This window comes from Bradyrhizobium barranii subsp. barranii, assembly GCF_017565645.3.
GTDB lineage: Bacteria > Pseudomonadota > Alphaproteobacteria > Rhizobiales > Xanthobacteraceae > Bradyrhizobium > Bradyrhizobium barranii.
In genome coordinates, this window is sequence record NZ_CP086136.1 from 2,339,755 (window position 1) to 2,395,824 (window position 56,070).

A 56,070-nucleotide genomic window follows, 5' to 3' on the forward strand; every position below is an offset into this window, starting at 1 on the left:
GGTGTCGCCGCGCTGGCCGAATCGGAGCTCGCCACCCTTGCCGTCGGTGACCTTGCCGCCGGCCGCCGTCACGACCGCGCAGCCCGCCCCGACATCCCATTCGCAAGTGGGTCCGAAGCGGGGATAGATGTCGGCGCTGCCCTCCGCGATCCGGCCGAATTTCACCGCCGAGCCGACCGTCTTCCTGACCGCATTGGGCCGGCCATCGATGAACGCTTCGCTCCTGAGGTCGCCATGGGAACGGCTCACCGCCGCGATCCAGGGCTCGCCCTGCGTCGGCAGCGTGCGGGTGCGGACCGGTTCGGCAGCACCGATGTTCACGCCGTCGAACCTGACGCGCTCGGCGCCGCGGCCGACGATGCCGCGCCAGAGCAGGCCGAGCGCGGGCGCGGCTACGATGCCCAGCAGCGGCACGCCTTCGGTCACGAGGGCGAGGTTGACGGTGAACTCGTCGCGGCCGGCGACGAACTCCTTGGTGCCGTCGAGCGGGTCGATCAGGAAGAAACTGTCGCGGAATGGCGGCGAGGCGAGCTGGGTCCGCTCTTCCGACAACGTCGGCACGTCGGCCGCGAGCTGCGCCAGGCCGTCAGCGATGATGCGGTCGGCGGCGAGATCGGCCTCGGTGACCGGCGAGCCGTCCTGCTTGCCGTCGACCCGCATCGCCGCGCGGTTGACCGCGAGAATCGCTTCGCCCGCCTTCACCACCAGCGCGGTGAGCGGCTCCATCAGGTGGGAGGCGGCCGGGCCGTCGATGATCCGCTTCACCTGCATGCCTCATTCATCGGCAATTCCATCCCTACTCGACTGATTCGCCGCGGCTTTAGGGCCGCTTCGAACCGATCGCAAGCTAGCTGCCACGGGCTTGCGAATGTTAGAACCTGCGGCATTCGTCAAGCATGCGTGATTCGCCGCGTCCGCGCCGTGCAATTCCAGGAACCCTTTATGTCTGACGCTTCGTCACCCGGTACCGCTACCGCTCCAGATGCGCTCGAACTCGCCGCGCTCCTGTGCTCGCGGGTCTGCCACGATCTCATCAGCCCTGTCGGCGCCATCGTCAATGGGCTCGAAGTGCTCGACGACGATCCCAAGCCCGAGGATCGCGAGTTCGCGCTCGATTTGATCCGCAAGAGCGCGAAAACCGCCTCCGCCCGCCTCCAGTTCTGTCGCCTGGCCTTCGGCGCGGCCGGCTCGTCCGGCGCGCAGATCGATCTCGGCGACGCCCAGACCATGGCGCGCGGCCATATCGAGGACGGCAAGTGCTCGATCACCTGGAATCTGCCGCGGCTCTTGCTGCCGAAGAATCGCGTCAAGCTGCTGCTCAATATGCTGGTTGTTTCCCAGCACACGATCCCGCGCGGCGGCATGCTGACGATCGATCCGATCGGTGACGGCGAGACCATGAGCTTCCGCGTCACCGCGACCGGTCATAATGCGCGCCTGCCGCAGAACATCTCCGAGCTCCTGAGCGGGGAGCGCGGCCCGGCTGCGGATGCGCACGCGATCCAGCCTTATTATACGCGGCTGTTGGCGGAGGCTTGCGGGCTCACCGTGAGGCTCGCGCACGAGGGCGAAGCGATCACCATTACCGCGTCGTAGGCGCGCCGCCGCCCTCAAACGTTAATCGAATCTTTACGAGGCGCTTCGGCTTGTCCGGAGCGCCTTATCTCTTTGTTGGTTCCGTTCTTTTGTACATACTCAACCATTATTAAACGCTTTGCGGTGAAGCTGGCCCCATTCCGAAATGGCGCATCACAAGTCGTGCGCGCCCTCCCTGTATGAAGGCCTGTTTTCATGGATGATCTGTTGCGGGAGTTTTTGACGGAGACCAGCGAGAGCCTGGACACCGTCGACAATCAGTTGGTGAAGTTCGAGCAGGAGCCGAACAACGCCAAGATCCTGGATAACATCTTCCGCCTGGTCCACACCATCAAGGGCACTTGCGGCTTCCTCGGACTGCCGCGGCTTGAAGCGCTGGCACATGCCGGCGAGACGCTGATGGGCAAATTCCGCGACGGCATGCCGGTGACGGGGCAGGCCGTGACGGTGATCCTGTCCTCGATCGACCGCATCAAGGAGATCCTCGCCGGGCTGGAGGCGACCGAAGCCGAGCCCGAGGGCACCGACCGCGATCTCATCGACAAGCTGGAAGCGATGGTCGAGCAGGGCATGGCGGCTATGGCCGCAGGGGCCGCTGCTCCTGTCGCTGAAGCGCCGCCGCTGGTACCGGAAGCGCCGGCCGAAGCCAAAGCCGTGCCTGCCAAAGAGATGACGCAGGGCTCGCTGATCGACCAGACCCTGGAGCGCCCGCTGCGTCCGGGCGAAGTCTCGCTCGACGAGCTCGAGCGCGCCTTCCGCGAGACCGCGATCGAAGCGCCGGCCCCCGTCGTCAAGGCCGAGCCCGCGCCGGCTGCTGAAGCTCCGGCGCCCGCCGCCAAGGAAGCTGCGAAGCCCGCCAAGGAAAAGGTCGCGCCGAAGAAGTCGATGGCCGACGAGGGCGCCGCCGAGGGCGACCGCATCGCCAACCAGTCGATCCGCGTCAACGTGGATACGCTGGAGCATCTGATGACCATGGTCTCCGAGCTGGTCCTGACCCGCAACCAGCTGCTGGAGATCTCCCGCCGCAACGAGGACACCGAGTTCAAGGTGCCGTTGCAGCGCCTCTCCAACGTCACCGCCGAGCTGCAGGAAGGCGTCATGAAGACGCGCATGCAGCCGATCGGCAATGCCTGGCAGAAGCTGCCCCGCATCGTCCGGGACCTCTCGAGCGAACTCGGCAAGCAGATCGAGCTGGAGATGCACGGCGCCGACACAGAGCTCGACCGCCAGGTGCTCGATTTGATCAAGGACCCGCTCACCCACATGGTGCGCAACTCCGCCGACCACGGCCTGGAGACCCCCGCCGAGCGGCTCGCGTCCGGTAAGGGCGAGCAGGGCACCATCCGCCTGTCCGCCTATCACGAGGGCGGCCACATCATCATCTGCATCGCCGACAACGGCCGAGGCCTCAACACCGAGAGGATCAAGGCCAAGGCGATCTCCTCCGGTCTCGTCACCGAGGCCGAGCTCGAGAAGATGAGCGAAGCCCAGATCCACAAGTTCATCTTCGCGCCCGGCTTCTCGACCGCGGCGGCCATCACCTCGGTCTCGGGCCGCGGCGTCGGCATGGACGTGGTGCGCACCAATATCGACCAGATCGGCGGCACCATCGACATCAAGTCGGTGGCCGGCGAGGGTTCCTCCGTCACCATCAAGATCCCGCTGACCTTGGCCATCGTCTCGGCGCTGATCGTCGAGGCCGCCGGCGACCGCTTCGCGATCCCGCAGCTCTCGGTGGTCGAGCTCGTCCGTGCCCGCGCCAACTCCGAGCACCGCATCGAGCGCATCAAGGACACCGCTGTCCTCAGGTTGCGCAACAAGCTCTTGCCGCTGATCCACCTCAAGAAGCTGCTCAAGATCGACGACGGCGCCGCCTCCGATCCCGAGAACGGTTTTATCGTGGTGACCCAGGTCGGCAGCCAGACCTTTGGCATCGTCGTCGACGGCGTGTTCCACACCGAAGAGATCGTGGTCAAGCCGATGTCGACGAAGCTCCGTCACATCGACATGTTCTCCGGCAACACCATTCTGGGCGATGGCGCTGTCATCATGATCATCGATCCCAACGGCATTGCCAAGGCGCTCGGCGCCGCCGGCTCCTCGGCCCATGACATGGGCGACGAGAATGGCGCGCATCACATCGGAAGTGGCGAGCAGACCACCTCGCTCCTCGTGTTCCGCGCTGGCTCCAGCCAGCCCAAGGCGGTCCCGCTCGGGCTCGTTACCCGCCTGGAAGAGCTGCCGGCCGACAAGATCGAGTTCAGCAACGGCCGCTACATGGTGCAGTACCGCGAGCAGCTGATGCCGCTCGTCGCCATGGAGAGCGTCACCATTGCGAGCCAGGGCGCCCAGCCGATCCTGGTGTTTGCGGACGACGGCCGCTCCATGGGCCTCGTCGTCGACGAGATCATCGACATCGTCGAGGAACGGCTCAACATCGAGGTCGGCGGCTCCGCCTCCGGCATTCTCGGCTCGGCCGTGATCAAGGGCCAGGCCACCGAGGTGATCGACGTCGGCCACTTCCTCCCCATGGCGTTCGCCGACTGGTTCACCCGCAAGGAGATGAAGCCGTCGCAGCACTCGCAGTCGGTGCTGCTGGTCGACGACTCGGCCTTCTTCCGTAACATGCTGGCCCCGGTGCTGAAGGCGGCCGGCTACCGCGTCCGCACCGCGCCGACCGCGCAGGAGGGCCTGGCTGCACTGCGTGCGCAGAGCTTCGACGTGGTCCTGACCGACATCGAGATGCCCGACATGAACGGGTTCGAGTTCGCCGAAGTGATCCGCTCCGACACCAATCTGGGCGCGATGCCGATCATCGGCCTGTCCGCGCTGGTGTCGCCGGCGGCGATCGAGCGCGGCCGTCAGGCCGGCTTCCACGACTATGTTGCCAAGTTCGACCGTCCCGGTCTGATCGCGGCGCTGAAGGAACAGACCGCGGGCGCCGCCGGCGCCTCCGAGCTGAGCCGGGCAGCGGCGTAACGGCACTGGGGATCAGGAGATACCGCTATGAGCAACAAGAAGACGCAGATCGGCGAAGGCGCCATGGTCGAATACGTCACCGCGATGATCGGCGGCCAGCTGTTCGGCCTGCCGATCTCCCGGGTCCAGGACGTGTTCATGCCCGAGCGCGTCACCCGCGTTCCCCTGTCCTCGCGCGAGATCGCGGGGGTGCTGAACCTGCGCGGCCGCATCGTCACCGTGGTCGACATGCGCGCCCGGCTCGGCCTGCCCAAGCCCGAGGACGGCAAGGCCCCGATGGCGGTCGGCGTCGACCTGCGCGGTGAATCCTACGGCCTCCTGATCGACCAGATCGGCGAAGTGCTGCGCCTTGCCGAGGCCGGCATGGGAGAGAACCCCGTCAACCTCGATCCCCGCATGGCCAAGCTCGCCGGCGGCGTCCACCGCCTCGACGGCCAGCTCATGGTCGTCCTCGACGTCGATCGCGTCCTCGAGCTCGCGCCCGAGATGATGGCGGCCTGATACGGCGGCATCGCCGCCGACGGACTCGCAATTGGAAGTACCCCCACAAGGGGGTAGGAAGCAGAGGTTCACATGCGCACTTGTCTCGTCGTTGATGATTCCAGCGTCATCCGCAAGGTTGCGCGCCGGATCCTGGAGGGCCTCGACTTCCAGATTCTCGAAGCCGAGGATGGTGAGAAGGCACTGGAGGCCTGCAAGCGCGGCTTGCCCGATGCCGTGCTGCTCGACTGGAACATGCCGGTCATGGACGGCTACGAATTCCTTGGCCATCTCCGGCGGATGCCCGGCGGTGACCAGCCCAAGGTGGTGTTCTGCACCACTGAGAACGACGTCGCGCACATCGCCCGTGCGCTGCACGCCGGCGCCAACGAATACATCATGAAGCCCTTCGACAAGGACATCGTGACGGCGAAATTTCAGGAAGTCGGACTTATCTGAGCGAACATCCGGAGGCTGAACGGATCCTTCGGCGATTGTTTCAACTGAACCGTTTCAGTCTGAGTTGGTGAGTAATGAGTGTTGCGTTCGCAGGTAATTCGACCACGGGTCCGTCGCGCGACGCCGGGCCGCTGCGGGTGATGGTCGTCGACGACTCGGTCGTCATACGCGGTCTGATCTCGCGCTGGATCGGTGCCGAGCATGACATGGAGGTCGCGGCCTCGCTGCGCACCGGGCTCGAGGCGGTCAACCAGCTCGAACGCATCAATCCCGACGTTGCCGTGCTCGACATCGAAATGCCCGAGCTCGACGGCATCTCGGCGCTGCCGCAACTGCTGGCGAAGAAGCGCGATCTCGTCATCATCATGGCCTCGACGCTGACCCGCCGTAACGCGGAGATCAGCTTCAAGGCGCTGTCGCTCGGTGCGGCCGACTACATTCCGAAGCCGGAGTCGACGCGCGAAGCGTCGGCCGCGGACATCTTTCATCACGATTTGATCCAGAAGATCCGTCATCTCGGCGCGCGGCTACGCCGCAGGCCCGCAGTCGCGAGCCCGCCGCTGGCGCCCGCGACCCCGGCTGCACGTGCACCGGCTGTCGTGCGGCCCGCCGCGCCCGCACCGGCTCTGCATGCGCCGTCGTCTGGGGTACTGTCCACGCGCCCGTTCTCGGCCCACGCACCGAAGGTGCTGCTGATCGGCTCCTCGACCGGCGGTCCGCAGGCGCTGATGGCGCTGGTCACCGAGCTCGGCCCGGTGATCGACCGCTTCCCGGTGCTGATCACCCAGCACATGCCGCCGACCTTTACCACCATTCTCGCCGAGCACCTGGCGCGCGCGAGTCGCAAGCCGGCGGCCGAGGCGGTCGACGGCGAGCCGGTGAAGCCGGGACGGATCTACCTCGCGCCCGGCGGCAAGCACATGCGTGTCGTGCGCAGTGGCGCGGACACGGCGATCGCGCTCGACGACGGTCCCGCCGTCAATTTCTGCAAGCCCGCGGTCGATCCGCTGTTCACCTCCGCCATCGACATCTGGCACGGCAACATCCTCTCGGTGATCCTGACGGGCATGGGCTCGGACGGCATGCGTGGCGGCAAGGACATCGTCGCCGCCGGCGGCAACGTGATCGCGCAGGACGAAGCCTCCAGCGTGGTCTGGGGCATGCCGGGCGCGGCCGCCAATGCCGGCATCTGCGCGGCGATCCTGCCGCTCAACCAGATCGGCGCCAAGGTCAACCGCCTGTTCGCGGGAGACCGCTCGTGACGCCGGTCGACTACGAATATCTGCGCAAGTTCCTGAAAGAGCGCTCTGGCCTCGATCTCTCCGCCGACAAGCAGTATCTCGTCGAGAGCCGGCTGCTGCCGCTTGCCCGCAAGGCGAGCTTGCCCGGGATTCCCGATCTCGTGCTGAAGATCAGGAACGGCGACGGCCGGCTTGCGACCGACGTGGTCGAAGCGATGACCACTAACGAGACCTTCTTCTACCGCGACAAGATCCCGTTCGATCATCTGCGCGACACCATCCTGCCGGGCCTGCTCCAGGCGCGCGCGGCGCGCAGGTCGCTCCGCATCTGGTCGGCGGCCTCGTCGACCGGGCAGGAGCCCTATTCGATCGCGATGTGCCTTAAGGAGATGGGCGCGGCCTTCGCCGGCTGGCGCATCGAGATCGTCGCCACCGATCTGTCGCAGGAGGTGCTGGAGAAATCCAGGGCTGGCATCTACAGCCAGTTCGAGGTGCAGCGCGGCCTGCCGATCCAGCACCTGATGAAATACTTCACGCAAGTCGGCGAGCTCTGGCAGCTCAATGCCGACATTCGCGCGATGGTGCAGTTCCGTCAGCTCAATCTGTTGCAGGACTTCTCCCATCTCGGCACGTTCGACGTGATCTTCTGCCGCAACGTCCTGATCTATTTCGACCAGGACACCAAGGCCGTGATTTTCGAACGCATGGCGAAGGGACTGGAAGCCGACGGCACGCTGCTGCTTGGCGCCGCCGAATCCGTCGTCGGCATCACCGACGCGTTCCGCCCGATCACCGAGCGCCGCGGTCTCTATCAGCTCAACCCCGCGCGCTCCGGCCGTCCGATGGGCGGATTGATGCCGCAGCCGCTGAAAATCGCAGCGGCGAGGTGATCTCCGTTTCTGTCATTCCGGGGCGGCGCGTCAGCGCCGAGCCCGGAATCCATAACCACAGGCAATCGTAACAGGCAGGCTGACAGAGCCGGCCTCTTTCATCTGCCTGTGGTTATGGATTCCGGGCTCGCGACTACGTCGCGCCCCGGAATGACGAGACTCTACAAAATCGCATGCGGCAGAAACCGCGAGCGGTTGCCCGTGATCGGGCTCTCATCCTCGCGGATCGACAGGCCGCACGGCTCGTGGTTCACCAGCCAGCTTCCCACCACCACATAGAAGCCCGAGAAATTCGGCAGCGGTGACAATGCCTGCCGCACGAAGCCTTCTGCGCCGTAAGGTCCTGCCTGCTCGTCGAGCGGCGTGCCTCCGGACACCAGCGTGACATTGGCGCCTTCGCGCGACAGCAGCGGCTTGCGGACGTAGGAGCTGCCGAGCTCGGCTGCCCGCGCGTCGTCCTCGAAGAAGGCCGGCAGCAGATTGGGATGGTTCGGAAACATCTCCCAGAGCAGCGGCAAAATGCCCTTGTTGGAGAGCACCGCCTTCCACGGCGGCTCGATCCAGCGTGTCGGCGCGCTCATCAGCTTGGCGCCGAAGGCGTCGTGGAACATCCATTCCCAGGGATAGAGCTTGAAGGCGAACGCGATGTCGCCGTCGTCGAGATCGACGAAGCCGCCAGGCTCGTCGCGCCAGCCGATCTCCTCGATGTCGAGCATCCTGGTCGAGAGCCCCGCCTGGCGCGCGGTGTCCTCGAGATAAGCGAGTGTGCCGGCGTCTTCCTCGTTGCCGGTGGTGCCGGTGAGATGGACATGGCGGCCTGCGGCAATCTCCTTCCACGCCGCGATCAGCCGCTCGTGGATGGAGTTGAACTGGTCGGCGCGCGCCGGAATGATGCGGCGTTCGATCGCCTGTTCGAGCCAGGTCCATTGAAACACCGCGGCCTCGAAGATCGAGGTCGGCGTATCCGCGTTGTATTCGAGCAGCTTTGCAGGCGACTGTCCGTCGAACTTCAGATCGAGCCGGCCATAGAGGCTGCGGTCGTCGCGCTCCCAGCTCTCGGCGATCAAGCTCCAGAACGCCTCCGGAATCTTCAGGCGTCGCAGATAGCGCTCGTCACCGATCACGCGGCCGGCAAGCTCGATGCACATCGCGTCGATCTCGGCTGTCGGCGCCTCGATGCCGCGCTCGATCTCGTCGAGCGTGAAGGCGTAATAGGCGCTCTCGTCCCAATAGCGTTCGCCGTCGATGGTGTGGAAGGCGAAGCCGCATTGTTCGGCGGTCTGCCGCCAGTCGTCGCGCTCGGGGCAGACGATGCGTCGCATGTTATTTCCTGCGCATGATCTCCGCGCAAACGCGTTCCGCGTTTGTCGCGAGGGAAAACCGGTGGCCGCTTTTCCGGATCATGCGTTAGCCGCCGCCCGAGAAGCCATGGCCGAACGAGCCGAAGCCGCCACGGCTCACGCTGCTGGAGCCTGAGTCCGAAGAGGTTCCGGGAATGGCTCGAGGAATCGCTGCTGAAGAAGCTTGACCGCGACGACCAGCGCGAGCTGCTGCCGCCCGATGAACTGCTGCTACTGCTGCACGTCGTGGTCGTCTGGCCCGGCACGGCTCCTGGCGAGGGCTCGCAGTGCTGCCGTGGCATCAGCGTGTAGGCGGTGGTGCCGACCGCGATCGTGCCCATCACCAGTAGCGCGACATGGCCGGAGCGCTTCACCGGCGGCCCCGATGGCGGCGCCGCGGGCGCCGGCCGGCGCTTGCCGAACTCCTTTTTGGAGGGTTTGGCCATGTCAGTAGATCATGCAGGCGGCGTTCAACAGGCCCGCCGCGAGGGAGGACAGCCCGAGCCAGATCGCCGGCGCAAGCTCGCCTGCGGCAATCCGTGCCGACAGGTTCGGCACCGGGACCTTCACCAGGAAGAGCACGATAATCTGGACGATCAGGGCGATGACCGCCCAGATCAGGCAGTCCAGCACATTGGCCGAATGCGCGATCGCGCTGACCAGTGGCGCCACGAAGCCGAGCAGGCTGAGGCCGAGCGCGATCGCGGCGGCCGGCTCGTTGTCGCGGATGAGCTGGAACTCATTGTGCGGGGTGATGCGGGTGTAGACGAACAGATACGCCACGATCGCGATCAGGCCGGTGCAGAAATAGACCAGGAAGGCGGGCAGGCCGGCCAGTGATTGCAGGATCATCGTTCCCCCATCGTGCAGCGACCATTCGTCGGCGGGGGGAGGATAGCGGTTCAATGGCGCAAGGACGATGAGGCCGCGTTGGCGTCCCCAAAAAACAAAACCCCGCCATTTGCGGCGGGGTCCAGGCTGGGAGGAGCGAGCCCCGGGGGCTCGCGGCGTAAACTTAGGGATCAGGCGGGAATGCGCTCTTCGTGCTCGTGCGGCTCGCGCAGCACATAGCCGCGGCCCCACACGGTCTCGATGAAGTTGCGGCCCTCGGAAGCGTTGGCGAGCTTCTTGCGGAGCTTGCAGATGAAGACGTCGATGATCTTCAGCTCGGGCTCGTCCATGCCGCCATAGAGATGGTTGAGGAACATTTCCTTGGTGAGGGTCGTACCCTTGCGGAGCGAGAGGAGCTCCAGCATCTGGTATTCCTTGCCGGTCAGATGCACGCGCTGGCCGCCGACTTCCACGGTCTTGGTGTCGAGGTTGACGACGAGGTCGCCGGTCTGGATGACCGACTGGGCGTGACCCTTGGAGCGGCGCACGATCGCGTGGATCCGGGCTACCAGCTCGTCCTTGTGGAAGGGCTTGGTCATGTAGTCGTCGGCGCCGACGCCGAGACCCTTGACCTTGTCCTCGATGCCGGCGAGGCCGGAGAGGATCAGAATCGGTGTCTTGATCTTGGAGACCCGAAGCTGCTTGAGCACGTCGTAACCGGACATGTCGGGCAGATTGAGGTCGAGAAGAATAATGTCGTAATCGTATAACTTACCGAGATCGACGCCTTCTTCCCCCAAATCGGTCGTGTAGACGTTGAAGCTCTCAGACTTCAGCATCAGCTCGATCGACTGCGCGACGGCGCTGTCATCTTCAATCAGCAAAACGCGCATGCCAGTTCCCCATAGTCGCCGCTCCTGGGCGTCAGGTCGGCCGCATTCGCGGCACTCAACAAAACGCCTTTGAACAACTGATTCGGATCCTGACAACAGATGGTTAACAAACTCTGATTCTGGAACGCAAGTCCCCCCGGTGCAATTTTTGTCGAATCGCCCTAAGGTCTTGCGCGCGAAGCAGCTTTCGTCACCCCGTACCGTTCAAGTTCCACTTTAAGAGACGGGCCTAACCGACTCCCGCGACTCAGCCTTCTTCTGAAGGGGAGTCACGCTCAGTCACAAAGACAGTGACGCAATGATTAACGATGCGGGTAAACACGAAGTTAAGCGCCGTTCAGAAATATGGCGAAACTTAAGTCTTTCGCCATGAAGCCCGGGATCGGAGGCGATCACCTTATGAAGGTCCTCTTATTAAAGGCGCGCCCCTGATGAAGGCTCTTGCCGAACAGATCGGCGACATCGACGGCGTCAACATCTATGGCCGCGTGGTCGGCGTTCGCGGCCTGATGGTCGAAGTGGCCGGACCCATTCACGCGATGTCGGTCGGTGCGCGGCTCGTGATCGAGACCGGCGCGAACCGTTCCATTCCCTGCGAGGTGATCGGCTTCTCCGGCAACAACGCTGTCGTGATGCCGTTCGCCGGCCTGGACGGCGTGCGCCGCGGCTGCAAGGCCGTCATCGCCAATGCCGCCAATCAAGTGCGTCCGTCATCGGCCTGGCTCGGCCGCGTCGTCAACGCGCTGGGCGAGCCGATCGACGGCAAGGGGCCATTGCCGCAGGGCCCGGCGCCGATGCCATACCGCAATTCGCCGCCGCCGGCGCATTCGCGCAAACGCGTCGGCGCCCCGCTCGATCTCGGCGTGCGCGCGATGAACACGTTCCTCACCTGCTGCCGCGGCCAGCGCATGGGCATTTTCGCAGGGTCCGGCGTCGGCAAATCGGTGCTGCTGTCGATGCTCGCGCGCAACGTCGATGCCGCGGTCAGCGTCATCGGGCTGATCGGCGAACGCGGCCGCGAGGTCCAGGAATTTTTGCAGGACGACCTCGGCGAGGAGGGCCTGGCGCGCTCGGTCGTGGTGGTCGCAACCTCGGACGAGCCGGCGCTGATGCGGCGCCAGGCCGCCTATCTGACGCTCGCGGTGGCCGAATATTTCCGCGACGAGGACAAGGACGTGCTCTGCCTGATGGACTCGGTGACGCGCTTTGCCATGGCCCAGCGCGAGATCGGCCTGTCCGCCGGCGAGCCGCCGACCGCCAAGGGCTATACGCCGACCGTGTTCACCGAACTGCCGAAGCTTCTGGAGCGCGCAGGGCCGGGCCTGGGTGAGGGCGCGATCACCGCGATCTTCACGGTGCTGGTCGACGGCGACGACCATAACGAGCCGATCGCGGATGCCGTCCGCGGCATCCTCGACGGCCATATCGTGATGCAGCGCTCGATCGCAGAGCGCGGCCGTTACCCCGCCATCAACATCCTCAAATCCGTCTCCCGAACCATGCCGAAATCGGCCGATCCGCAGTTCTGGCCGACCATCCAGCGGGCCCGCCAGGTGATGGCGACCTATGCCGACATGGAGGAATTGATCCGGCTCGGGGCCTACCGGGCCGGCTCCAGCCCCGAGGTGGACGAGGCGATCCGGCTGCACGAGCCGCTGGAGGCGTTCCTGCGGCAGCGCAAGGACGAAAATGCATCACTGGCGGACGGCTACCGCCAGTTGGCGCAAATCCTCGGTGATTTGGAAACGGAACGCTAACTTTGTCAGGTCATTATCCGCTCTCACAGAGTAGCAGAGCCGGTCTTGGCCCAATCGGGCCTGTGGGGAGACCGGTGACGTCCCACGTGCAGCCAGGGGACTTCTGGGGAGTATGAGTCGATGAAGTCACGTGATACCCTCATCCGCCTGAAGAAATTTCAGGTCGACGAGAAGCGCCGCCGGGTCACCCAGATCGAGACCATGATCGCCGACTTCCAGCGGATGTCGACCGATCTTGAACGCGAGATCACGACCGAGCAGGAGCGTGCCGGGATCAACGATCCCTCGCACTTCGCTTATCCGACCTATGCCAAGGCCGCGATTCAGCGCCGTGAGAACCTGACCCGCTCGGCCGACGAACTGAAGGGCCAGCTCGACGAAGCCAAGGCCGCGCTGGCCGAAGCCTTCGAGGAACTGAAGAAGGTCGAGCTCCTCGACGAGCGTGACCAGGCCCGCGAGCGCGCCGAAGAAAACGCCCGCGAGCAGGCCGACCTCGACAGCATCGGCCTGATGCGCGCCCGCATCGGCGCCGTCGCCTGACGGCGCAGCCAGCGGTCCAACAGCCGAGAATTCGTCGAACCCGGACCCGCAAGGTCCGGGTTTTGCGTTTGCTATCCACAGTGTGGCGCGCCGCCCCTTGGTGATGGGCTTTGCCGCGCGCTATGGTAGCGGAGTGCCAGGGCCTGCGCCGAACGCGACAGGCCGTGCGTGGGGGGCTGAATGCTGACGCCAGCAGAGCTGGTCGGGCTGATTGGGGAGGTCGCCAGGGGCGATCAGGCCGCGTTCGAGCGCCTCTACGTCGCCACGCGCGCGAAACTCTATGGCGTCGTGCTCCGTATCTTGCGCCGACAGGATCTCGCAGAGGAGGTCATTCAGGAGACCTACGTCAAGATCTGGAACGGCGCCGGCCAGTTCAATCCGGCCTTGTCGTCGCCGATCACATGGATGGCATCGATCGCGCGCAACCGCGCCATCGACATCGTGCGCAAGAAGACGGAAGTCTCCATCGAGGAAGAGCCGCAGGCGATGGAAGTCGCTGCCGACAGCCCCGATCCGCTGGCGCGGAGGGAGATGACCGAGGAGTTGAAGCGGCTCCTGGAATGCATCGGCCGGCTCGAGCCGGATCGTCAGAGGCTCGTGCTTCTCGCCTATTACAACGGCTGGAGCCGCGAGCAATTGGCGGAAAAATTCGCCGCGCCCGTCAATACGGTGAAGACGTGGCTCCGGCGCAGCATGTTGGATATCCGCGAGTGCCTCGGACTATGAGGGCTCGCATTGTGAGGGTGGTTCTGGACTGCAAGTGATGGCCTACACGGAGGACCATATCGCGCTCGCCGCGGAATATGCGCTCGGTACGCTCGACGCCAGTGAGCGCGCGCAGGTCGAGACCATGATGGCCGTGGACAAGGCGTTCGCCGATGTCGTGCAGGCCTGGGCTTACCGGCTCGGCGTCCTCAACCAGATGGTCGGCTCGGTCGAGCCGCGTCCGATCGTGTGGGAGAACATCCGGTCCGAGCTTGCGCGGACGGACTTTGCGCAGGAGACGCCTGCGCCGGAAGCTTCGCCGCCGCCACCACCTGTGCCGGAGTCCTCCTCGATCGAAGCTGCACCGCCCGAGCTGGCACCGGACGTCGCGCCGCAACCGGAGCTGCAGCCTTCCGAAGCAGAGCAGCCCGGGACGGCGCGGCCGGCACCCGATGCGCTTCCCGACATCGCGCCGATATTCATGCCGCAGGTCCATGCGCCCGATCCTGACGTCGCGCGCGCGCCGCCGGCGCCGGTCGCCGACAACAGCAACGTCATCCGGCTTGAGAGCCGCGTGAAACGCTGGCGCACCATCGCCTCCGCGGTGGGCGCGCTTGCGGCGGCACTGCTGGTGACGCTATCGCTTCAGATCTTCCAGCCCGATGCGCTGCCGGGCGGCTTGCGTCCGGCGCCGCGCATCCAGACGGTGGAAGTGAAGACACCGGCGCCGCTCACGGCTGCTGCGCAATATGTCGCGCTGTTGCAGGGCCAGGGCGGCGGTCCCGCCTTCATCCTCACCATCGACGGCGCGACGCGGAATTTCACCGTGCGCAAGGTCGGCGCGACTCCGGAGGCCGGCAAGAGCTTCGAGCTCTGGCTGATCTCCGACAAGCTGCCGCGTCCGCGCTCGCTCGGCGTGATCGGCGCGGGCGATTTCACCGCGCGCCCGGTGCTCGGCTCCTTCGATCCCGAGGTCGTCAACGGTGCGACCTACGCCGTCACGGTCGAGCAGGCCGGCGGCTCGCCCAACGGCCAGCCGACCTCGGCTCCGGTGTTTTCCGGCAAGCTGATCGAGACCGTGCCGCCGTCTCAACCGCAGGCGCCCGCGAAGAAGTAGGTGTCGTGGCGCCGTAGCCCGAATGGAGCGCAGCGCAACCCGGGCTACACGGCGCTCGACCGTCGCCAAGGTCCGTCCAGCCGTCGCAACCCGACAAGTCCCGCCGAATCCACTCCCGCGTTGAACCTCCCCGCAATCCACGGCGTCAAATGCCCGGAATTTGCAGTCGGCGCCGCACATCATGGCGCCGGAAAAGGGGCTAGAAGTCAGATGGATGCAGCTAGGACGCCGGGCATCTTCGTCCACCAATATGCGGGCCTTCCGCATGGTCCGGCCTTCGAACATTGGCGCGAGCGGGCCTTCGGTCCCTGCGGCCTCGACGTCGGGCCGAGCCATGGCGACAGCATCGATTGCCGGCTCCAGGTCAGCGTGGTCGACAATATCGCTTTGGCCATTCCCGAAGGTGCCTCCGCGCAATATTCGCGGACGCAGAGCCATCTTGCCGACGGCAGCGACGATCTCGTCCTGATCGCCGCGCATGCGGGTCTCGTCTGCGTCGGGCAGAACGGCCACACCGTCGAACTTGCGCCCGCGCAGATGGTGCTCGTCGACATGGGCGTCACCGGCACCGTCGGCCACACCCAGGAAGATCGCTTCACCAGCATCCGCATGCCGCGCCGCGCGCTGCTCGACATCAATCCGCGTGCCGAGGACAAGCTGTCGCAAGTGCTCTCGGATGGCGCGGTGGCCGAGACGATCTTCCGCTACCACGCACTCGCCGCCAATCACGCGCCGCATCTCGACGCCGTCGGCCAGCGCCTGACCGCGCAGCACGTGATCGATCTCGTCGGCCTGCTGCTCGGCACCGATGCGGAGCATGCAAGCCTTGCGCGCGGTCGCGGACATGCGGCGGCCCGTCTCGATCTCATGCGTGCCGACGTGATGGCCGCGCTCGGCCGCAACGATCTCTGTCTGTCCGAGATCGCGACGCGCTCAGGGCTCAGCCCGCGCCAGGCGCAACGCTTGTTCGAGCAGGCCGGCACGACCTTCACCGAATTCGTGCTGGAGCAGCGCCTGTTGCTGGCACGCAAGCTGCTCGGCGATCCCCGCGCGAGGGCGCGCAAGATCAGCGACATCGCGCATTCCTCGGGCTTCTCCGACCTGTCCTATTTCAACCGCGCCTTCCGCAAGCGTTTTGGCGCGACGCCATCGGAGCTGCGCGAGGCCTGAGCCGCGATTTTATGCGGCGGAGCGGCGACGCCGCGGTTGGTCGATCCGGGCAAATGAGCTATATCTGCCTGCGCGGGCAGACCGCCGGAATTCTTGGACAAAGCAGTAATCGGACATGGCGCGTATCGTCGTGCTCGGCGCCGGGTTTGCAGGTCTATGGGCGGCCATCGGCGCCGCGCGCAAGCGCGACGAGATCGGCGCGGCCGGCCGTGACGTCGAGATCCGTGTCGTCGATCGCAATCCCTATCACAACATCCGGGTGCGCAATTACGAGGCCGACCTCAGCGAGGTCGCGCTGCCGTTGCCGCAACTGCTCGATCCGATCGGCGTCACTCATGGCATTGGCGAGGTCGAAGCCATCGACCCGTCACGGCGCGAGATTTCGCTCGTCACGAGCGGCGGCGAGGAGACGCTGAGCTACGACCGCCTGGTGCTGGCGCTCGGCAGCGAAGTGATGCGTCCCGCCATCCCCGGCCTTGCCGAGCATGCTTTCGACGTCGATACCTATGCCGCCGCGCTCATCCTCGAAAATCATCTCGTCTCGCTCGGACACGGCGCGCCCTCGCCGGGGCGCTCGACGGTCGTGGTGGTCGGCGCCGGATTCACCGGCATCGAGGTGGCGGCCGAGATGCCGGACAGGCTGGCGCGCGCCGGCATCACCGGCAGCCGCCGCATCGTCCTGGTCGATCCCAACCCTGCGGTCGGCGCCACCATCGGCGCGCATGCGCGTCCCGTCATCGAGACGGCATTGGCCTCGCTCGACGTCGAGACGCGGCTTGGCGTGCGCGTCGTGTCCGTCGAGGCCGCCGGCATGCACCTGAGCTCAGGCGAATTCATCCCGGCGCAGACGGTGATCTGGTGCGCCGGGATGCGCGCGAGCCGGCTGGCCGAGAGCTTCGTGGGCGCGCGCGATCGCCTCGGCCGTCTGCTGGTCGATCCTTTCATGCGGGTGGCCGATGTGCCGGGCGTGTTCGCCGCCGGCGATGTCGCCTCGAGCGTGGTCGACGGACTGCACCCGACGGTGATGTCCTGCCAGTTCGCCCGTCCCATGGGCCGCTTCGCCGGTCACAACGTCGTAGCCGATCTGGCGGGCCTGCCGATGCTGCCGCTGCGCATCGACTGGTACGTGACCGTGCTCGACCTCGGCGGCTGGGGCGCGCTCTATACCGAAGGGTGGGATCGCGAGGTTCGCACCACTGGCGCGGCCGCAAAGGCGACCAAGCAGACCATCAACTGCAAGCGCATCTACCCGCCGCTCACCGGTAGCAAGGACGAGCTCTTCGCTGCCGCAGCGCCGACCGTGCAGGCGCCGCCGCCGACTTATGGGGCGCGGTAGCTGGGGCACGGTAGCGCCAAACACTCGGTGTCATCGTCCGCGAAGGCGGACGATCCAGTATTCCCGAGACGGCAGTGGGATACGGAGAAGCTGCGGCGTACTGGATTCCCCGCTTTCGCGGGGAATCCAGTGGTGTTCGGGGCGACGTCCCACGCTACGTCCGCAGTGAAAACATACCCCAGACATGAGAAAGCGCCCGTGGGGGCGGGCGCTTTCCGTAGTCGACTTGGGGTTGGGGTCGTCTACATATCCACGTGGCGACTTTGGGGGGCTGGTAAAGAGCCGCGTGAATTCACAAAACTCGTCAAATCTCCTTATCGAACGAGGGATGCGTTCGAGCTGGTGATAACAACCGGCTTGCCGGCCTTGATGACGCGGGCGGTCTGGGTCAGGCCTTCGTCCGAACCCGTGCGCGCCGCCGTGATGCCGAAGCCTGCCACCGCGATGCCGGCGACGAGGGCTACGACCACGATTTTCAAGTGGGTCGAGCGATCGGCGCTGTAAATCGAGTGGTTCATGGAAGGCTCCTGCCGCCATCTACCCGAAGTAGTCGCTACCCTGTTGGGGGAGGTTCATGCTTCCGGTCACCAACAACCTAGTATTGGGGGGATTCGTTCCCAAGGGGCGATCACAAGAGCGTGACAGGACGTGAAAGATCGCGATCGAAAGCGACCCCTCAATCGTGCGATTATATAATTATTTCAAAGGTGTAATGTGCTTGCGAGGCGCCTTGTTTGCATTTGGTCGACAAGGCGCCAGGAACTCAAAAACCATTTGCCTGTGGCCGAAAAACATACGGCTTCTTAAGGCAAATCAGATGCTTCCGACCGTTTTCAATCTCGCCCTGGGGTGGATTTCAGCCTGCGACAGCACCGTCGTCTGGGCCCGGAACCGCTCGACGAGGGAGCGTACGAAGGGACGAATTGCCGCAGACGTGACCAGCACCGGCGCCTCGCCTTCGCGCGCGGCGCGCTCGAAGGCCTCGCGCACGCCGGTCATGAATTCCGACAGCTTCGAGGGCTGCATCGCGAGGCTGCGTTCCTCGCCCTGGCCGATGATGGATTCGGCGAAGGCCTGTTCCCACCGCGCCGACAGAGCGATTAGCGGCAGATAACCGCTGTAGGAGGTGTTTTGCGCGCAGATCTGCCGCGCGAGGCGGGCGCGGACGTGCTCGACCATGGTCGCGGGATTGCGCGAGAAGGCGAGCGAGTCGGCGATGCCTTCCAGGATGGTCGAGAGGTCGCGGATCGAGATGCGCTCGGCGAGCAGCAGCTGCAGCACGCGCTGGATGCCGGAGACCGTGACCTGGCCCGGCACGATGTCCTTGACCAGCTCGCCCTGCTCCTTCGGCAGCTCCTTGAGCAGCTTCTGCACCTCGCCGTAGGAGAGCAGGTCCGACATGTTGGCCTTGAGCAGCTCGGTGAGGTGGGTCGAGAGCACGGTCGCGGCGTCGACGACGGTGTAGCCCTTGAGCGAGGCTTCTTCCTTGAGGCTGGCATCGACCCAGGTTGCGGGCAGACCGAAGGTCGGCTCGGTGGTGTGGATGCCGGGCACCTGCACCTGGCTGCCGCCGGGGTCCATGACCATGAACTGGTTCGGCCAGATCTTGCCGGTGCCGGCGTCGACCTCCTTGATCTTGATGATGTAGGTGTTGGCTTCGAGCTGGACGTTGTCGAGGATACGCACAGCGGGCATCACGAAGCCCATCTCGATGGCGAGTGAACGGCGCAGCGCCTTGATCTGCTCGGTGAGGCGGTCGGTGCCATCAGGGCCGTTGACGAGCGGCAGTAGCGCATAGCCGAGCTCGATCTTGAGATCGTCGATCTTGAGCGCGGCGGAGATCGGCTCTTCGGCCGCAGCGGCGCCAGGTGAACCCGGCGTTCCCGGAGCGAGTGCGGTCTTTGCAACTTCGTCAGCCCTGGCAGTCGCCCGGTTGCGGTTGCGGGCGTGCCAGGCGAGCGCACCGGCGCCGCCGCCGAGCGCCAGGAAGGGGATGGTCGGGATACCCGGCAGCGCCGCCAGCACCAGCATGACCGCCGCGGACATCGCCAGCGCCTGCGGATAGCCGGAGAACTGTTTCATCAGCGCCTTGTCGGCGGCGCCGGACACGCCGGCCTTGGAGACGAGCAGGCCGGCCGCGGTCGAAACGATCAGCGCCGGCACCTGGGTGACGAGGCCGTCACCGACGGTCAGCAGCGTGTAGCTGCGCCCGGCATCGGCGAAGGAGAGGCCTTGCTGCGCGACACCGATGATCATGCCGCCGACGATGTTGATGAAGACGATCAAAAGGCCCGCGATGGCATCGCCGCGGACGAATTTGGAGGCACCGTCCATGGCGCCGAAGAAGCCGCTCTCGTCCTCCAGATCCTTGCGCCGCTGCTTGGCGACCTTCTCGTCGATCAGGCCGGCGGAGAGATCAGCGTCGATCGCCATCTGCTTGCCGGGCATGGCGTCGAGGTGGAAGCGGGCGGCGACTTCGGCGATACGGCCCGAACCCTTGGTGATGACGACGAAGTTGACGATGATCAGGATGGCGAAGACGATGATACCGATGACGAAATTGCCGCCCATCACGAAGCTGCCGAAGGCTTCGATGACGTGACCGGCGGCATCCGTGCCCTCGTGCCCGTGCGACAGGATCAGGCGGGTCGAGGCCATGTTCAGCGACAGCCGCAGCATGGTCGAGATCAAGAGGACGGTCGGGAAGGCGGAGAATTCCAGCGGCGCCTGGATGAACAGCGACGTCATCAGGATCAGGATCGAGAGCGTGATCGAGATCGCCAGGAACAGGTCCAGCACGATCGCGGGCAGGGGGAGGATCAGCACCACCAGGATGGTGAGGACGCCGAGCGCCAGCGCGATATCGCCGCGCTTGAGGATGTTGCCGATCTCGGTAAGGGTCGGGAAGCCGGCGTTCGTGCTGCCTACGCCCTGTCCCGCGGTGACGTCGACCATGGTAGCTGCTCCCCCGCGCGACTGCCGTCCGCGCGCCCCAAATGTCTGCGCGGCGGCCGAAGGGCCGCCGTTTCGAAAGTGAGGCACCGCACTGGCGTCCACGGGGGACCTCCCGTTCTACGCGGCTGACGACACTCGACTTCACCCGGCAATTCTTGCCGGGTGTATGGTTAGCAAAGGGTTAACGGAGGGTGCGGCAGGAGGTCAGACCGGGGTGTTTCGGGCACCTGGCAGGGACGAAGTCGTCATGCCCGGGCTTGTCCCGCCTGCGCGGCCGAAGCCGCTTCGGCGCGGCGAAGGCCCGGGCATCCCCACGTTCTTCATGTCGCGCCCAAGCCGTGGATGGCCGGGACGAGCCCGGCCATGACATTGTGGAAGCGTTTGGCGCCGAAATCAGCTGCGGAGGACGTAGCCCTATTTCGCCTTCTGCATCGTCGTCACCGTATACCCCGAAGCGGCCTCCTCGGCCTCGAAGGTCACCTTGTCGCCGACCTTCACCTGCTTGAGCAAAGCGGGGTCCTTGACGCGATAGACCATGGTCATGGGCTCATCCATGCCGAGGCTTTTCGCCGGTCCGTGCTTGAGCGTGATCTTGCCGGCGCCCTCGTCGATCTTCTTGACCTCGCCGCTGATCGCGGCGCCCTGGGCTGCGAAGGCCTCCGCGGCAAGACCGACGGTCAGCGCCAGCGCTGCGGCGATACGGATGGTGCGGTTCATGGGCGTCTTCCTCGTTACTTCACGGTGACGTGGCCGACCATGCCGTAGTCGCGATGGTCGGGAATCAGGCAGGAGAATTCGAACGTGCCGGCCTTGCTGAACTTCCAGAGGATCTCGGCCGTCTTGTTCGGTGCGAGCCTGACGCCATTGGGATCGTCGTGCTCCATATGCGGATGCTTCTTCATCTCCACGGCATGCGCGAGATTCTCCTTCGTGGTGGCGAGCAGGAATTCGTGGTCCTCCTTGCCGACATTGCGCAGCACGAAACGAATCTGCTCGCCGCGTTTGACCTCGATCCTGGCGGGCGCGTAGTCCATCTCGTTCAGCAGGACCTCGATCGTGCGCGCGGGCTTCCTGGGATCGCCGGGCTCGCCGGCCGAAAAGGTCCCATGCCCGTGCTGGTCGTGGGCAAATGCCGCCGCGGTCGAAAGCGCGGCCAGCGCAAGTCCGAGTTCGATCGTCTTCTTCATCTTGTTCTCCAGTTGGTGGTGGTTCATCGAAACGCTCACATCTTCATGTTCTTCATCGGCGCGCCTTGCTGCCGCGCCGGCTCGGCGGACGGCGGCGTGACCTCGTAGGCGACGGTGCCTTGCGGGAATCGGTAGGGGCCGGGATCGCGATAATCGTCGCGCGCGAGGTCCTCGCGGATCTTCATCACCGTGAACATGCCGCCCATCTCGATCGGCCCGAACTGACCGGTGCCGGTCATCATCGGCAGCGTGTTGTCGGGCGCGGGCATCTCCATGTTGCCCATCGCCATGCCGGTCGAGCCCATGGCCATGCTGTCAGGTGCGAGCTTGCCGACGGCCTTGGCGAGATCCTTGCGCGACACGCCGATCAGATTGCGCACCTCGTGCCCCATCGCGTTCATGGTGTGGTGCGACTTGTGGCAATGGAACGCCCAGTCGCCGGGATTGTCGGCAAGCACGTCGAACACGCGCACCGCGCCGACCGGCACGTCGGTGGTCGTCTCCGGATATTGCGCGCTCTCCGGAATCCAGCCGCCATCGGTGCAGGTCACCGCAAAGCTGTGGCCGTGCAGATGAATCGGATGGTTGGTCATGCTGAGATTGCCGATGCGCACGCGCACCTTGTCGCCGAGCCTGACCGGCAAGGGATCGATGCCGGGAAACACCCGCGAATTCCAGGTCCACATGTTGAAGTCGGTCATCTCGTTGACCTGCGGCAGGTATGTGCCGGGATCGACGCGATAGGTGCTCATCACGAAGACGAAGTCGCGGTCGACGGGCCGGAAGCTTTGATCGCGGGGATGCACGACGACCATGCCCATCATGCCCATCGCCATCTGCACCATCTCGTCGGAATGCGGGTGGTACATGAAGGTCCCGCTCTTCTTCATCTCGAACTCGTAGACGAAGGTCTTTCCCGGCTGGATGTGCGGCTGCGTCAGTCCGCCGACACCGTCCATGCCGCTGGGAATGATCATGCCGTGCCAGTGCACGGTGGTGTATTCGGGCAGTCTGTTGGTGACGAAGACGCGGACCTTGTCGCCTTCGACCGCCTCGATGGTCGGGCCCGGCGACTGGCCGTTATAGCCCCACAGATTCACTTTCATGCCCTCGGCGAATTCCCGCACCACGGGTTCGGCGACGAGATGGAATTCCTTCCAGTCGCCGTTCATGCGGAACGGCAGTGACCAGCCGTTCAGCGTGACCACAGGGCGATAGTCCGGGCCGCCGATCGGATGCAGCGGCGGCTGCATCACCACCTTATCCATGTGAGGCGCTTCCGGAATGGACGCGGCCTGCACACGGCCGCTGATGGCCGACGCGCTGGCAAGCGCGGCGGTGCCCAGAAATCCTCGGCGGGAATACATGTTGGCCTCCATCTCAATGACCGCCATCGGCAGGCGCTGCCGCGGCGATGGTGGTTGAAGTGTCGCCGCCCGACGCAGGTGCGCTGCCGCCGTTGACGGCGGCCTGGAGGTCGGACTGGGCGAGGAAGAATTTTTGCTTGGCATCGATCGCGCCGCGCAGCGACGCTAGGCGCTGCCGCGCTTCGGTGAGCAGCGCGAAAATATCGACCTGCATGCTGGAGAAGCGCAGCTGCATCTCCTCCGTGATGATTTTTCGCAAGGGGAGGATTTCGCGCTGATAGTGGCTGGCGATGTCGTAGGTCGAGCGATAGACGCGATAAGCATCGCGCGCCTCCGAGCGGACGTTGACGGCGCGCTCGGTCAGGCGGTTGAAGGCGAGATTGTAGGTCTCCGCCGCCTGCCGCACCCGCACCTCGCCGCCGTCGAAGATCGGGATCTGGAACTGCACATCGAAACCGCGTTCGCGGAACGGCGGGCCCTCGGGATCCTGGGTGCGGCGGGAGATGCCGGCGAGGTCGAGCAGCGTGACAAAGCGCGTCGCCTCGGTGAGGTTGAGCGACTTTGCCAGCGCCGTCAGCTCCAGCCGCGCGATCTGTAGATCGATGCGATGGGCAACAGCATCAGCCTCGATCGAGGGCAGTGCCTGCGGCCGGCGCGGCAGCGGCGGCAATTGATCGGGCAGACGGAAGTCGAGGCCGCCGTCCCACAGCCCCATCAGGCGCGCGAGCCTTTCGCGCGCGCTCGTTGCCGCCTGCCGCGCGGTGGCGAGGTCGGCCGTGGTCTCGGCATAAAACACCTGCTCGCGGGCCTGGTCGAGCTTGTTGATCGAGCCGGTCTCGCCGAGTTTGACCGCGAGCTGCGCCGTCGATTCCGCCGTCGCCTTCGCGTCGGTGAGCAGCGCCACCATTTCGTTGCCGGCGACCGCACGGATATAGGCGCGCCGAACATCTGCGGCCAGCCGCAGCGTCGCCAACGCCGCGCGCAATTGCGCCTGACGGAAACGGTCGCGGGCGATGTCGGAGCGGAACGGCAGGGTGGCCAGCGCGAGGATGTCGCCAACCACCTGACGCTCTATCTCGCTCGCGCCATTGCCTGCGATGCGCGAGATCGAAAACACAGGATTGGGCGGCAGGCTCTGCTCGACCAACTCGGTCTCGGCCAGCGCCAGCTCGTTATAGGTCGCTTGCAGTCCCTTGTTGTTGAGCAGCGCGATCTGCACGGCCGTCTCGGTGGTCAGCGTGCGCGCCAGCAAGCGGCGGACGGTCGCGTTGACGGCCTCCGCGCCTTCGGCCGTTCGCACGAAGGCGACGTCCTTGTTGATGGTCTGGCTGGTGAGGTCCGAGACCGTCGTCATGCCTCCGTCCGGCGAGAATGCCATGCAGCCGGAGAGTCCCAGCGCAGTGAGCACGAGCAGGCCCCGCGCAAAATGATGCGTCATGGCGCGCCCCTACCGGTCTTGCTTCGGCTGCGGGGCGACAGCGTCGTTGCGGTCGCGCCATGGCCCCGTCGTCGCAGGTCGCAGGCTGGTGTAGGGCGCAATCGTCGAGCGATAGCCGACGCGCGCGAGCTTCACCGCCGGATCGGCCGGATCGGCGCCGGCCACGGGCACAGTTGCCGGCATGCAGCCGGACAATATCAACGCGGTTGCGGCCAGCAGCGGCCAATTGAATCGAAAGTGTCGTCCACGCGCCGCGGATGCGGCGGCGAACTTCGCCCCGGAAAGCGTAAGCATGAGTCATCCCTGATCTGTCGTAGAGACCACAGGTTCGCGCGCGCGGATGCGCGTGCGGCCCTGACGTCGTCGCGTCAGATCAGGCGATGGGAGGGCGGTAGTGCTGAGGCGGCGCCGCGCTGTGCAGGCTGACCACGATCTCGGGCGCGCAGGCGGAAATCGGCTGCAGCGGCTTGGCGACGCCGGGCAGGTCGGCCGGCAGCGCGCTCACGCACATCATCGCGCAGCACGGGCCAGCCTTGCCGTCATGGTGATGTTGGGCGGGCGCATCCTGTGCGGCAGCCTGGTGATGCGCGTGCATGCCTGCGTGGTCATGCGACACACCGTCATGCACGTGGCCGACCTGCATCTGGTGATGCACCGGCACGAGATCGGCGAGGAGCGCGTCGTCGAGGCACGGCGCCGGGCCGCTGCCCCAGGCGAGGGCTGCTGCCGGCGCGAGCACGCAGAACAGATAGGCGAGGGCGATGATCCGCCCCACCCTGATCCGCATCGATCGCGTCAATCGCAACAGCATTCCGCCGACAGGCTCCTCGCGCGGCAATGTTGCACACGCAGATTGCAAACTAATGGCAAAGCGCGGCTTCGCCAAGCATCTTCTTACCGCAGTGCACCGCGCATGCCCAATATCGCGGCACGTTGCTTGACCGCGCGGCGATCAGCGAACATGGTCCGGCCCGTGCACGCGCCAAATCTTCCAGGACAGAGACCGGCCTCATTCACCCCTGATTCGCGTCAGGCTTGGGTGCGGCTGTTGCTTGCGCTGCTGATCGGTTCGATCGGCGGCGTCGGCATGTGGGCGGTCGTCGTGGTGATTCCCGTCGTGCAGACCGAGTTCGCCGCCACGCGCGCAGCGGTCTCGCTTGCCTTCACACTGATGATGTTCGGCTTCGGCCTCGGCGGCGTAATCGCCGGCAAGATCACCGACAAGTTCGGCATCGTGCCGGCGATGGCAATCAGCATCGCCTTCATCGGCGTTGCCAATGTGCTGGCGGGGCTCTCGACCCAGCTCTGGCAGTTCGTCGCGGCCTATTTCCTGATCGGGCTCGGCACCTCGGCGACCTTCGCGCCGCTGATGGCGGAGGCCTCGCACTGGTTCGAGCGCTATCGCGGACTTGCCGTGACCATCGTCGCGAGCGGCAATTACGTCGCGGGCACGATGTGGCCGCCGCTCATCAGCGAGGGCATGCAGACGATCGGCTGGCGCACCACGCATATCGGCATCGCCCTCGTTTGCGTGGTCTTGATGACGATCCTGGTGCTGGTCCTGCGCGCACAGATGGGCGACGACAAGGTCGCAATCACGCCAATGCGCGCCCGCCGCAGGTCGATCTCAAGCTTTCGACCAATACGCTGACCGTGCTGCTCTCGATCGCCAGCATCGCCTGCTGCGTCGCCATGGCGATGCCGCAGGTGCACATCGTCGCCTATTGCGGCGATCTCGGTTACGGCGTGGCGCGCGGCGCCGAGATGCTGTCGCTGATGATGGCCTGCGGCATCGTCAGCCGCATCGGCTCGGGTTACCTTGCCGACAAGATCGGCGGCATCCGCACGCTGCTGGTCGGATCGCTGGCGCAGGGCTTTGCGCTGGTGTTCTATCTGTTCTTCGACAGCCTGACTTCGCTCTATCTGATCTCCGCGATGTTCGGCCTGTTTCAGGGCGGCATCGTGCCGAGCTACGCCATCATCGTGCGCGAGGCGATGCCGGCGAGCGAGGCGGCAACCCGCGTCGGCATCGTGATCTTCGCCTCGGTGTTCGGCATGTCCTTCGGCGGCTGGGTGTCGGGCGTCATCTTCGACGCGACGGGCTCCTACGCCGCGGCGTTCGCGAACGGGGTGGCGTGGAATGCCCTCAATGTCGGCATCGTGCTGACGCTGTTGATCCGGTCGCGGATGAATGCGGTCAAGACGGGGCCGGGTTTTGCGACCTAAACTTCTCGCCCCACCTTCAGCAACGAGCAGCCGGTGATCTTGTAGCTGCCGTCCGCCTGCTGCTCGAGCGTGTACAGCGCCTCCCAGGCTTCGCCATTGGCATCGACGATGTGGACGTGCTGGGAGATCCAGTTGCCTTCGCTCCTGCTCTCGCCAAACTCAAAGCTCCTGTGCCGGTAGACCGGCGCGTAGCCGTTTTGCACCATGGACATGAAGATGTCGGGTGCGGGGAAGATTTCCCTGATCGCCGGCGCGGCGTGGGAATAGGCCGCGGCCGCATCGTCGCGCGCAAAGGCCTGCTCCTGGGCACGGATGACGCCCTGTGCCGCAGTGACGTCGGCGGCGCATGCTGGAGCGGCACCAAGGGTAATCATAAGGGCGACGAGCAAGGCGGCGATGCGCATGACAGGCTCCGTGTTGAAATCCCGGCGATGCCAATCCTAGCACGCCCTCAGGGAAATACGGCGCGCTATCGCTTCCGTTTCACCGCGGGCTTTGCGGGCTTGGCGGCGCGCGCCTTGGTCTTGGTGCCGGACTTGCCGGCCGGCTGCACCCGCAGCCCGTCCACGAACACGTCGAGCATGCGCAGCACCGAGGATTGCCAACCGGGCTGGTCGTGCATGTAACACATGCCGACCAGTGCCCTGAGCAGATCCTCCGGGCTGACGTCGCCGCGCATCTGGCCGGCCGCGACTGCGCGGTCGAGCAGCGAGCCGATCGCCTTGGTCAGCCGGTCCATCGAGAACGCCGCGAGTTCCGATGAGCTCTGGAACGTCAGCGCCAGCGCGGCCGACATGCCCTTTTTTGTGGCAACGAATTCGACGTTGGAGCGCAGCCAGCGCCGCAGCGCATCGACCGGGTCCTTGGCGTTCTTCAATTGCTCGGCAAGCTCGCTGAGCTGCTCGACCTCGCGCCGGTACACCGCCTCGAACAAATCCTCGCGAGTTGGAAAATGCCGATAGAGCGTGCCGATGCCGACGCCGGCGCGTTTGGCGACGGCTTCCAGGCTCGCCTCGGGACCGCCCGCGTTGAACACGATTTTCGCCGCCTCGAGCACGCGCTCGCGATTGCGCACGGCATCGGCGCGGGGCTTCCGAATCTGGTCGGTCTGGTCGTCCATGACGGTAATGTAGATCACGAATTGGTTAGATTGAACCCTCGCAATGAACCCTTGCAAGGCTGCATCGCGTTGTATGCGCACGGGCTTTCGACGAATTTCAAATATTTTCGGGCTTAACCGGAGGGTGCCTCCGTATCTTCCTCGAGATGTTGGCCGGGTTCCGCCTGGCCAACGCATATCGACGGCGGCCACGGAGGTGGCGCGCTGGCCGATGACTCATGTCCATATCTGATCGGAGCCTTGTATGAACCACTCCATCAGCCTCACCGTGAACGGTGCGCGGCGCGACTTCGTCCTCGACGATCCGCGCGTCACGCTGCTCGATCTCCTGCGTGAGCGCCTCCATCTGACCGGAACCAAGAAGGGATGCGATCGCGGCCAGTGCGGCGCCTGCACCATTCTCGTCGACGGCAAGCGCATCAACTCCTGTCTTGCTCTGGCCATCAGCCATGACGGCGCCGACATCCTCACCATCGAAGGCGTCGCGCGCGGCGACCAGCTTCATCCGGTGCAGGCGGCCTTCATCGCACATGACGGCTTTCAGTGCGGCTTCTGCACGCCCGGCCAGATCATGAGCGCGATCGGCATGATGCAAGAGGCGCAGGCCGGCAACGATCCCGAGCGCATCCGCGAATGCATGAGCGGCAATCTCTGCCGCTGCGGCGCTTATGCCGGCATCGTCGATGCCGTGCTGGAAGCCCAGGCCGGCACGGACGAATCCAATCAGAGGCGCTTCGCATGAAACCGTTCGATTATATCAGGCCGGCCACAGTGGCCGAGGCCGTTGCGGCGGCCGGTCAGCCGGGCACTGCCTATCTCGCCGCCGGCACCAATCTGCTCGATCTGATGAAGGGCGGCGTCAGCCGACCGGATCGGCTGGTCGATGTCACGCATCTCGACGGGCTCGATCAGATCGAGACTCTCGCCGACGGATCGTTGCGCATCGGCGCGCTGGTGAGCAACGCCGATCTCGCGCATGACGCAAACTTCGCGAAGTCCTACCCGGCCGTTGCTGAGGCGCTGCTCTCCGGTGCGTCCGCGCAACTGCGCAATGCCGCGACCGTCGGCGGCAATCTGCTGCAACGGACGCGCTGCGCGTATTTCTACGACACCGCCAGCCGCTGCAACAAGCGCGAGGCTAGCTCTGGCTGCGACGCGCGCGAGGGCGAGAACCGCACGCATGCCGTGCTCGGTTGGAGCGAGAGCTGTATCGCCACGCATCCGTCGGACTTCTGCGTGCCGCTGGTCGCGCTCGACGCCATTGTGGAGATCGAGGGCAGGAACGGCCGCCGCGAGATCGCGCTCGACGCGCTGCATCGTCTGCCGGGCAACACGCCCGGGCGTGAATCGGGGCTCGACCCCGGCGACCTCATCGTCGCGGTGCGCCTGCCGCCCGCGGCGCGCGGCTTCGCCACGCATGCGCGCTACCTCAAGGTTCGTGAGCGCACGTCTTACGCGTTCGCCGTGGTCTCGGCCGCGGCGGCGTTGCGGATCGAGAACGGCAAGATCGCGGAGGCGCGGCTGGCGCTCGGCGGCGTCGCCGCAAAGCCCTGGCGCGCTCTTGCCGCGGAAGACGTGCTCAAGGGCGTTACGCCCACGGCAGATGCCTTCCAGGAAGCGGCCTGGCGCGCGCTTACCGACGCAAAGCCGTCCGGCGACAACGCCTTCAAGATCGAGCTCGCACGCCGCATCGTCGTGCGCGCGCTGACCCTTGCCGCTGCCGGTACGCCCGCGCGTATTCCCGCGCTGCCGGCCTCTCCCTTTGCCTCGACGTCCGGAGCCATCCATGCCTGAGCTTAATCTACCAGCTCTCCCGCCCATCTGCGCCACGGCTCGAACATCGGTCAGCCCCTGACCCGGCGCGACGGCGTCCTCAAGGTCAAGGGGCAGGCGACCTATGCCGCCGACAACCATCCGCCCGGCATGCTGTTTGCCGTGATGGCCGTCTCCAGCATCGCGCGAGGCCGCGTCACCTCGCTCGATGTCGCTGCCGCCAAACGCCATCCCGGCGTCGTTGACGTCATGACATCTGAGCACAAGCCGCAGCTCGCAATCGATCCGGAGATCAAGACCAATCCGTTCGTGTTCCGGATGGAAGTCCTGCAAAGCGACGAGGTCCGCTACGCCAACCAGCCCATCGCCGTCGTGATCGCCGAGACGCTGGAGGCGGCGACCGAAGGCGCGATGCTGCTGGCGCCGCGCTACGAGACGCTGCCTGCGCTGGTCGGCCTCGATGCCGGCGAGAGTTACGTGCCGCCGGTCGTCGGCGTCGGCAACCCCACCGAAAATCGCCTCGGCGATGTCGAGGCCGGCCTTGCCGCGGCCGAGAAGCAGATCGACGCGATCTATGAGACGCCGCCGCAATATCACAACGCCATGGAGCCGCACGCGATTGTGGCCGCATGGAATGGCGACAGTCTGCAGATCGACATGCCGACCCAGGGGCTCATGCTGTCGCTTGCGCGCGTTGCCGAATTGTTCGGCATCGCGCATGACAAGATCCACATCCGCAGCCCGTTCCTCGGCGGCGGCTTCGGCTCGAAGGGGCTGATGGCTGGTCCGCCGGTCCTCGGCATCATGGCCGCAAAGCTGGTCGGCAAGCCGGTCAAGCTGGTGCTGCGCCGTGAGCAGATGTACGGCCCGGTCGGTCACCGTGCACCGACGCGTCAGCGGCTGCGCATTGGCACGGACGGCGAAGGGCGCCTGACCGCGCTCGATCATCACGCCAGAACCGTGTCGAGCACATTCGACGATTTTTACGAGCCGGCCGCGGATGCCTCGCATACACTCTATGCCAGTCCGTCAATCCGTACCTCGCATGACGCCGTGCGCGTGAACACCGGCACGCCGCTGTTCATGCGTGCGCCCGGCGAGGCCACCGGCTCGATCGCGCTCGAAAGCGCGATCGACGAGATGGCCTGGGCCTGCGGCATCGATCCGCTGGCTTTCCGCCTGAAGAACTACGCCGAGGTCGAGCCGATCACGGGAAAACCGTTCTCCTCGAAGGCGCTGCGGGCCTGCTACGAGCAGGGCGCGGCGCGCTTCGGCTGGTCGAAGCGTTCGCTCCAGCCGCTGCAGATGCGTGATGATGCCGGCCTTCTCGTCGGTTGGGGCATGGGCACGGCGACCTTCCCGGCGCTGATGTTCCAGGCCGAAGCGCGCGCAGTGCTCCGCCGCGACGGTAGCGGTGCGATGGAAATCGGCGCGCATGACATGGGGCAGGGCGCCTGGACGGCACTCGCCCAGATCGCAGCCGACGAACTCGGGCTCGACATCGACCGTGTCGAGTTCAAGGCCGGTTCATCCGACTTGCCCGACGCCGGTATTGCCGGCGGCTCGGCGCACACCGCGACCGCGGGTGCTGCGATCCATAGCGCCGGTGCGGCCGTGGTCGCAAAGCTCGCCGATCTCGCCACCAGTGACGAGCGCTCGCCGCTGTTCGGTGCCGGCAATGCCGGCGTCATCGCACGCGAGGGCCGGTTGATCCGTCGCGATGACGAAAACCGCGGAGAGAGCTACGTCGAGATCCTCGCGCGCGCTGGCGTTGCCGAGGTCGAGGCGCGCGGCACCGGCGCGCCAAATCCTGCGGCGATGGAAGAGTATGCGATGCATGCCCACGGCGCGGTGTTCGCGGAGGTGAAGGTCGATCCCGAGCTCGGCCAGGTCCGGGTCAGCCGCATGGTCGGCGCCTTCGCTGCGGGGCGCATCGTCAATCCGCATCTGGTGAAGAGCCAGCTGTTCGGCGGCATGATCTGGGGCATGTCCTTCGCGCTGCATGAGGAAGCCATCACCAACCGCCGCAGCGGCCGGATCATGAATGCCAATCTCGGCGAGTACCATATCCCCGTGAATGCCGACGTGCCGCCGCTCGACGTGATCATGGTCGAGGAGCACGATCCGCATGTGAATGCGCTCGGCATCAAGGGCGTCGGGGAGATCGGCATTACCGGCAGCGCCGGCGCGGTCGCCAATGCGGTGTGGCATGCGACCGGCGTGCGTGTCCGCCGCTTTCCGATCAAGATCGAGGAGTTGCTGACGCAGCGTTGAGACAAAAAGGCGGGACGAGATCTTCTCGTTCCGCCGCGTCCTGCTAGTGCAGTTTCTTGCGGAGCGCCTTCAGCGCCTCTCGCTGCGTCTCGATATAGTCGGCAATAACCTTACGCAGCTCCTGCGAACGGAGCTTGTCGGTGTCGCGCTGCACTTCATCGAGCGCAGCCTCTGCATTGGCGAGCGTGATCTTCATCTGCGAGCCCAGTTATGAAGCGGCGCCGGAATGTTTCCTCGGCTTGGGTTCGCAACATATAGAGGATCGACGCGCGGAAATTGAGATGCCTCAAGCTCCGTAAGACACCGGGGCACTCCGTAAGATTCCGGATAATGTCGAGCGCCTCAAAACGTCGGCGGCGTGCAGGCCGAGATCACTTCGCACGGCTTGCCGCCGACGCAGCGGAAGCGATGCGGGCGACGGCTCTCGAAGTAGTAGGCATCGCCGGGATTGAGGATGCGGCGCTCGTCCTCGACGGTGACTTCGAGCTTGCCCGAGATCACGATGCCGCCTTCCTCGCCGTCATGGACGAGGTGAACGCGTCCGGTGTCGCTGCCGGGCTCGTAACGCTCTTTCAAAATCTGCAGGCTGCGGCCGAACAGATTGTCGCCGATCTGGCGATACGAGATCGGCTTCTTGCCGACCTCGGTCAGCTCCTCCGCACGGTAGAAGATCTTGCGCCGCGACTCCGGCTCCAGCGCGAAAAACTCGGCGAGCCCCATCGGGATGCCGTCGAGGATGCGCTTGAGCGCGCCGACCGACGGGTTCATCTGGTTGGATTCGATCAGCGAGATCGTCGAATTGGTGACCCCGGCGCGCTTGGCGAGCTCGCGCTGCGACAGCTTGTGGTGCGCCCGGATGAATCGCAGCCGTCCACCGATGTCGACGCTCATGCCCCTGGTCCCTGTTGCAGGTGTTGCGGGATCGCGCAAATATGGACCAGCAGCCCCAGTAAAATCAATGGCTTGCAGGTGACCAGAAAAGGACTTGTTGCGCTTCCGAAGCCGTGCCTCTGCTATCCGGTCAGCAAAGGAGCGTGGCCCGTGACCCTTCATCAGATTCCTAACACTATCAAGACCGACTCGTTCTGGATGCCGTTCACGGCCAACCGTCAGTTCAAGAAGGCGCCGCGCCTGTTCTCCTCGGCCGAGGGCATGCACTACACCACCGTCGACGGCCGCAAGGTGATCGACGGCTCCGCCGGCCTCTGGTGCGTCAATGCCGGTCACGGCCGCAAGCAGATCGCCGCCGCCGTCGAGCGCCAGCTGATGACGCTGGACTTCGCCCCGTCGTTCCAGATGGGCCATCCGCTGGCATTCGACTTCGCCGAGCGTCTCGCCGAGATCGCGCCGAAGGGCCTCGACCGCATCTTCTTCACCAACTCCGGCTCCGAGTCGGTCGACACTGCGCTGAAGATCGCGCTCGCCTATCACCGCGCCAACGGCCAGGCGAGCCGCACCCGTTTGATCGGCCGCGAGCGCGGCTATCACGGCGTCGGCTTCGGCGGCATGTCGGTCGGCGGCATGGTCGCCAATCGCCGCGCCTTCGCCACCCATCTTCCGGGCGTCGACCACATCCGCCACACCCACGATCTCACCCGCAACGCCTTCGCCAAGGACCAGCCTGAGCATGGCGCCGAGCTCGCCGACGATCTCGAGCGTCTGGTCGGCCTGCATGGCGCCGAGACGATCGCGGCCGTCATCGTCGAGCCGGTGCCGGGCTCGACCGCGGTGCTGCCGCCGCCGAAGGGCTATCTCAAGCGTCTGCGCGAGATCTGCGACAAGCACGGCATCCTCCTCATCTTCGACGAGGTCATCACCGGCTTCGGCCGCCTCGGCACGCCGTTCGCCGCCGACTTCTTCGGCGTCACGCCGGACCTGATGACGACGGCCAAGGGCATCACCAACGGCACCATTCCCTGCGGCGCGGTGTTCGCGAGCCGCAAGGTTCACGACGGCCTGATGGTCGGCCCGGAGAACCAGATGGAGCTGTTCCACGGTTACACCTATTCGGCGCATCCGACCGCCTGCGCCGCCGGTATCGCGACGCTCGACATCTACAAGGACGAGGGCCTGCTGACGCGCGGTGCGTCGATCGCCGGGTACTGGGGCGATGCGCTGCATTCGCTGAAGGGCCTGCCGAACGTCGTCGACATCCGCAATTGCGGCCTGATGGGCGCTGTCGAGCTGTCGTCGCGTGATGGTGCGGTCGGCGCGCGTGGTTACGACGTCATGGTCGATTGCTTCAATCGCGGTCTGTACTTCCGCATGAGCGGCGATAGCTTCGCGCTGTCGCCCCCGCTCATCGTCGAGAAGAGCCATATCGACGATATGGTCTCGATCCTCGGCGACGCCATCAAGCGGGTGGCCTGATAATTGCTCTCGCCGTTGCGGAGTTTGTTCTTGCAGCGGCGAGCGTGATGCCGCGGGAGTTTGACGAAGCGTGAAAGTTCTGATCCTCGGCAGCGGTGTCATCGGTGTCACCTCTGCCTACTACCTTGCGCGTGCCGGTCATGAGGTGACGGTCGTCGACCGTCAGCCCGAGCCGGCGCTGGAGACCTCGTTCGCCAACGCGGGCGAGGTGTCGCCCGGCTATTCCTCGCCCTGGGCCGGCCCCGGCGTGCCGGTGAAGGCGATCAAATGGCTGCTGATGAAGCATGGCCCGCTGGTGATCCGGCCGAAGCTCGACCCCGTGATGTGGGTCTGGCTGTCCAAGATGCTGCGCAACTGCACCAGCGCGCGTTACGCGGTCAACAAGAGCCGGATGATCCCGATCGCGGAATACAGCCGCGATTGCCTGCGCGACCTGCGCCGCGACATCGGCATTCAATATGACGAGCGTTCGCAGGGCACGCTGCAGCTGTTCCGCTCCCAGGCGCAGCTCGATGGCACGGGTGAGGACATCGCCGTGCTCAAGCAGTATGGCGTTCCTTTCGAAGTGCTGAGCCGGGAGGGCTGCATCGCGGTCGAGCCGGCGCTCGCTGGCGTGAAGGAGAAGTTCGCCGGCGGGCTTCGCTTGCCGCAGGACGAGACCGGCGACTGCCACATGTTCACGCAGGCGCTGGCCAAGCATGCCGAAGCGCTCGGCGTTCGCTTCATGTTCAACACCGGCATCGATTGCATCGTCACGGACGGCGCGCGCGTCAGTGGTGTCGTGACCAGTGCGGGCACGTTGCAGGCCGATGCCTACGTTCTCGCGCTCGGAAGCTGGTCGTCACGGCTCGTCGCACCGCTCGGCATCTCATTGCCGGTCTATCCGGTGAAGGGCTATTCGATCACGGTGCCGATCAAGGACGCCTCCGGCGCGCCTGAATCGACCGTGATGGACGAGAGCTACAAGGTCGCGATCACCCGCCTCGGCAATCGCATCCGCGTCGGTGGCACCGCCGAGATCTCCGGCTATTCGAGCCAGCTCTATGACGCCCGCCGCGCCACGCTCGATCATTCGCTGACCGATCTGTTCCCGCGCGGCGGCGATCTCTCCAAGGCGACGTTCTGGAGCGGCCTGCGTCCCATGACGCCGGATGGCCCGCCTGTGATCGGCCCGACGCAGTATGGCAACCTCCACCTCAACACCGGCCATGGCACGCTCGGCTGGACCATGTCCTGCGGCTCCGGCCGTGTACTCGCGGACATGCTGTCGGGCAGGAAGCCGGAGGTCGATGTGAGCGCGCTGACGGTGGACCGGTACAAGTATCGGTTCGGGTGATTCTCTATCTGCTCGTCATTGCGAGCGCAGCGAAGCAATCCAGTATCTTTCCGCGGTGGCAGTTCTGGATTGCTTCGCTGCGCTCGCAATGACGGTGGAGAGGCATCGCGCACTCACTCGACCGTCACCCTGAGGTGGCCGCTTCTTCAGCGGCCCTCGAAGGGCGACGGCCCGGCTCTATCGGGGCCGTGCATCCTTCGAGGCTCGCTGCGCGAGCGCCTCAGGATGACGGGACTGGAATTGCGCTCGCCGCGCGAAAGAAGCTACCCCGCCCCCGTCACGCAATTCACCCACAGCACCACAGCCTTCGCATCATTGGCCGGATTGGAAAAACGGTGCGGCCTTCGGCTCGCGAACCGAAAGCTGTCGCCCGTCTTCAGCGACCAAGTCTCGCTGTCCACCGTCAGCATCATCTCGCCTTCGAGCACCAGGCCGGCCTCTTCGCCATCGTGAGTGTAGAGCTCGTCACCGGTGGAGCCGCCCGGTTCCAGATGCACCAGGAACAGGTTGAGCTTGTTGTCGGCGCTCGCCGGGCTCAGCAATTGTTTCGATACGCCGGTGCGCCAGAGCTTCAACTCGGGCCGCTGGAGCCCGCGCGTCACCACCTGATCGGAGACGCCATCGGCGCTTGGGCTCGCGCCGAAGAGCGCGGCGATCCCGACGCCGAGCACATCTGCGAGTGTGGCCAGCACGCGCAGCGATGGCGACGACAGGCCGCGCTCGATCTGGCTGAGGAAGCCGATCGACAGGTCGGTGCGCGCCGCGACGGTCTCGAGCGAGAATTGTCTGACACGCCTGAGATCGCGGATACGGCGGCCGACCGCGACATCCATCGCGGGCTCGGCCGGCTTGGTGGTAGCCTTGGCTTTCACCTTCGCCGGCTTTGCGGCGGCCGGTTTGCGCATTCTTTTGCCACCGCTCACGTCAAACCGCTTCCTTCATGTGCATGAAAACCGCTTGCATCGCCCGCGAAAGTGTGACCAAATTTTCATATTGGTGAAAATAGGCCGAAACGGCTTGGCCCGCAACGTCTGATCACGACATGCGCGAGCGCCGACATCGGCCAAGCCCAAAGGGGGATGCGATGAAGCGTTTTGGTCTGGCCGCGGTCGCGGCGCTCGCGATTGCAGCGGTGATGCCGGCTTCGGCGCAGCAGGCGTTGAAGGTCGGCTCGACGCCGACAGGCATTCCCTTCACCTTCCTCGACACCAAGACCAACACGATCCAGGGCATCATGGTCGACATCGTCACCGAGATCGGCAAGGACGCCGGCCTCAGCGTGCAGATCGAGCCGATGGCGTTCTCGGCGCTGATCCCGTCGCTGACATCGGGCAAGATCGACATGATTGCGGCGGCGATGTTCATCACCGCACCGCGCAAGGAGGTCGTCGACTTCTCCGATCCGATCTACACCTACGGCGAGGGCCTGGTGGTCCCGAAGAGCGACACCAAGGCCTATGCCACGCAGGATGATCTGAAGGGCGAGACGGTCGGCGCCCAGGTCGGTACCGCCTTCGTCGATGCGCTGAAGAAGTCCGGCCTGTTTGCCGACGTCAAGGCCTACGACACCATCCCTGACATCCTGCGCGACGTGAACACCGGTCGCCTTAAGGCCGGCTACGCCGACTATCCGATCCTCGCCTACAATCTGAAGCAGGGCGGTTTCCCCGAGGTGCGTCTGGTCGACGGCTACAAGCCCGTCACGGTCGGCTCGGTCGGCATCGGCGTCCGCAAGGGCGAGGCCGCGCTGCTCGGCAAGATCAACGCCTCGCTCGCGAAGCTCAAGGCCAACGGCACCATCGACAAGATCCTCGAGAAGTGGGGTCAGAAGGCGCAGGGTTGATCGACAGAGGCTGGTAAGGCTGACCGATGAAAGGCTGAAAGGCTTCTGGCACGACGCCGTCGAATTCTTCCCGATCCTGATGAGCGGCGTCGCGCTGACGATCGTCGTCACCATCGGCTCGCTGCTGCTCTCGACGGTGCTGGGTCTGATCTGGGCGATGATGCGGGTCTCCGGCATCAAGGTGCTGTCGATGCTCAGTGCCAGCCTGATCAACGTGATCCGCGGCATCCCGATCATCGTGCTGTTGTTCTACCTCTATTTCGTGATGCCGGATCTCGGTGTCACGCTATCGGCCTTGCAGGCCGCGATCCTCGGGCTCGGCATCGCCTATTCGGCCTATCAGGCCGAGAATTTCCGCGCGGGCATCGAGGCGATCGACAAGGGCCAGATCGAGGCGGCGCAGTCGATCGGCATGGGCTGGTGGCTCACCATGCGCCGTGTGGTGCTGCCCCAGGCAGTGCGCATCGTGCTGCCGCCCTACGGCAACGTCATGATCATGATGTTGAAGGATTCGTCGCAAGCCTCGACCATCACGGTCGCCGAGCTCGCGCTGCAAGGCAAGCTGATCGCGTCCTCGACCTTCAAGAACACCAACGTGTTCACGCTTGTGGCGCTGATGTATCTCACCATGAGCATTCCGCTGATCCTGCTGGTCCGTCACTTCGAGAAGCGGGCGGGCAAGAAATGATCGAGCTCACCGACGTCCACAAGAGCTTTGGCCAGAACGAGGTGCTCAAGGGCATCACGGCGAACGTTGAGAAGGGCGAGGTGGTCTGCATCATTGGCCCCTCGGGCTCCGGCAAATCGACGATCCTGCGCTGTATCAACGGGCTGGAAAGCTACGACCGCGGCGAGATCAACGTCGAGGGACTGAAGGTCGACCGCGATGCGTCCTCCATCGTGAAGGTCCGCACCCAGGTCTCGATGGTGTTCCAGCGCTTCAACCTGTTCCCGCATCGCACCGTGCTGGAGAACGTCGTCGAAGGCCCGCTCTTTGTAAAGAAGGAGCCGCGTGTGCAGGTGCTCGAGCGCGGCCGCGCGCTGCTCGGTCAGGTGGGCCTCGCCGAAAAGGCCGATGCGCATCCGCCGCAACTCTCCGGCGGCCAGCAGCAGCGCGTCGCGATCGCGCGCGCGCTGGCGATGCAGCCAAAGGCGATCCTGTTCGACGAGCCGACCTCGGCGCTCGATCCCGAGCTGGTCGGTGACGTGCTCGGCGTGATGCGCAAGCTCGCCGATGACGGCATGACCATGGTCGTCGTCACCCACGAGATGGGCTTTGCCCGCGACGTCGCCGACCGCGTGCTCTTCATCGACGGCGGCGTCATCGTCGAGCAGAGGCCGGCCAAGGCGCTGCTCAACCAACCCCAGCATCCGCGCACGCAGGACTTTTTGCGCCGCGTGCTGCATCCGCTCTGATCGGTCCTCGTCATGACTACGCGCCTGCCTCTGCCGCCCTCGCTCTATGCCGACACCGCCGTCGCGCGGGTTGCCACGCCGCCGCTCGATGTCGACAAGACCGTCCCCGTCGCGATCGTCGGCGGCGGCTACACCGGTCTGTCCACGGCCTTGCATCTGGCGGAGCAAGGTGTCGAGGCGCTGGTGCTGGAGGCGCAGGAACCTGGTTGGGGCGCATCGGGCAATAATGGTGGTCACACCAATCCCGGCCTGAAGCATGACCCCGATCAGATCGAGGCCGATTTCGGCGCTGAGCTCGGCCGCCGCATGATCGACTTCTCCTACGGCACGACCAATTTCACGCACGACCTGATCCGCCGCTACCAGATCCCTTGCGAAGCGCGGCAGAATGGCACGCTGCGCGCGGCCTACAACGAGGCCAGCGCCGCCGCGATCGAGAAGACGGCGCAGCAATGCATCCGCCGCGGCATGCCGGTGCAATATCTGAACTGCGAGCAGTTGCGCGAGATGACCGGCACGGACCGCTACATCGGCGCGATGCTGGACACGCGCGGTGGCGATCTACATCCTCTCAGCTACGCCCGCGGCCTCGCGCGCGCCGCGATCTCCGCGGGCGCGAAGGCCCATGGCGAAACGCCGGCGCTGTCGCTCCGTCGCGACGGCGCGCGCTGGCGCATCGAGACGCCGCGCGCGGTGGTGCATGCCGACAAGGTCCTGCTCGCCACCAACGGCTTCACCGACGATCTCTGGCCGGCGCTCCGCCGCACCATCGTGCCGGTGTTCTCCTCGATTGCCGCCACGGCGCCGCTCTCCGACGCGGTCGCCCGCTCGATTATGCCGACACGGCCGGTGCTCTACGAGAGCGGCCACATCACGGTCTATTACCGCATCGATCAGCACAACCGCCTCTTGATGGGCGGTCGCGGCCCGATGCGCTGGATCAAGTCGCCCAACGACGTCGCCTATCTCATGCGTTATGCCGAGCGGCTATGGCCGCAGCTCAAGGGCGCCGCCTGGACGCACGGCTGGAACAGCCGGCTCGCCATCACCAAGGATCATTATCCCCATGTGCACGAGCCGGCGGAGAGCGTCCTGATCTCGCTCGGCTGCAACGGCCGCGGCGTCGCGCTCTCGACCGCGATGGGCGCGCAGCTCGCGCGCCGGCTGATCGGCGGCGCCAAGGCCGAGATCGACATGCCCGTCACAGGCATCAAGCCGATTCCGATGCACGCATTTTGGCCCTTGGGGGTTACTACTGCTGTGATCACGGGCCGGGTGCGGGACCGGCTGGGCGTTTGAAGAAGAAGGCGCCGCCCCGTCAGGAGCGACGCCTTGCATAACTTGCAGATAGGGCGTCAGCAGCGGCCCTGTTTCCACAGGCCGGGCGGGCAGCCCCTGCCGCGCCAGCCGACCTTGCGCCCGTGGTGCCATCCGGGAGGAGTGGCATGGCGATGTCCATGGTATCCGCCATGATGGCCGTGACCATGGCCATGGCCGTGACCATGTCCGTGGCCGCCCTTGGCGAATGCGGCGTTTGGCATGGTGAAGCCGGCCGCGATGATCAGTGTTGCGGCGAGCGCAAGTTTCTTCATCCTAAATCTCTCCTGTTAGGCACGCATCTGTCCGTTCGACGAACGAACATCGATCGCGGTGTCGCGTGCAAATGCGGAGGAGTCGTGACGCTCAGGATTCGGCGACAGCGTCGGCCCAGGGCTGGAAGATCTCGACCGCGCCGGAATTCGTATCGCCCTGGCGCATCACCACGCTGGGGCAGGCGAACTTCTGCGGCAGGGCCTGCACTTGCGTCTCTTCATAATCGAAGCGTGCGGCAAGTGTCTTGCGCACGTCTGCCGGCAGTCTGATATCGCCGATCACGACCGCGCCTTCGCTTGCGTCGATCCGCGGCTGGTGGATGGCCGCGTCGAGGTCCATGCCGAAATCCATCGCAAAGGACACGAGCTGCATCACCGACGGCAGGATGCGGCGGCCGCCGGAGGCGCCGACCGCGAGACGCTTGCCGTCCTTCGTTTCGGCGATGACGGGCGTGTAGTTGCAGAGACAGCGCTTCCCGGGAGCGAGCGAGTTGGTGGTGCCCGGCATCGGGTCGAACCACATGATGCCGTTGTTCATGGCGATGCCGGTGTGCGGCGTCACGTATTTCGAGCCGAAGGACGAGAGCAGCGTCTGCGTGACCGCTGCGATGTTGCCGTGGCGGTCGACCACGGAGAAATGCGTGGTGCAGGCGGGCGCCAGATATTCGGCGCCGAGCGAGCGCTTGCCGTCGGCATCGCCCATGTCCTTGAGCCGCTCGCGGAAGGCTGCTTGCAGCGCCACCGCATATTCGCTGTAGGTGGTCGCGTCGGGTGCGCTTCCAGGCTTCAGACTCTGCTGCAACAGCCGCAGCGCATGCGCCATTGTCGGTCCGGCCGTGAGCTCCGGCGTCGCATACACCTTGCCGCCGCGATAGGGGATCGCCAGCGGCTCGCGCAGATGGGCGCGAAACGCGGCGAGATCCTCCACCGACAGCGAGCCGCCGTCGGCCTTGATGTCGGATGCGATGCTTTTGGCGAGATCGCCCTGGTAGAAATCGCGGGGGCCAGCCTCGGCGAGGTGCGACAACGTTGCCTTCAACGTGGCCAGCGGCAGCCGCGTCTCGGACTTGACGCCCCACGGCGCGCTCGGCGGCAGGCCATCCTTCAGGAAGGTGGCCGCGCTCGCGGGATAGCGCCTGAGATCGGCTGCCGATGCCGCGATTGTCAGCGTGGTCCACCAATCGACCAGCAGGCCTTCGCCGGCGAGCGCGGCGGCCGGCGCGACCAGATCCTTCCACGGCATCTTGGCGTAGCGGCGATGCGCCTCCTCCATGCCGGCGACAACGCCGGGCACGGCGACCGAGCCGGGGCCGTGAATGTTGCGATCGTCCTTGACCCGCGGCCACGGAAACAGATCGGAGGCCGCGCCTTCGCCACTGAGCGGATAGTCGGCGGCGCGCAGGCTCTGCGGCGCGCACATGCCGTAATCGATCACCTCGGTGCGATTTTCCTTGGCACGGTACAACACCATCGCGCCGCCGCCGCCGATGCCGCTGTTCCAGGGCTCCAGCACGTTCAGCGCAAAGGTGGTCGCGACGATCGCGTCCACGCAGTCGCCGCCTGCCGCCAGCACCTGCGCCCCCACTTCGGCCGCGCGCCGCGATTGCGAGGCGACGATGCCGCCCTTGGATGTGACGGCGGGTTTGCGGACGGCTTGGGCGAGGCTGAACTGATGAGGCATGATGTCGTCTTGATCTCTGGATTCGGTTGTTCTGGCTTCGTTGCGCTGACGCGGAAGCTGCAGCATTGGCGGGGCGCGCGAAGGATGGCACATTGCCGCCAACGAGAAAATCCAAAGGGAGACGCGGCATGGCAGGTGTGAAACAGGCGCGGGATGGCGCCGTCGGAATTCTGACCCTCGACGAGCCGGCGAGTCTGAACGCGATGACGCCGGAGCTGCTCGGCGCGCTCGCTGCCGCCGTCGCCGAGATGACAGGGGATGAGGGCATTCGCGCACTGATCCTCACCGGCGCGGGGCGCGGATTTTGCGCAGGACAGAATTTGAAGGCTTCGGAAGCGCTGGGCGAGGACATCGCCGCCGGCGTGATGCGCTTCTACTGGCCCACGTTCAAGGCGTTGCGCGAATGCCGCGTGCCTGTCGTGGTCGCCGTCAACGGCGTCGCGGCCGGCGGCGGCTTCAGCCTTGCGATGGCCGGCGACATGATTGTTGCGGCGCGGTCGGCGAGCTTCATCCAGGTGTTCAGCCGCATCGCCCTGGTGCCCGATCTCGGTTCGACCTGGCTGCTGCCGCGGCTGGTCGGCCGGCAGCGCGCGCTTGAGCTGATGTTGCTGAACGAGCCCCTGACGGCCGAACGCGCGCAGGAGATCGGCCTGGTGCGGCAGGTCGTTGACGATGCGAAGCTGATGGACGAGGCGCTGGCCCTGGCGCGCCGTCTGGCGGACGGCCCGACGCGCGCTTTGGTCGCAACGCGCGCGCTTGTCGAGGAGAGCGAGCATGCGGCTTACGAGGCACAGTTCCGCCGCGAGATCGAGATTCAGGCCACGATCCGCAAGAGCGCCGACGCCATCGAAGGCCGCACCGCCTTCGTCGAGAAGCGCAAGGCGAAGTTTACGGGGAAGTAGAGGAGCAGCCGCGGACTGCGCTCAGAGCCTGCGATCCAGCCGGCTGGCCTGATATTTGGCGTGCCATTTCGGGCCAGGCCCGCGCATGTAGTGAAGCTCGGGGCGGTAGGGGTTGCCTGCGATCCGCACCAGCTTCTGCCACTTGGTGGCGACGAAGTTGAGGGGCTGGCAGAGCAGGGTTAATGAAGCGAACAGCACGGCATCACCTCAATGCGGCTTGCCGAGCATGGCGGTGAAGGGAAGGTCGAAGATCTCCTCGCCGTCGGAGCCGCTGACATGGATCACCCAGTCGCGCCAGTCTTCGGCACCCGGGGTGTAGATCATCGAGTGCATGATCTGGGCCGCACGGTCACGCGCCTCGGTCAGGCTGGCCACCGCGGTACCGCTGCGATCGATCAGCGTGCCTTCGGTGTTGGAGCAGTGAAAATAGACCTGGACCATATGCGTCTCCTGTCGGGAGCGACTGGGATGGCAAATCGATACCACCCGAGGCCTTTGCGAAACATTCGGGGCGAGCCCGGTAAGGGAATCTACGGAGATTGGTCGCTGCGAAGGCCCGAGCGGGTTTGATCACAGGGGGGTGATGATCAACTGGACGGCGTTCCCATGGCATGGAACAACTTTGGACCGAAAGTCCGGGGGACCGCCGTGAACCAGCTCACATTCTGGCATGAATGCCGAAGCTTGTTTGCTGCGATCGTCGCCGGAGCGCTGTTCGGTCTTGCCCCGGGAGCCTCCTCCGAGCCGGTGAGGAACAGCGGCTACGCGATCGGCACGGAAACCTGTGGCAGCGGCGATCTCGCCTTTCCCAGAATCCAGATCGACATGAAGGCGGGATTCTGCGCCGGTCTCGTCGCCAGCGAAGAGGATCGCCTGAAATTTCCGCGCTCGATCATCCAGGTGCCGGGCCGTGACCTGTTCGTGGTCGCCGACATGGGCGGCTGGGGCCACACCGATGGACGGCTGCTGCTGCTCGATCCGCATGCGCCGCAGGGGCAGCGGTTCAAGGAGCTGCTGACCGCAATCGAATATCCGTTCGGCCTCGTGATTGGCCCGGACAAGAAGTTGTACGCCTCGACCGCGGAGACGATCTTCCGGTTCGATCCGCTCGCCGACAATCCCCGCAGCACGGTCGAGACCATCATCCGGCACATGCCCGGCCGCCGGATCACATTGCCTGACGGCACCAGGCTCGACGAGAGTGCCCATCCGCTCAAGCAGTTCGTCTTTGACAGGAACGGGCGGCTGTTCGTCAATGTCGGCTCGCATAGCGACGGCTGCATCACGTCGGCGCCGATCACAAGGCCATGCGCGGCGGCCGAGGGCGCGTCCGCGATGGCCTCGATCTGGCTATTCACACCGCCCGCAGGCGGCATCTTCCCGGCGCTGAAGCCGGCCGATCCCGACCCGCCGCACACCGTCTATGCGCGCGGCCTGCGCAACTCGATGGCGCTGGCGCTGCATCCGAATTTTCCCGATGCCGGCTATGCCTTCCTGCAGGGCGAGAACGGCCGCGACCTGCCCGACATCTTCAAGCCGAACGAGGAGATCAACGCGATCGAGCAGGGCAGGCATTATGGCTGGCCCTATTGCTACGACCTGTCGACGCCGAGCCCCGAATTCAAGCTCGTGCTGCAATCCGGGGTCTACAAGTCGCTCTGCACGGCCAATGCGCTCTACAAGGCACCGTTCTCGCTGATGCCGCCGCACGGCGCGCCGCTCGCGATGCTCTATTATCACGGCGCGAAATTCCCGGAGCTGGAAGGCAAGCTGCTGGTCGGCCTGCACGGCTATCGTCCGACCGGCAGCCGCGTCCTCGTCTATGACGTCGACGACCATGGCTTCCCGAAGCCCGCCCCGGCGCCGGTGCGCTACCACGTCAGTTGCGCGGCAGATCCGACCCACAGCTTTCAGACCGACGCCGGCGACGTCGCCGCCGCGCCATTCGACGAACTGATCGCAGGCTGGCACCGCGTCAACGGCGCGCGGCCGCAAGGAGCGCCCGTCGGCATGACGGTCGCGGAGGACGGCGCAATCTGGCTGGTCGAGGACAAGAACCAGACGGTAATCCGCATCGATCGCGCTGCTGGCGATCCGCCGCCGTTGCCTTGCGACATGCGCAGCCAGGAGCTGATCGATCAGCTTGCCGCCTTCGTCGCAAAAGACGCGCAGAACAGCATCCGGCTCACCACGCTGCGTAAGGGGCTCGTCGAAAAGCACTGCGTCGGCTGCCACTCGGATTTCGGCCTGAAGGCAGGGCAATCGGATGCGGAAAAGGACGCGACGGTGCTGCGCTTCATGCTGTCGCAGGACGGCTGGATCTATCCAGGCGATCCAGGCTCCGGCAAGCTGCGCACGCGGCTGCGCGGCGTCGGCGCCGAGAAGCTGATGCCGCCGGGCGGCGAAAGCCTGCCCAGGACCGAACCTGGTTACACGCGCGTGCTCGATACCGCAGACCTGCTGGTTGCGAAAATGGTTCCGGGCACGCGGATGCGGATCAAGTCCGGCCCGCCGCAGCGCAAGTTCTTTGGCAAGACCAACAAGGAATGCGGCGAAATACCGGCCGCCAAGGTCGTTGTCGTGACACAAAGGAGCGCTGTAGACAAACCCGGCTTCAGCCGATTCTTCCGGCCTGCCGATCCCTATCTGAATGGCGAGTGCAGCGACGACGATGGCTATTACATCCGGCAGGAATTTCTGGTGCCTGTGCAGTAGCGTCCTTCTCGTCATCGCGGCATCGCCGGCCCATGCGGAAACAAAGCTGTTCGAAAGCGTGCAGGTGACGCCGCCGGGCGAATACACCTTCGGCATCGAAGGGCCGGCGGCCGATCTCGACGGCAATCTCTTCGTGGTCAACTTTGGCAAGCCCGGCACCATCGGCAAGCTGCCGGTGGGCGGCGCCGCTTCGGAGCAATTCACGGCACTGCCCGCGGGCAGCGTCGGCAACGCCATCCGCTTTGCGCGTGACGGCACCATGTTCATTGCCGACTACAAGAAGCACAACATCTTCGCGATCCCGAAGGGCGCGAGCGAGCCCGTGGTCTGGTTTCATTCCGACGAGATGAACCAGCCCAACGACATCACGGTCGCGCGCGACGGCACGATCTATGCGAGCGATCCGAATTGGAAGGGCAGGGAAGGCCACATCTGGCGTATCGCCAAATCTGCGGACGGCACGGTGCAGGGGCAGGTGATGTCGGCGCCGCGCGCGATGGGCACCACCAACGGCATCGACCTCGGCCCTGACGGCAAGACGCTCTATGTCGGGGAATCCAGCAGCGGCGAAATCTGGTCCTACACCGTCCGCGGCAACGAACTCACCGGCGCAAAACTCGTCAAAGCCTTTCAGCCCGACACCGTCGACGGGCTGCGCACCGACGTCGCCGGCCGTCTCTATGTCGCGCGCATCCTCAAGGGCACCATCGCGCTGATGAAGCCCAATGGTGCAGTCGAACGCGAGATCGCGCTGAAGGGCAAGGAGCCGACCAATCTCGCCTTCGGCGGCAGCGACGGCAAGACCGTCTTCGTCACCCAGCGTCAGGGCGGCTTCGTCGAGTCCTTCCGCACCGACCAGCAGGGCCGCGAGCACTGCGTCCAGCGCGGGCGCTGCTGAGCGTCACGGGCGGTCTGCCCTTGGCGCAGAGCAGCACCAAAGCTGCGGCATTCTTCTTGCTTGCATCTGGCCGCCGCAGGCATTTAGACATCTGTGGGCACCGTCAACGCGACCACGGAGTGTTTGAGTGAAAGCCGTCCATACCGAACTGCATCGCAGCCACGATCCGCAATTCTTCCTGGTTCGCGGTGTCGTCAAGCGCACTACGGAACAGCCAGAGCGCGCCGATCGCCTGCTCAAGGGGTTGAAGGACGGCAAGCATCAGCTGGTCGAACCGACGACATTCGGACAGGGGCCGCGTGCGCGGATTCACAGCCCGGAATATCTGTCGTTCCTCAGCGAAGCCTGGGACGCCTGGACCGCGCTCGGCGATTCCGGCCCGGAGATGATCGGCAACATCCATCCCGTGCGCCATGCGGCGACCTATCCGACCCACATCGTCGGCAAGCTTGGCTGGCACACCGCCGACACCGCAGCGCCGATCGGTCCCGGCACCTGGGCCGCGGCCTGCGCCGCCACCGACGTTGCGGTCACGGCAGCGCAGATGGTGATGGACGGCGAGGATGCGACCTATGCACTCTGCCGCCCGCCCGGTCATCACGCCTACCGCGACATGGCCGGCGGTTTCTGTTTCCTCAACAACAGCGCGATCGCGGCCGCACATCTGCGGCTCAAGCATGAACGCGTCGTGATCCTGGACGTCGACGTCCATCACGGCAACGGCACGCAAGGAATCTTCTACGCACGCCCTGACGTCTACACGGTGTCGATCCACGCCGACCCCATCGCGTACTATCCCTATGTGTGGGGCTACGCGCATGAGCGCGGCGAAGGACCCGGCCTCGGCGCCAATCTCAACATCCCCCTGGCCATCGGCACCGGCGACGACGGCTATATCCAGGCGATGGACGTCGCGCGCAAGGCGATCGAATCCTTTGCACCTGGCGCCCTTGTCATCGCACTCGGCCTCGACGCCTCGGAGCACGATCCACTGAAGGGCCTCGCCGTCACCACGCCGGGCTTCCGCCGCATCGGCCAGGCGATCGCGAAGCTGGGCCTGCCGACCGTGTTCGTGCAGGAGGGCGGCTATCTCTCGGATATTCTGGGCGCGAACCTGACCTCGGTGCTGGCCGGGTTTGAAGAGGCGCGGTGAAGTTTACCTCTCCCCGCTTGCGGGGAGAGGTCGGAATTTGCGTAAGCAAATTCCGGGTGAGGGGGACTCTCCGCGAGTTCGACTGTCACCGTGCGCGCGGAGACAACCCGCCGCGCCTAATCCCTGAACAAAATCTGCTCCAGCAGGTCGATCCGCCTGATCTGGATGGTGCTGCCGTCGATGGCGATGATGCGGCGGTTCTGGAAACGCTTCAGCATCATCGTCACCCATTGCCGGGTCGAGCCCACCATGGCTGCGATCTGGTCATGGGTGATCTTACGGTTGATGACGATGGTGTCGCCGTCGGCCGTGCCATGCAATTCCGACAGCGTGAGCAGGAATTGCGCCAGCCGCTCGATCACCGAGCGCGTGCCGAGGATCTGTGCCATCGAGGAGTAGCATTTGCCCTTGGCGATGAGGCCGTCGATCAGCGCCAGCGCGAAGCTCGGCATGCCGGTCAACAGCTTCTCGAGCGCGGGGCCGGAGAGTGCGGCGATCTCGCAGGCCTCGATGGCGATGCCCGACCACATGTGAATGCCACCGCCGGATATCTCGGGGCCTCCGATGAAATGTCCCGGCGTCCAATAGGCGAGCGTGATCTCGCGGCCCGACGGCGCGGTGTAATAGACCCGCACCTGTCCGCGGCGGATGATGAAGATGCCGTCGTGGCCATCGCCTTGGCTGAATACCATTTCGCCCTGCGGCACCGAGATGATGCGGCCGGCCGCGTGCACGCGCGCCTGCTCCGACGCGGACAAGCGGTCGAGGAAATGCGCGCCGGCATTCAGCCCGTCGATGGTCTCGCTCATGAACAGAGCCGAGCTTGCGGGCCTTGCACGTGTGCTGCGGACCCGCCGCGTCTTCTTGTGGTCGGTCCAGTCGAACGGAACGCCTGCATGAGGCCGGTCGCCAAAAGCGGCAGGCTCGGTCGCGGCAGCTTCCTTGAGTATGGTCATCGCAATCCGTCAGCTCTCCAGGGGCTTGCGAATAGGTAAGTGCGGCGGTGGTGCGATGTCCATCTCTTTGCGATCGTTCCAAATCACATAGCAAAGCTTGATGTGTGCGGCGACCGGCCGCGAAACGATTCCTCTGTCCATGGCTCCGTCCTGAGAAAATCCTTTGCGTCGTTGCGCGACGGAATCGTGACGCGAACGTCCTGCGACAGCGATGCAAGTAATTGCTTCAAGCGTTGCGCCGCGCCTTCGATAGTGCCGGCCAGCGTTGTCGCCGGCACGCGCCCGGCCTTCCCGAGGACAGTTCGATGATCGAATTCGGCTCTTTGAGAATCAGTGTGGCCATTGTGGCCATCACTGTTGCGATGTTCGCGCCGGCCCAGGCGGAGACGATCCGTGTGGCAGTTGGGACGCAGGACACGACGATCAATTGCGCGACCGGCGGACTGCTCATTCGCGAGCTCAAGCTGCTTGAGAAATTTCTGCCCCATGACGGCAAGTACAAGGATGTCACCTACGACATCCAGTGGAAGAATTTTACGAGCGGCGCGCCGCTCACCAACGAGATGGTCGCAGGCAAGCTCGATTTCGGCGCGATGGCTGACTTTCCGGGCTCGCTGAACGGCGTGGCGTTCCAGAAGGCTGGCCGCCGCAGCCTCTTCATCAGCGTGCTTTCCGGCAGCACCAAGGGCAGTGGCAACGGCATCGTGGTGCCGTCGAACTCACCGGTGCAATCGCTCGATGAGCTCAAAGGCAAGACCATCTCGGTTCCCTTCGCCTCGACCTCGCACGGCATGCTGCTCCGCGCGATCGAGGCGAAGGGCTGGAATCCCGAGACCGATGTCAACATCATCACGCAGGCGCCGGAGGTTGCGGGGCCGGCCTTGCAGGCTGGCAAGATCGAGGCGCATGCCGACTTCGTTCCGTTCGCCGAACTGTTCCCGTGGCGCGGCTTCGCGCGCAAGATCTTTGACGGCGCGCAGGCCAATGCCCCGACATTCCACGGCGGGCTGGTCGATGCCGATTATGCCGAGAAATATCCCGAGATCGTCGTCGCCTATCTGCGCGCAGCGCTGGAAGCGGATCGCCTGATCGCGGAAGAGCCGGAGAAGTACAGCGAGCTGATCGCGAAGGTGACCGGCATCGAGGCGGAGGTCGACTACCTCTTTCACGGACCGCTCGGTCTCCAGACCCGCGATGTGACCTGGAAGCCGGAGTACCGCCAGGCGGTCGCAACCTCGATCAAGACGCTGAAGCTGCTCAAGCGCGCGGACAGCGATCTCGACATCAACCAGTTCGTCACCGACAAGTTCATCCGTATCGCGGCGGCGCAGGCGGGCCGCGATTACGACTCCGAACTGAAGAACTATGCGCAGCTTCCGCTTCGCGCCAAGGACGCCGCAACGGGCGCCGAGATCAGCGACTTCAGCCGCGTCGCACAGATCTGGGTCAAAGACGAGGCTCATGTACGTCACTATGCCTCGCCCGAGAACGCGCTGAAGGCGCTCGCCGGCCTCGAGAAGGACGGCAAGACCATCCGCGTCGTCTATGCGCAGGATCGTGAAAGCGGCATCAAGCTGTTCGCAAACCAGGCCTGGTTCGTGCGGTCGTCCAAGGGCGAGCTGAGCGCGTTCCTGCTCAAGCAGGCGGCCGAGGGCTGGTCGAAGACAAACGGGGGCGCGGTGCTCGACTTCGCGGCCGCGCGCGAGTCCCTCGTCGCGAGCCGGTGAGGCGATGGCCACCGCTATCAAGGCGCGGCCTGCGGGCATCCGCTGGATGGTCCGCGGCCTTTCGATCATGGCCTGCATTGCCCTGTGGCAGGTCGCTTCGACAACGCATCTCAATCTGGGGATCGTGACCTTCCGCAACGTGCCGCCGCCGGTCGAGGTCGTTCAATCTGCGCTCGCCCTGTTTCGTTCGCCGAAATTGACGGCACATATCACCAGTAGCCTCTGGCGCGTGTTCGCGGGCTACGGTGCGGCGGTGGTGATCGGCGTGATCCTTGGTTTTGCCATCGGCCGGTCACGCGCCGCGAGCGACCTTTTGCTGCCGCCCCTGGAATTGCTGCGCCCGATACCGGCGGTGGCGTGGATACCGCTGTCGATCCTGATCTTTCCGTCGTCCGAACTCTCGATGATCTACATCACCTTCATCGGTGCCTTGTTTCCGATCGTGCTGAACACCGTCCACGGTGCCGCCAATGTCGACCGCCGGCTGGTTGCTTCCGCCCGCAGCCTCGGCGCGGGGGAGTTGGCGATCCTGAGGGAAGTCGTGCTGCCGGATGCCGCGCCCAGCATCGTCACGGGGCTTGCGATCGGCATGGGCACCTCATGGTTCTGCCTCGTCACCGCGGAGATGATCTCGGGCCAGTTCGGTATCGGCTATTACACTTGGGAAGCCTACACGCTCCAGAACTACGCCGACATCATCGTCGGCATGCTGATCATCGGCCTGCTCGGCATGGGTTCGAGCTGGCTGCTGACGACGGCCGGGCGGCTTCTGATGCCCTGGCGTAGCCCGAGGGTGGCGCGATGAACATCCGGGTCGCGGATATCGGCACGAAGAGCGTCGGTCGGATCGACTTCGCCGATGTCTCGATTTCACTCGGATCGGGCGGCGATGCATTCGAAGCGGTCAGCGGTCTCGATGTCGCGATTGCGCCGGGCGAGCTCGTCTGCGTCCTCGGTCCCTCCGGCTGTGGCAAATCCACGCTGCTCGGCGCGCTGGCCGGGCATTTGCCGATCACGGCTGGCCGTCTCACGGTCGACGGCCAGCAGGTCCAGAGCCCGAGCCCGGACCGGGGTATGGTGTTTCAGCAGCACACGCTGTTTCCCTGGAAGCGGGTGCGTGACAATGTCGCCTTCGGCCCGAAGATGCGGGGTCTCGGGAGGAGGGAGCGCGACCGTGCCGCCGACGCGATCCTGAAGCTGGTCGGCCTCTCCGGCTTCGAGGCGTTCTATTCGGCGCAATTGTCGGGCGGTATGCAGCAGCGCGTGGAAATTGCGAGGGTCCTGATCAACTAGCCGCGGGTGCTGCTGATGGACGAGCCCTTCAGCGCGCTCGACGCGCAGACGCGCGGCATGATGCAGGAGGTCCTGCTCGACATCTGGAGCAAGATCCCGACCACAACCGTCTTCGTCACCCACGACATCGACGAGGCATTGTTCCTCGCGGATCGTATCGTCGTGATGAGCGCAAGACCCGGCCGGGTGATCGAGGATGTCGTGCTGCCTTTCGCGCGGCCACGCAGCCACGATCTCGTGACCGAACCCGAGTTCGTACGCCTGAAGCGGCATGTCATGCAGCTTTTGCGACGGCCGGAAGGTTCTGAGCCGTTGGCACGGCTCAGTCCGCTCGGCGTGACGTCCTAGAACATCCCGCTCGCCGCGAGCGCCTTGCGGACGTGCTGCATCTCGGCCTCGTCGGCGACCATGTCGAGCATGATCGTGGTCAGGCCCTTCGCCGCAAAATCCTTCAGCTTTGCACCGACCTCGGTGTAGCTGCCGACGAGATAGGGGCAGTCGGCCTGGAAGGTGAGGTACGGCAGCAGCCAGTAGCCATTGTCGGCGAGCTCGCCGCTCTGGCCGTCATAGAGCCGCCGCTTCCACACGGAATCGCTGTTCTCCACGGTGAGCGCGAGCAGCTCGCGATCATCGGGATTGTCGCGGAAGCGTGCCTTCGCGGCTTGCCGTGCCTCGTCGCGTCCCTCGCGGGCGAAGATGCCAAAGTTCATTCCGGGTGCATCGAGGCCGCGATCGAGATCGGGCGGCAGCATCTGCATCTTGATGCAGCCGGTCTCCTTCGCCACGCGCTGCGCCGCCTCCGACTGGCCCGCGACCAGGAATTCCGGCATCAGCTCCGCCGGCAGGCGCGGGCGAAGTTGCAGATTGCTTGCGCGGTAGAACCGGCCCTCGACATTCACCGGGCGGGGGCTTTCCAGCAATTGGCGCATCAGCGCGACGAATTCGCCGAGCCGGACGTAGCGGTCCGCATGCGACTGCTCGTCGCCCAGCCCCTGCAGGTCGCTGACCGCGGTCCCCGTGATCATGTTGAGATAGACCTTGCGGCCGTGGAGCTGCGCAAAGGACGAGACGAACTTTGCCGCGGCGAACGGGTGCATGTAGACCGGATTGACCGCGATCAGCGGCGAGCTTCGCGTGGTCTCACCCATGATGTGCTGGGCCATCGCCCAGGGCTCGACGAACACGTCGTTGCCTTCGAACAGCAGGATGCCTTCGAAGCCGTTGCGGTCGGCGAACTGTGCCACCCGCATCAGCTCGCCGACATATTTCTTGGGATCGCGGTTGCGCGAGATCGCGGGAAAGACGCGCAGCCGCGGGGGCGTCATTCAGCCGCTTCCTGGAACGGCCAGGAATTGCGGGTGATGGGAAGGCCGCCGTGCGCGCGGGAGCCGTCGGCGATCGCGAGGCGATGCGAGGGCGACGGCGAGCACAGCGAGAAGCGCCATGCATGCGGATCATCGGCGATATCGGGCTTGAAGCTGATCTCGATGGCCTCGCGGGACACCTGCATCGCGAAAGCGTCGAGCGGCAGATTGAGCCCAAAGCCCCTTGCCTTCAGATAGGCCTCCTTGAGCGTCCAATAGTCGAAAAAGCGCTCGATCGCGGCGGGCTCCGGCAGTCCGCGCAACGTTTCGACCTCCTCCGGCGCAAAGAAGCGAAGCGCGGTGGACAGTGGCGCGACACGCCGCGACACGGTTTCGACGTCGACGCCGACGGTCTCGTGGCCGGACACGACGCAGGCAACGCAGCCATCGGCATGGGACAGGCTGAAATGCAGCGCGGTCGAGGTCGCGGGCGCCGCAACAAACGGCCGCCCGTAGCGACCGGCCCCGAAGGACCAATCGGTGGGTGCGACGTTCGGTGCGGCCTGCGACAGCGCCAGGCGCAGCATCGCGTGCGCGAAGATATATTGCCGCCGATGCCGCTCGAACATGAAGCGGTCGGCGCGGATCCGTTCGTCGACCGAAAGCAGGCGTCGGCACGCATCGACTGCGCCCGGAGCGTCAATGGTCTCGATCAGTCCGACAAACAGTTCAATTCTGTCGTCTGCCATCAATAAGGCCCATGGCGTCAGGCGGAGGCCAAGTCTCCGGCCCTGACGGAAGAATCAACTGAGCAAGAATCAACTGAGCGGACCGCTTCTAACGGTCCACCCGGGCAATTTCTTGTCGATTTGCAGGCCGGTTTACAGGCGCAAGCTTGTGCGAGACCCCAACTCGATGAGCGAGCGGCCCATATCCGGAAAGGGAAGCCTGAGGATTCGTGCGGCGTCCCGGCCGACGATCCTTACTTCTTCTTCTTGGCTTTCTTCGCTCCGCCCAGCATCGAAAGGCTGGCGTCGACATCCTTGAGCGCGGACTGGAGCTTCTTCTTCTCGGCGCCCAGCAGCTTTTGCAGGGCCTTGCGGTCCTTGTCGCTCAACGAGGTACCTTTGGTAAATTTGATGAAACCCATAACATACTCCCCCGGTTGAAAATAATCGTCCAAATCAAATCGAGGGAATAATCTTGCGCGCTGGCGCCAAATAATCAAGATGCAACTTGGTCATGCACAGCTTTGGCGAGTGAACTTGTGTTCTCCCGTCCCGTACAGCCGGTCATGCCGCCCTGCGAGCGAGTAATCGGCCGAGCGGCGTGTTGGGGTGGGCGACGGCCGCATCCAGCAGCGCGACGAGATGCGCCATCCACTCACCGACCCTGCGGCCATCGAGCAGCTCGCCCTTGTAATTGCATGAGCCGGTGATTCCGGTGGGGCGTTCCTTGAGCATCAGCGACAGCCAGGTCTGGTCGATCGGCAGCACCGGCTGGCCTTCGCGCGCGACGTTGCCGATCGATTCGATCGTGACGTCAGCCAGATCGAGCGGCTGGCGCAGCGGATTTTGCAGGGTGAAATAGACCTGGAGCAGCGAGGCCGGATCTATCCCCTCCTGCTCCAGATGGTCGGCCAGAATGTTGAACGGCAGCTCCTGGCGCGCATGCGCGTCGAGCACGCTCTGGCGCACCCGGGCCAGGGCTTGCGCGAACGACAGCTCCGGCGTGATTCGGGTACGGACGATCACCGTGTTCTCGAACGGACCGACGACCCGGTCGGTATCCGGCTGGGCGCGATTGGCCATGGCGGTGGCGACCGAAATGTCGTTGCGGCCGCTCTGCGCCAGCAGCAGGGCTTTCAGGCCGGTGAGAAGGCACATGAACAGCGTGCTGTTATGCCGGCCGGCGAACGCCGTGAGCCGGCCGATCAGCTCGCGCTCGAGGCTGACGGGGTGATGCCCGGCGGACGCGCCGGGGCTTGCGTCACCGTCGAAGACGGGGGTCGCGCCGCGCAGATTCTCCGTCCAGTCGGCGGCCTGGCGGCGTGCGGCGTCGGTGCCGCACCACCAGCGCTGCCAGCGGGCGACGTCCGAAAAGGCGAGCGGCAATTTCGGCAGCGGCACGGACGGACGTCCGGTCAGCGCCGTATAGCGGTTGGACAGCTCCTCGAACAGCACGCCGATCGACCAGCCGTCGGCAATGGCATGGTGCAGCGTCAGCAGCAGCACATGATCGTCGGCATGGAGCCGCAACAGCCGCGCCCGCAACAACGGCGGCCGCGCGGTGTCGAACGGGGCGTAGGTCTCCTGCTCGATCAGGAGATCGATCTTCCTGAGTTCGAGGGCTTTGCGCCGCTTGTTGTCGTGGGGACGTCCGTCGCCGATGACCTCGATCGTGAGGGCCGGTCCGAGCTCGCCGGGTGTGGCGATGCGACTGACGGGCTCTTCGCCGCTCCGGCCGAATCCGGTCCGCAGCGATTCGTGGCGGCGCACGATGTCGCCGAACGCCTGCGCGAGGGTAGTCGGATCGAGCGGGCCCTGGAGGCGGAAGGCAAAGGGCAGGTTGAACAACGGCAGGCCCGGCAGGTTCTGCTCGATCCGCATCATCTGGTCCTGTGCGATCGAGAGCGTTGGGATCCCGCCTTCAGCAGGCCGCAGCATGCCTGTTGCCGCCTTGCGCGGCTTTGCTGCCACTGCCTCGTCAACCCGCCGGGCGAGTTCTTCGATCGTCGGAGCCTCGAAGATGGTCTTGATCGGCAGCGACACGCCGAGCGCACGGGCGACGCGCGCCATCGCCTGGCCCGCCAGCAGCGAATGGCCGCCGAGATCGAAGAAATTATCGGTCACGCCGAGGCTCTCGACCTTCAGCAGGTCGACCCAGATGTCCGAGAGCACCTTTTCGGTGAAGTGCCGCGCCGGCACGGCGGCGTCCGGTCCGGAGACGTCCTGCTGCGCGGGCGCCAGCAGCGCCGACCGGTCGATCTTGCCATGGGCATTGAGCGGCATCTGGTCCAGGAACAGGAATGCGGACGGGATGGCATGGCCCGGCAACCGGCTCTTCAGGAAGTCGCGCAGCTCGCTGGCGCTGCTCTGGCTGCCGGCCCTTGCGACGATATGGGCGATCAGCCTGACATCGCCGCTCGCCTCGCGGCGCGGCTCGACGATGCCGGCGCGCACCGCAGGATGGTCGGCAAGCGCGTTCTCG

53 protein-coding genes and 4 pseudogenes (2 of these 57 cut by a window edge) are annotated in these 56,070 nt (G+C 65.2%); 29 read left to right on the forward strand and 28 right to left on the reverse strand.

What is annotated here, in order from left to right:
* A protein-coding gene (locus tag J4G43_RS11390) for a 3'(2'),5'-bisphosphate nucleotidase CysQ family protein (protein ID WP_208084845.1) crosses the window boundary here: on the reverse strand, positions 1-771 show its 5' portion. Its footprint begins 60 nt before the window's first position; only the first 771 of its 831 coding nucleotides appear in the window; its start codon is at positions 769-771; its stop codon lies beyond the left edge, outside the window.
* 171 nt (positions 772-942) lie between these two features.
* Between J4G43_RS11390 and chpT the strand changes: the two genes are divergently transcribed.
* The 6 genes from chpT (at position 943) to J4G43_RS11420 (ending at position 7,645) form a co-directional block, all read left to right on the forward strand.
* Entirely contained in the window at positions 943-1,596 is a 654-nt protein-coding gene (gene chpT / locus J4G43_RS11395; RefSeq protein ID WP_063985400.1) for a histidine phosphotransferase ChpT, read from the forward strand.
* Between the two features lie 195 nt (positions 1,597-1,791).
* On the forward strand, positions 1,792-4,575 hold the full coding sequence (locus J4G43_RS11400; protein ID WP_208084846.1) for a hybrid sensor histidine kinase/response regulator: 2,784 nt from the start codon (positions 1,792-1,794) through the stop codon (positions 4,573-4,575).
* Between the two features lie 27 nt (positions 4,576-4,602).
* Positions 4,603-5,076, forward strand: coding sequence for a chemotaxis protein CheW (locus J4G43_RS11405; protein WP_208084847.1), 474 nt, complete (start codon positions 4,603-4,605; stop codon positions 5,074-5,076).
* Between the two features lie 72 nt (positions 5,077-5,148).
* Positions 5,149-5,514: a response regulator gene (locus J4G43_RS11410; RefSeq protein WP_007600538.1), complete on the forward strand. Its 366-nt coding sequence runs from the start codon at positions 5,149-5,151 to the stop codon at positions 5,512-5,514.
* 74 nt (positions 5,515-5,588) lie between these two features.
* Positions 5,589-6,776 (forward strand): protein-glutamate methylesterase/protein-glutamine glutaminase, encoded by a 1,188-nt coding sequence (locus J4G43_RS11415; protein ID WP_208084848.1) that lies wholly within the window; start codon positions 5,589-5,591, stop codon positions 6,774-6,776.
* Positions 6,773-7,645, forward strand: a complete 873-nt coding sequence (locus J4G43_RS11420) for a CheR family methyltransferase (RefSeq protein WP_208084849.1) — start codon at positions 6,773-6,775, stop codon at positions 7,643-7,645. Before J4G43_RS11415 ends, J4G43_RS11420 begins: the two co-directional genes overlap by 4 nt.
* Before the next feature lie 161 nt (positions 7,646-7,806).
* On the opposite strand, the gene J4G43_RS11425 is transcribed toward J4G43_RS11420, so the two are convergent.
* The 4 genes and pseudogenes from J4G43_RS11425 to ctrA form a co-directional block, all read right to left on the reverse strand.
* Complete coding sequence (locus tag J4G43_RS11425; protein ID WP_208084850.1) at positions 7,807-8,967, reverse strand: glutathionylspermidine synthase family protein; 1,161 nt, start codon at positions 8,965-8,967, stop codon at positions 7,807-7,809.
* Positions 8,968-9,052: 85 nt separating this feature from the next.
* Positions 9,053-9,431, reverse strand: a pseudogene (locus J4G43_RS11430) (hypothetical protein).
* 1 nt (position 9,432) lies between these two features.
* The gene (locus J4G43_RS11435; protein WP_014497691.1) at positions 9,433-9,837 is read right to left on the reverse strand and encodes a DUF350 domain-containing protein; all 405 of its coding nucleotides are present in this window, start codon (positions 9,835-9,837) and stop codon (positions 9,433-9,435) included.
* Positions 9,838-10,007: 170 nt separating this feature from the next.
* Positions 10,008-10,709 carry a response regulator transcription factor CtrA gene (gene ctrA, locus J4G43_RS11440; protein ID WP_008138878.1) on the reverse strand — a complete coding sequence of 234 codons (702 nt, stop codon included), beginning with the start codon at positions 10,707-10,709 and terminating at the stop codon, positions 10,008-10,010.
* A gap of 431 nt (positions 10,710-11,140) precedes the next feature.
* On the opposite strand from ctrA, the gene fliI reads away from it, so the two are divergent.
* The 6 genes from fliI to J4G43_RS11470 all read left to right on the forward strand — a co-directional run bounded on the left by fliI (position 11,141) and on the right by J4G43_RS11470 (position 17,334).
* The gene (fliI, locus tag J4G43_RS11445) at positions 11,141-12,466 is read left to right on the forward strand and encodes a flagellar protein export ATPase FliI (RefSeq protein ID WP_038936482.1); all 1,326 of its coding nucleotides are present in this window, start codon (positions 11,141-11,143) and stop codon (positions 12,464-12,466) included.
* Between the two features lie 120 nt (positions 12,467-12,586).
* Entirely contained in the window at positions 12,587-13,006 is a 420-nt protein-coding gene (gene fliJ, locus J4G43_RS11450) for a flagellar export protein FliJ (protein ID WP_008138882.1), read from the forward strand.
* A 180-nt stretch (positions 13,007-13,186) separates the two neighbouring features.
* A complete protein-coding gene (locus J4G43_RS11455; protein WP_041955015.1) occupies positions 13,187-13,732 on the forward strand; it encodes a sigma-70 family RNA polymerase sigma factor in 546 nt (181 codons plus the stop codon).
* Between the two features lie 37 nt (positions 13,733-13,769).
* Positions 13,770-14,828 carry an anti-sigma factor gene (locus J4G43_RS11460; RefSeq protein WP_208084851.1) on the forward strand — a complete coding sequence of 353 codons (1,059 nt, stop codon included), beginning with the start codon at positions 13,770-13,772 and terminating at the stop codon, positions 14,826-14,828.
* Positions 14,829-15,038: 210 nt separating this feature from the next.
* Positions 15,039-15,998, forward strand: coding sequence for a helix-turn-helix transcriptional regulator (locus J4G43_RS11465; RefSeq protein ID WP_208084852.1), 960 nt, complete (start codon positions 15,039-15,041; stop codon positions 15,996-15,998).
* Positions 15,999-16,113: 115 nt separating this feature from the next.
* Positions 16,114-17,334 (forward strand): NAD(P)/FAD-dependent oxidoreductase, encoded by a 1,221-nt coding sequence (locus J4G43_RS11470; RefSeq protein WP_208084853.1) that lies wholly within the window; start codon positions 16,114-16,116, stop codon positions 17,332-17,334.
* Positions 17,335-17,648: 314 nt separating this feature from the next.
* Here the strand turns inward: J4G43_RS11470 and J4G43_RS11475 are convergent, their stop codons facing one another.
* The 8 genes from J4G43_RS11475 to J4G43_RS11510 form a co-directional block, all read right to left on the reverse strand.
* Positions 17,649-17,852, reverse strand: coding sequence for a hypothetical protein (locus tag J4G43_RS11475; RefSeq protein ID WP_014497685.1), 204 nt, complete (start codon positions 17,850-17,852; stop codon positions 17,649-17,651).
* Between the two features lie 295 nt (positions 17,853-18,147).
* Positions 18,148-20,289 carry a flagellar biosynthesis protein FlhA gene (gene flhA, locus J4G43_RS11480; RefSeq protein WP_208084854.1) on the reverse strand — a complete coding sequence of 714 codons (2,142 nt, stop codon included), beginning with the start codon at positions 20,287-20,289 and terminating at the stop codon, positions 18,148-18,150.
* A 414-nt stretch (positions 20,290-20,703) separates the two neighbouring features.
* Complete coding sequence (locus J4G43_RS11485) at positions 20,704-21,006, reverse strand: copper-binding protein (protein WP_028158911.1); 303 nt, start codon at positions 21,004-21,006, stop codon at positions 20,704-20,706.
* A gap of 14 nt (positions 21,007-21,020) precedes the next feature.
* Positions 21,021-21,476, reverse strand: coding sequence for a cupredoxin domain-containing protein (locus J4G43_RS11490; protein ID WP_208084855.1), 456 nt, complete (start codon positions 21,474-21,476; stop codon positions 21,021-21,023).
* Positions 21,477-21,511: 35 nt separating this feature from the next.
* Positions 21,512-22,843, reverse strand: coding sequence for a copper oxidase (locus tag J4G43_RS11495; RefSeq protein WP_208084856.1), 1,332 nt, complete (start codon positions 22,841-22,843; stop codon positions 21,512-21,514).
* A gap of 13 nt (positions 22,844-22,856) precedes the next feature.
* The gene (locus J4G43_RS11500) at positions 22,857-24,281 is read right to left on the reverse strand and encodes a TolC family protein (RefSeq protein WP_208084857.1); all 1,425 of its coding nucleotides are present in this window, start codon (positions 24,279-24,281) and stop codon (positions 22,857-22,859) included.
* Between the two features lie 9 nt (positions 24,282-24,290).
* Positions 24,291-24,575 (reverse strand): hypothetical protein, encoded by a 285-nt coding sequence (locus tag J4G43_RS11505; protein WP_208084858.1) that lies wholly within the window; start codon positions 24,573-24,575, stop codon positions 24,291-24,293.
* 79 nt (positions 24,576-24,654) lie between these two features.
* A complete protein-coding gene (locus J4G43_RS11510) occupies positions 24,655-25,092 on the reverse strand; it encodes a hypothetical protein (RefSeq protein ID WP_208084859.1) in 438 nt (145 codons plus the stop codon).
* Positions 25,093-25,242: 150 nt separating this feature from the next.
* Here J4G43_RS11510 and J4G43_RS11515 point away from each other — a divergent pair.
* Positions 25,243-26,507: pseudogene (locus J4G43_RS11515) on the forward strand (MFS transporter).
* On the opposite strand, the gene J4G43_RS11520 reads toward J4G43_RS11515, so the two are convergent.
* Entirely contained in the window at positions 26,504-26,911 is a 408-nt protein-coding gene (locus J4G43_RS11520) for a DUF4864 domain-containing protein (protein ID WP_208084860.1), read from the reverse strand. The pseudogene J4G43_RS11515 and the gene J4G43_RS11520 overlap by 4 nt on opposite strands.
* A 65-nt stretch (positions 26,912-26,976) precedes the next feature.
* On the reverse strand, positions 26,977-27,627 hold the full coding sequence (locus tag J4G43_RS11525; protein ID WP_187388096.1) for a TetR/AcrR family transcriptional regulator: 651 nt from the start codon (positions 27,625-27,627) through the stop codon (positions 26,977-26,979).
* A gap of 244 nt (positions 27,628-27,871) precedes the next feature.
* Here J4G43_RS11525 and J4G43_RS11530 point away from each other — a divergent pair, with 244 nt between their 5' ends.
* From J4G43_RS11530 to J4G43_RS11540, 3 genes and pseudogenes are all read left to right on the forward strand, one after another.
* Positions 27,872-28,369, forward strand: a complete 498-nt coding sequence (locus tag J4G43_RS11530; protein ID WP_208084861.1) for a (2Fe-2S)-binding protein — start codon at positions 27,872-27,874, stop codon at positions 28,367-28,369.
* Positions 28,366-29,421, forward strand: coding sequence for an FAD binding domain-containing protein (locus tag J4G43_RS11535; protein ID WP_208084862.1), 1,056 nt, complete (start codon positions 28,366-28,368; stop codon positions 29,419-29,421). Before J4G43_RS11530 ends, J4G43_RS11535 begins: the two co-directional genes overlap by 4 nt.
* Positions 29,414-31,674 (forward strand): annotated as a pseudogene (locus J4G43_RS11540) (xanthine dehydrogenase family protein molybdopterin-binding subunit). Before J4G43_RS11535 ends, J4G43_RS11540 begins: the two are co-directional and overlap by 8 nt.
* Positions 31,675-31,717: 43 nt before the next feature.
* Here the strand turns inward: J4G43_RS11540 and J4G43_RS11545 are convergent.
* Both J4G43_RS11545 and J4G43_RS11550 read right to left on the reverse strand, forming a co-directional pair.
* Positions 31,718-31,870 (reverse strand): hypothetical protein, encoded by a 153-nt coding sequence (locus J4G43_RS11545; protein WP_208084863.1) that lies wholly within the window; start codon positions 31,868-31,870, stop codon positions 31,718-31,720.
* Positions 31,871-32,016: 146 nt separating this feature from the next.
* A complete protein-coding gene (locus J4G43_RS11550; protein ID WP_014497670.1) occupies positions 32,017-32,565 on the reverse strand; it encodes a cupin domain-containing protein in 549 nt (182 codons plus the stop codon).
* 150 nt (positions 32,566-32,715) lie between these two features.
* Between J4G43_RS11550 and J4G43_RS11555 the strand changes: the two genes are divergently transcribed.
* Together J4G43_RS11555 and J4G43_RS11560 are read left to right on the forward strand one after the other, a co-directional pair.
* Positions 32,716-34,044, forward strand: a complete 1,329-nt coding sequence (locus tag J4G43_RS11555; RefSeq protein WP_085403317.1) for an omega-aminotransferase AptA — start codon at positions 32,716-32,718, stop codon at positions 34,042-34,044.
* Positions 34,045-34,114: 70 nt separating this feature from the next.
* Entirely contained in the window at positions 34,115-35,380 is a 1,266-nt protein-coding gene (locus J4G43_RS11560) for a D-amino acid dehydrogenase (protein WP_208084864.1), read from the forward strand.
* Positions 35,381-35,643: 263 nt separating this feature from the next.
* On the opposite strand, the gene J4G43_RS11565 is transcribed toward J4G43_RS11560, so the two are convergent.
* Positions 35,644-36,285, reverse strand: coding sequence for a helix-turn-helix domain-containing protein (locus J4G43_RS11565; protein WP_208084865.1), 642 nt, complete (start codon positions 36,283-36,285; stop codon positions 35,644-35,646).
* Positions 36,286-36,464: 179 nt separating this feature from the next.
* On the opposite strand from J4G43_RS11565, the gene J4G43_RS11570 reads away from it, so the two are divergent.
* From J4G43_RS11570 to J4G43_RS11585, 4 genes are read left to right on the forward strand one after another with little or no spacing between them, the layout of a single operon-like run.
* Positions 36,465-37,223 (forward strand): ABC transporter substrate-binding protein, encoded by a 759-nt coding sequence (locus J4G43_RS11570; protein ID WP_208084866.1) that lies wholly within the window; start codon positions 36,465-36,467, stop codon positions 37,221-37,223.
* A gap of 34 nt (positions 37,224-37,257) precedes the next feature.
* The gene (locus tag J4G43_RS11575) at positions 37,258-37,911 is read left to right on the forward strand and encodes an amino acid ABC transporter permease (RefSeq protein ID WP_014497665.1); all 654 of its coding nucleotides are present in this window, start codon (positions 37,258-37,260) and stop codon (positions 37,909-37,911) included.
* On the forward strand, positions 37,908-38,639 hold the full coding sequence (locus J4G43_RS11580) for an amino acid ABC transporter ATP-binding protein (protein WP_208084867.1): 732 nt from the start codon (positions 37,908-37,910) through the stop codon (positions 38,637-38,639). Before J4G43_RS11575 ends, J4G43_RS11580 begins: the two co-directional genes overlap by 4 nt.
* A gap of 12 nt (positions 38,640-38,651) precedes the next feature.
* Complete coding sequence (locus tag J4G43_RS11585) at positions 38,652-39,938, forward strand: NAD(P)/FAD-dependent oxidoreductase (RefSeq protein WP_208084868.1); 1,287 nt, start codon at positions 38,652-38,654, stop codon at positions 39,936-39,938.
* A gap of 56 nt (positions 39,939-39,994) precedes the next feature.
* Here J4G43_RS11585 and J4G43_RS11590 read toward each other — a convergent pair whose 3' ends face one another.
* Complete coding sequence (locus J4G43_RS11590) at positions 39,995-40,231, reverse strand: hypothetical protein (RefSeq protein ID WP_208084869.1); 237 nt, start codon at positions 40,229-40,231, stop codon at positions 39,995-39,997.
* 91 nt (positions 40,232-40,322) lie between these two features.
* Complete coding sequence (locus tag J4G43_RS11595) at positions 40,323-41,912, reverse strand: gamma-glutamyltransferase family protein (protein ID WP_208084870.1); 1,590 nt, start codon at positions 41,910-41,912, stop codon at positions 40,323-40,325.
* A gap of 128 nt (positions 41,913-42,040) precedes the next feature.
* On the opposite strand from J4G43_RS11595, the gene J4G43_RS11600 reads away from it, so the two are divergent.
* Positions 42,041-42,814 (forward strand): enoyl-CoA hydratase-related protein, encoded by a 774-nt coding sequence (locus J4G43_RS11600; RefSeq protein ID WP_208084871.1) that lies wholly within the window; start codon positions 42,041-42,043, stop codon positions 42,812-42,814.
* A gap of 21 nt (positions 42,815-42,835) precedes the next feature.
* On the opposite strand, the gene J4G43_RS11605 is transcribed toward J4G43_RS11600, so the two are convergent.
* Together J4G43_RS11605 and J4G43_RS11610 are read right to left on the reverse strand one after the other, a co-directional pair.
* Positions 42,836-43,012, reverse strand: a complete 177-nt coding sequence (locus tag J4G43_RS11605) for a hypothetical protein (RefSeq protein ID WP_014497659.1) — start codon at positions 43,010-43,012, stop codon at positions 42,836-42,838.
* Between the two features lie 9 nt (positions 43,013-43,021).
* Positions 43,022-43,255, reverse strand: a complete 234-nt coding sequence (locus J4G43_RS11610) for a DUF6894 family protein (RefSeq protein ID WP_014497658.1) — start codon at positions 43,253-43,255, stop codon at positions 43,022-43,024.
* A 207-nt stretch (positions 43,256-43,462) separates the two neighbouring features.
* Between J4G43_RS11610 and J4G43_RS11615 the strand changes: the two genes are divergently transcribed.
* The 3 genes from J4G43_RS11615 to J4G43_RS11625 all read left to right on the forward strand — a co-directional run bounded on the left by J4G43_RS11615 (position 43,463) and on the right by J4G43_RS11625 (position 47,580).
* Positions 43,463-45,529 carry a PQQ-dependent sugar dehydrogenase gene (locus J4G43_RS11615; protein ID WP_208084872.1) on the forward strand — a complete coding sequence of 689 codons (2,067 nt, stop codon included), beginning with the start codon at positions 43,463-43,465 and terminating at the stop codon, positions 45,527-45,529.
* Complete coding sequence (locus tag J4G43_RS11620) at positions 45,486-46,427, forward strand: SMP-30/gluconolactonase/LRE family protein (protein WP_208084873.1); 942 nt, start codon at positions 45,486-45,488, stop codon at positions 46,425-46,427. Before J4G43_RS11615 ends, J4G43_RS11620 begins: the two co-directional genes overlap by 44 nt.
* 127 nt (positions 46,428-46,554) lie before the next feature.
* A complete protein-coding gene (locus J4G43_RS11625) occupies positions 46,555-47,580 on the forward strand; it encodes a histone deacetylase family protein (protein ID WP_063985375.1) in 1,026 nt (341 codons plus the stop codon).
* Positions 47,581-47,696: 116 nt separating this feature from the next.
* Here the strand turns inward: J4G43_RS11625 and J4G43_RS11630 are convergent, their stop codons facing one another.
* Together J4G43_RS11630 and J4G43_RS11635 are read right to left on the reverse strand one after the other, a co-directional pair.
* Entirely contained in the window at positions 47,697-48,536 is an 840-nt protein-coding gene (locus J4G43_RS11630; protein WP_225004800.1) for a Crp/Fnr family transcriptional regulator, read from the reverse strand.
* 83 nt (positions 48,537-48,619) lie between these two features.
* Entirely contained in the window at positions 48,620-48,814 is a 195-nt protein-coding gene (locus J4G43_RS11635; protein WP_208084874.1) for a hypothetical protein, read from the reverse strand.
* An 84-nt stretch (positions 48,815-48,898) separates the two neighbouring features.
* On the opposite strand from J4G43_RS11635, the gene J4G43_RS11640 reads away from it, so the two are divergent.
* The 3 genes and pseudogenes from J4G43_RS11640 (at position 48,899) to J4G43_RS11650 (ending at position 51,904) form a co-directional block, all read left to right on the forward strand.
* Positions 48,899-50,263: an ABC transporter substrate-binding protein gene (locus J4G43_RS11640; RefSeq protein ID WP_225005680.1), complete on the forward strand. Its 1,365-nt coding sequence runs from the start codon at positions 48,899-48,901 to the stop codon at positions 50,261-50,263.
* A gap of 4 nt (positions 50,264-50,267) precedes the next feature.
* Positions 50,268-51,068, forward strand: a complete 801-nt coding sequence (locus J4G43_RS11645; RefSeq protein WP_208084876.1) for an ABC transporter permease — start codon at positions 50,268-50,270, stop codon at positions 51,066-51,068.
* A pseudogene (locus J4G43_RS11650) lies at positions 51,065-51,904 on the forward strand (ABC transporter ATP-binding protein). The gene J4G43_RS11645 and the pseudogene J4G43_RS11650 overlap by 4 nt, the downstream one beginning before the upstream one ends.
* On the opposite strand, the gene J4G43_RS11655 reads toward J4G43_RS11650, so the two are convergent.
* The 4 genes from J4G43_RS11655 to J4G43_RS11670 form a co-directional block, all read right to left on the reverse strand.
* Positions 51,901-52,881 (reverse strand): LLM class flavin-dependent oxidoreductase, encoded by a 981-nt coding sequence (locus J4G43_RS11655; protein ID WP_208084877.1) that lies wholly within the window; start codon positions 52,879-52,881, stop codon positions 51,901-51,903. The pseudogene J4G43_RS11650 and the gene J4G43_RS11655 overlap by 4 nt on opposite strands.
* Positions 52,878-53,609, reverse strand: coding sequence for a 4'-phosphopantetheinyl transferase family protein (locus J4G43_RS11660; protein WP_014497649.1), 732 nt, complete (start codon positions 53,607-53,609; stop codon positions 52,878-52,880). The genes J4G43_RS11655 and J4G43_RS11660 overlap by 4 nt, the downstream gene beginning before the upstream one ends.
* A gap of 233 nt (positions 53,610-53,842) precedes the next feature.
* Positions 53,843-54,010 (reverse strand): hypothetical protein, encoded by a 168-nt coding sequence (locus J4G43_RS11665; RefSeq protein ID WP_208084878.1) that lies wholly within the window; start codon positions 54,008-54,010, stop codon positions 53,843-53,845.
* 142 nt (positions 54,011-54,152) lie between these two features.
* On the reverse strand, positions 54,153-56,070 hold the 3' end of the coding sequence (locus tag J4G43_RS11670; protein ID WP_208084879.1) for a non-ribosomal peptide synthetase. The gene runs 4,526 nt beyond the window's last position; 1,918 of the gene's 6,444 nt are visible here — the last part of the coding sequence; the start codon falls outside the window, past its right edge — the gene reads right to left on this strand; its stop codon occupies positions 54,153-54,155.

Bases quoted from the DNA above. Each gene is read 5' to 3' on its own strand.
- J4G43_RS11590 (WP_208084869.1), bottom strand. From the start codon at position 40,231: ATGAAGAAACTTGCGCTCGCCGCAACACTGATCATCGCGGCCGGCTTC.
- J4G43_RS11645 (WP_208084876.1), top strand. From the start codon at position 50,268: ATGGCCACCGCTATCAAGGCGCGGCCTGCGGGCATCCGCTGGATGGTC.
- J4G43_RS11595 (WP_208084870.1), bottom strand. From the start codon at position 41,912: ATGCCTCATCAGTTCAGCCTCGCCCAAGCCGTCCGCAAACCCGCCGTC.
- J4G43_RS11640 (WP_225005680.1), top strand. From the start codon at position 48,899: ATGTTCGCGCCGGCCCAGGCGGAGACGATCCGTGTGGCAGTTGGGACG.
- J4G43_RS11665 (WP_208084878.1), bottom strand. From the start codon at position 54,010: ATGGGTTTCATCAAATTTACCAAAGGTACCTCGTTGAGCGACAAGGAC.
- J4G43_RS11585 (WP_208084868.1), top strand. From the start codon at position 38,652: ATGACTACGCGCCTGCCTCTGCCGCCCTCGCTCTATGCCGACACCGCC.
- J4G43_RS11545 (WP_208084863.1), bottom strand. From the start codon at position 31,870: ATGAAGATCACGCTCGCCAATGCAGAGGCTGCGCTCGATGAAGTGCAG.
- J4G43_RS11435 (WP_014497691.1), bottom strand. From the start codon at position 9,837: ATGATCCTGCAATCACTGGCCGGCCTGCCCGCCTTCCTGGTCTATTTC.
- J4G43_RS11470 (WP_208084853.1), top strand. From the start codon at position 16,114: ATGGCGCGTATCGTCGTGCTCGGCGCCGGGTTTGCAGGTCTATGGGCG.
- J4G43_RS11630 (WP_225004800.1), bottom strand. From the start codon at position 48,536: ATGACCATACTCAAGGAAGCTGCCGCGACCGAGCCTGCCGCTTTTGGC.
- J4G43_RS11510 (WP_208084859.1), bottom strand. From the start codon at position 25,092: ATGCTGTTGCGATTGACGCGATCGATGCGGATCAGGGTGGGGCGGATC.
- J4G43_RS11415 (WP_208084848.1), top strand. From the start codon at position 5,589: ATGAGTGTTGCGTTCGCAGGTAATTCGACCACGGGTCCGTCGCGCGAC.
- J4G43_RS11475 (WP_014497685.1), bottom strand. From the start codon at position 17,852: ATGAACCACTCGATTTACAGCGCCGATCGCTCGACCCACTTGAAAATC.
- ctrA (WP_008138878.1), bottom strand. From the start codon at position 10,709: ATGCGCGTTTTGCTGATTGAAGATGACAGCGCCGTCGCGCAGTCGATC.
- J4G43_RS11405 (WP_208084847.1), top strand. From the start codon at position 4,603: ATGAGCAACAAGAAGACGCAGATCGGCGAAGGCGCCATGGTCGAATAC.
- flhA (WP_208084854.1), bottom strand. From the start codon at position 20,289: ATGGTCGACGTCACCGCGGGACAGGGCGTAGGCAGCACGAACGCCGGC.
- J4G43_RS11500 (WP_208084857.1), bottom strand. From the start codon at position 24,281: ATGACGCATCATTTTGCGCGGGGCCTGCTCGTGCTCACTGCGCTGGGA.
- J4G43_RS11565 (WP_208084865.1), bottom strand. From the start codon at position 36,285: ATGCGCAAACCGGCCGCCGCAAAGCCGGCGAAGGTGAAAGCCAAGGCT.
- J4G43_RS11660 (WP_014497649.1), bottom strand. From the start codon at position 53,609: ATGGCAGACGACAGAATTGAACTGTTTGTCGGACTGATCGAGACCATT.
- J4G43_RS11550 (WP_014497670.1), bottom strand. From the start codon at position 32,565: ATGAGCGTCGACATCGGTGGACGGCTGCGATTCATCCGGGCGCACCAC.
- J4G43_RS11490 (WP_208084855.1), bottom strand. From the start codon at position 21,476: ATGAAGAAGACGATCGAACTCGGACTTGCGCTGGCCGCGCTTTCGACC.
- J4G43_RS11485 (WP_028158911.1), bottom strand. From the start codon at position 21,006: ATGAACCGCACCATCCGTATCGCCGCAGCGCTGGCGCTGACCGTCGGT.
- J4G43_RS11530 (WP_208084861.1), top strand. From the start codon at position 27,872: ATGAACCACTCCATCAGCCTCACCGTGAACGGTGCGCGGCGCGACTTC.
- J4G43_RS11520 (WP_208084860.1), bottom strand. From the start codon at position 26,911: ATGCGCATCGCCGCCTTGCTCGTCGCCCTTATGATTACCCTTGGTGCC.
- J4G43_RS11580 (WP_208084867.1), top strand. From the start codon at position 37,908: ATGATCGAGCTCACCGACGTCCACAAGAGCTTTGGCCAGAACGAGGTG.
- J4G43_RS11465 (WP_208084852.1), top strand. From the start codon at position 15,039: ATGGATGCAGCTAGGACGCCGGGCATCTTCGTCCACCAATATGCGGGC.
- J4G43_RS11460 (WP_208084851.1), top strand. From the start codon at position 13,770: ATGGCCTACACGGAGGACCATATCGCGCTCGCCGCGGAATATGCGCTC.
- J4G43_RS11410 (WP_007600538.1), top strand. From the start codon at position 5,149: ATGCGCACTTGTCTCGTCGTTGATGATTCCAGCGTCATCCGCAAGGTT.
- J4G43_RS11525 (WP_187388096.1), bottom strand. From the start codon at position 27,627: ATGGACGACCAGACCGACCAGATTCGGAAGCCCCGCGCCGATGCCGTG.
- fliI (WP_038936482.1), top strand. From the start codon at position 11,141: ATGAAGGCTCTTGCCGAACAGATCGGCGACATCGACGGCGTCAACATC.
- J4G43_RS11600 (WP_208084871.1), top strand. From the start codon at position 42,041: ATGGCAGGTGTGAAACAGGCGCGGGATGGCGCCGTCGGAATTCTGACC.
- J4G43_RS11425 (WP_208084850.1), bottom strand. From the start codon at position 8,967: ATGCGACGCATCGTCTGCCCCGAGCGCGACGACTGGCGGCAGACCGCC.
- J4G43_RS11610 (WP_014497658.1), bottom strand. From the start codon at position 43,255: ATGGTCCAGGTCTATTTTCACTGCTCCAACACCGAAGGCACGCTGATC.
- J4G43_RS11655 (WP_208084877.1), bottom strand. From the start codon at position 52,881: ATGACGCCCCCGCGGCTGCGCGTCTTTCCCGCGATCTCGCGCAACCGC.
- J4G43_RS11505 (WP_208084858.1), bottom strand. From the start codon at position 24,575: ATGCTTACGCTTTCCGGGGCGAAGTTCGCCGCCGCATCCGCGGCGCGT.
- J4G43_RS11455 (WP_041955015.1), top strand. From the start codon at position 13,187: ATGCTGACGCCAGCAGAGCTGGTCGGGCTGATTGGGGAGGTCGCCAGG.
- J4G43_RS11620 (WP_208084873.1), top strand. From the start codon at position 45,486: ATGGCTATTACATCCGGCAGGAATTTCTGGTGCCTGTGCAGTAGCGTC.
- J4G43_RS11570 (WP_208084866.1), top strand. From the start codon at position 36,465: ATGAAGCGTTTTGGTCTGGCCGCGGTCGCGGCGCTCGCGATTGCAGCG.
- J4G43_RS11495 (WP_208084856.1), bottom strand. From the start codon at position 22,843: ATGTATTCCCGCCGAGGATTTCTGGGCACCGCCGCGCTTGCCAGCGCG.
- J4G43_RS11400 (WP_208084846.1), top strand. From the start codon at position 1,792: ATGGATGATCTGTTGCGGGAGTTTTTGACGGAGACCAGCGAGAGCCTG.
- chpT (WP_063985400.1), top strand. From the start codon at position 943: ATGTCTGACGCTTCGTCACCCGGTACCGCTACCGCTCCAGATGCGCTC.
- J4G43_RS11535 (WP_208084862.1), top strand. From the start codon at position 28,366: ATGAAACCGTTCGATTATATCAGGCCGGCCACAGTGGCCGAGGCCGTT.
- fliJ (WP_008138882.1), top strand. From the start codon at position 12,587: ATGAAGTCACGTGATACCCTCATCCGCCTGAAGAAATTTCAGGTCGAC.